The organism is Marinobacter sp. bablab_jr008 (genome assembly GCF_016464145.1).
GTDB classification, from domain to species: domain Bacteria; phylum Pseudomonadota; class Gammaproteobacteria; order Pseudomonadales; family Oleiphilaceae; genus Marinobacter; species Marinobacter nauticus.
The window spans coordinates 1-57,671 of record NZ_JACDWW010000024.1; the positions used below are offsets into that span (position 1 = coordinate 1).

Consider the following 57,671-nt stretch of genomic DNA (forward strand, 5'->3'; position numbering starts at 1 on the left):
CTTGGCCTATCTCAGCCTGATTACGGATGCTTTCTCTCGCAAAATCGTGGGCTACCATGTCCATGACACCCTTCATACGGATTCTGTGATACAAGCTATGCGTAAGGCGTTGAAGGGAAGGAAACACTCTGGAGAACTCGTCCATCACTCGGATCGGGGAATCCAGTACTGCTCCATGACATACCAACAGCTGCATGCCAAACACGGCATTCGTTGTTCAATGACCGATGGCTACGACTGTTATCAAAATGCACTGGCCGAAAGGGTGAACGGCATCCTAAAAACGGAGTTATTGCTGGCGCGCCCCAAAGACCTTGCAGAAGCGCAAAAGATGGTCGATCAGTCCGTGCAGACCTATAACACAAAGCGACCACATCTTGCCTTGAAATACAAAACGCCCGATGCGGTGCACCGGGCGTTTCAATAGAAATAGGTGTAAACCTATTTCAGGACTAGACAAGTCATTCAACCCGATATTGAACTGGTTCTGACGGTTGGCTTGTCAGTCCATTAGTGTCCACCACCTGAATTGTGAAATACCAAGTACCAATGTCCAATCCTTCTATTGTGATGCTGTTCGCATCGGAAGGGGCTGTCACCGTCTGATCTAATGCCTCGGGGTTTTTACCGTATTTTATCTGGTATTCAGCGATTTCACTCAAGGAAATGCTTGTTCCGTCAACGCGCGTGCCAGGTGCCGTCCAACTCAGTGTTGCGCTGTTGGTTGCGCTTTCCTCTGAAGGTGGCTCCTGGGTTTCCGGGGTGGTCGGTTCTGATACGGGCATCAGTGTATAAGGATGTAGGCCGGACTCGTAGGCCTCCATTACGCTAACGCCCGAATTGTTAAGAACAAGATTTGATACAGGTTGATGCAAGGGGAGGCCGTAGTTAAGTTTGTAACTATCAGAAATTCCATCCTCGAGGCTTTGAACGGTAATTGCTCCCTCGCTACTCGTATCTAAAGTTTGAATGACGTCATTTTGTGGCAGCTCGGAATTAGTAACGGTATCTACAATTTCGAGGCGTGCGGTTGCATCCCATTTGGACTCGTAATATTCCATGGTGATTAAGGCTGTTTCACCGGCGCCTAGCGAAACTATGGCTGAATGGGGGGTGGCGGATTGGTTAACCCATTGGTTGATAACCATCGTATCGCCAATGTAGAGGCGTACGCCATCGTCCGTGGTAGTTGTAAACCTGTAATCGCGGTTGCCGCTTTCATGTGGAGACTGGAATTGGCCGATCCAACGGATGCTGAATAAGTCGCTCGGAACTGTGTTAGAGGGGCTGCCGCCGGCCCAGTTGAAGCTTAAAGTGTTGTCTGTTTGAGAGTAGAGAAACTTGTCAAAGTTTGTTCCGCTGAAATACTGACCAGTGAACCCCGGGAGGTAGATTGGCTGGAGAATCGGGCGGTCTTCCGGATCGGTGGGTGAGGTGCCGGCTTCATACTCCTCTAATGCCGTGTATCCGTCCCCGTCAAGATCTTGGCTTGCATCCATTGGATCGGTGGGGTTCATGTTATACGCGTATTCAAAGCTATCAAGGATTCCATCCCCATCGGTGTCGCTAACGGTGGGATCGGTACGCGCCCAAAATTCTTCCGATGCACTTAAAAGGTCATTATCGCTATCTGTCAAAGAATCGGTTGGGTCAGAGGGATCGAGACCATATACGACCTCCCAGTTGTCGTAAAGCTCGTCGCCATCATCATCCCGAGGGGGGTATTGGCTGTTATACGTCAATCCTTGGCTGGCATCGAAATAACCTATTCGGTAACCCAACTCATATGCCTCGGCTTCGGTCAATTCTGGAGCAGGTGCTTCGACCGAGCGTGCGTAGGTGTGCAAATAATCTCCCGAAATGACTTGTTGGCTGATGCCGGGCCCACGCCATGAAACTGAGAAGTGATCGTCCCAACGTCCCTCTTTGTGCCGTAGTTCGAAGTAATACTTCTGGCCACCATTTAGGTAGTGAACTGCAGACGTTTGGGAGCTATATTGTGTGTAATCTCCAATTGGCACAGCCATAGTCGAAGCAATCTGGGAGATTCGATCTTCATCGAGTGAATCTGACAACCAGAGCTGGGTCTGGTCATCACCGGCTACATAGAACGTGTATTCACCGGTTATTGGTGGTTCGATATAGCCGCGTATCAGGGTTCCATAATTCTCCGCTCGGTTAGCGGTGCGTTGTAGTTCGGTTAATTGGATAATTTCATCAGGTGAATCTGGATAGGCGTCGCTGGCAAATGTGTATTCAACATAGTTCCCAGAAATACCGTCAAAATACCAGACATCGACTTTCCCCGGTTCGCTCGTCTCTGGTATCGCGGCTGTCGGTGGCAAATCCTCAATATCCCTGAACTGCCAGTTCTGACAGCCGCTGAGCAGAACCATCACGGTGCCTACGCTCAACACTTTGATAGCAGCCATAACCCACCTTCCTTGCTATTGGAAACAATATGTAAAGTATTGTTGCAGTGTGTCAGGGCTGCCACCGGCGGCTAGGAACGTTTCGTTATGTCCTCTCTTTGGTTATAGCGTGAGTAATGATTAGCCGTTGTTGCCTGCGCTGAACTTGTCCATGATCTGCTGTGCGGCATCCGTGCGGCCGGTAGCTCGATAAGCTTCGGCCAGATGCATGGCAATTTCCTGGGAATCCGGTGCTAGGGAATGGGCTCTTTCCAGTACCGCCAGGCTTTGCTCGTGTTCACCAGCCTCGAACAGGATCCAGCCGTAGGTATCTGCAATCGCAGCATTTTGGGGCACTAGTTCGTAGGCGCGTTTGGCCAGTGATGCCGCTTCGCTGTTGCCGGCCTCGTAATACAGCCAGGCGAGATTATTCAGCGCCAGGGCGTTGTCCGGGGTCAGTTGCAGAACCTGCTGGTAGTGCTCAATGGCCGCATCCGTCTGGCCTGCTTGCTGGGTTTGAAGCGCCAGTGTAAGCAGAATTGACGAATTGTCCGGGAATTGTTTGTTGGCTTCCTGCAGTGCTTCTATCGAATTCTGAGATCGGCCGGCGTTAGAGAGTGCGCGAGCATGGGCGATGGCCAGTTCCGCCGTTTGTCGCTTGGCCAGCGCCAGTTGATAAAGCTCAGCAGCTTGCTGATGTTCGCCCTGGTTTTCGTAATAGCTGGCTTCTACCTGGTAGGGCGCGGGGGAGTCCGGGTGATGCTGCTTGGCATCCTGCAGCGCGCTTCGCGCGGCGGTTGCGTTGCCATTGCTGAATTCGATGGCAGCCACTTTTAGGGCGATGGCCTCGTTCTCTGGGAAGAGCGCTCGTCCGCGGCTCAGGATCTCCAGAGCGCGCTCGCTGTTGTCGCGCTGTGCCATTTGAGTGGCAATGCCTTCATACACCGCAGCGACCAGCGGTTCAGACGGTGAGGGCTGGTCTTCGCGCTCTCTTTCCATCAACCGGGCGGTAAGTTCATCGGCTCGCAACGTCTCGTTGTTGATCAGCGCGGATTCCAGAAGGATCAGCCGCGGTCCGTTTGCCTCAGGATGTTGCGTGCTGATTTCCTGCATCAGCCCGGTAAGTTGATCGCGCTTCATCACACCGGCAAGGGCCTGAATGGCGGGCAGGTTGTTCGGGTTGGTTTCGACCGCCTGGCGGTACCAGGCAATCGCCTGCTCCGTGTTCTGCTGTTCGCGGGCAAGGTTGCCCAGAGCTACCAGAGGAGCTGCTTCTTCCGGATGTTGCTTGTGCGCCCGCTCAAAGTAGCTGGCCGCCTGTTGGGTGTTGTTCAGGCTGCTGGCCAGGTTTCCGCGGGCAATCAGGGCAGCCATGCTGTCCGGATTGGCTTTAAGCCAGGTATCCAGGGTTTCTGTTGCCGCCTGCGAATTGCCAGACAACGCCTGGGCCTGGGATGTCAGGATTGTCGCCTGCAGGGCCTCCGTGGCATCCGACGGAATCTGTCTGGCCTGTTTGATGGCATTGGCGAAATCTCGGGTTTGAGTGAGGTAAGCCGCATAGCGCAAACGCAGATTGTGATTGTCTGGTGCCAGTTCCAGCGACTTTTCCAGGAGCTGGCGGCCACTCTGATCGTCGCCAGAGGCCAGGCTTGCAATGCCGACCAGTGCCAGTGTTTGTGGATCGGCGTCGCTGCCTTCCAGGTCTTCCAGCAGCGATTTTGCACCTGCCGGGTCGCGCATGGATATGCGGGTTGCGGCCAGAAGTTTGCGTACCTCATCGGCATTCTCCATATCTGCCAGAGGTTCGAGCAGTTTCTCCGCTTCCTGGGATCGGCCTTGTCGAAAACGTATTACGCCCAGCATCAGCGCGCTTTGCTGATGGTTGGGGGCCTGGTTTAGGACTTCCTGAAGATACCTGGCGGCCGCATTCAGATCGCCTTCGTTATAGGCTGCGGCCGCGGCTTCAAGGTTGCTTTTGATCGTACCCGGCCCGGACTTGGCAAGGATTTCCTCATAGACGAATGCTTCAGCAGATTTGCCTTGCTCACGCAAAACGGTAATCAGGGCCGAAATGGTCTGGTATTTCCGGAAGGTCATAACGTCGAACTGGCCAATGGTCTCCAGTGCGCGTATGTACGCCTGTTCTGCTTCGGCCCATTGTTGCTGGGCATGGGCGAATTGCGCTTTCCAGAGCCAGACGTCCTCGTGTTCAGCGTCAATTTCTATGGCTTTCTCAAGGCGTTCCTTTGCAGTGTCGAAGTCGCCCTTGGCGGTGGCAACCCGGGACAGGCCGACCATGGCAACAACGTTATTGCTGTGCTTGTCGAACGCGCTCTGGTAGGCCTCTTCGGCTTTGTCAAAGTCGCCGCTGGTCAACCAGGCGCGACCTTTCAGGTTGTCTGCCTGCAACTGTTGATCCGGAGAGGGCGATGAGATTTGGTCCAGAGATTCCAGGGCTTCCTGATTTTTACCCTGGAGAATACGGGCTTCAGCCCGGATCAACGCAGCCTGGTTGCGTTCCGATTGGTCCAGCTCCTCGATATTCGTGTTTTCAAGGAGTTTGTCCAGTTGCCGTTCAGCGTTCGCCGCATCACCGGCGGTAAGCAGGTTATTGATGATGACGAAATAGGGGGCTGTGCGATTGGGCTGGAGATCGATGGCGCTTCTGGCCTCGATGGTGCTTGCCTTGAGCTCACCCTGGCGCTGGAAAAACCGTGCCTGGTCTACATGGCTGATGTACTGAATGTCTTCCTGAGACATGTCCGGTTCGCTGTTGCACCCCGTCACGGCCAAAGCGATGGCAGCGGATAGCAGTGATGCACGCGCAATAGTTCTTATCTTCATGCCCTGGTCCTTCCTTCGTCGGGTCTTGTTCTGTTCCAGCATTGGGTGTCTCAGGCCTCGTTCGGGGCGGTGTTGGTCTCAATCCGGTACTTGTCGGTCAGGTTGTATAGCGTCGGGCGGGTAACGCCCAGAAGGCGCGATGCCTGAGCCATGTTGAAATTACTGGTGGTGAGGGCCTGAATAATCGCCTTTCGTTCTGCCGCTTCACGTACCTGGCGCAGGTTGAGCTGAAAGTCGGTGTCGCAGCCTTCGAGCGGCAGAACCAGGTCCTCGGCGGTGATGCGCTTGCCATCGGCCATGATGATCGCCCGCTTCACCTTGTTGATCATTTCACGCACATTGCCTGGCCAGCTGTAGGCATTGATGGCCTGAACCGCATCGTCCGAGAACGTGAGGTTAGGGCGGTCCATTTGTTTCCCCAGGGTTTTCAGGAGGGATTGTGCGATCACCAGTGGGTCGCCATCCCGTTCACGCAGGGCAGGCACATCCAGTGTGATTTCACTGATCCGGTAATACAGGTCTTCCCGGAAATCGCCCTGGGCAATCAGGTCCTGAACATTCCGGTGGGTGGCGCACACCACCCGGACATCAACGGGAATCGGTTTTACCGAACCTACCCGGTCGACCACTCGTTCCTGCAGGAAGCGAAGCAGTTTGGCCTGCAGTGCCATCGGCATATCGCCAATCTCGTCGAGAAACAGGGTGCCGCCGTTGGCGCTCTCAATCTTGCCTTTCTTGGATTGGGTCGCGCCGGTAAAGGAGCCTTTCTCGAACCCGAACAGTTCGCTTTCCAGCAGGTTTTCCGGAATGGCGGCGCAGTTGATGGCCGCAAAGGGTTTGTCGGCGCGATGGCTCAGGTCGTGCAGGGCCCGGGCCAGGAGTTCCTTGCCGGTACCGGTTTCGCCAGTAATCAGGGTGGTGACATCGGTAGGCGCAACTTTTTCGACCGTGCGGCAAATCACCAGCATTTCGGGGCTGGCGGCAACAATGCCTTTGATGTTGGTGCCATTGCCTTGCGAGGACAGTTCGCGGTTTTCTTTTTCCAGTTCCGCGAGGCGGACTGCCCGATTTACCACAAAGGTGAGGATGTCGGCATCCAGCGGCTTCTGGTAGAAGTCGCAGGCTCCCATGCCTATGGCCTTGACGGCGTTTTCCTTGTCTTCCCGCCCAGTCACCACGATCACTTTGGTCATGGGCGCCAGGCGAAGGATATCTTCCAGCAGGGCGAAACCCTCAGTGGCGCCGCCGGGGTCGGGTGGCAAGCCAAGATCCAGCGTCACCACTTCAGGCTCGAGACGCCGAAGTGCCGTTAGCGCTGCCTCCCGATCAGCGGCCACCGAGACTTCAATGTCTTCACTGAAGCACCATCGCATCTGGCTCTGGAGGCCAGGATCATCCTCGACTATCAATAACTGCTTCACAACAACAACCAGTCCTTTGTTCCGTGTTCATATCGGATAGACGCCCATGAGGCGAACGCGATTCCATGACTCTGATTCTTAACTGAACATTGACACTTTGCAATGCTCGCTTAATAAAATAGTCTTCTCCGTCGGTTAATTGACGGCTTGCCTGCCTTCCTGCAAGCCGGAATCTGTCGGTTCCGGCTTGTTCCCGGCTGATTCGCCGGTTGCTGCATTGGCCAGCGGAATACGTACCGAAAAGCAGGAGCCCAGGCCGGGCTCGCTGGTTACGTCAATCGAACCGCCCAGTTCCTGTATGTATTCCCGGGCCTGATAGGCTCCAATCCCCATACCGGTAAGCCCTTTGGTGCTTTCGAAGGGTTTGAAAAGCCGGGTGCGGATAAACTCTTCCGTCATGCCGCTGCCGGTATCCTGGATAAACAGCACCACGCTGCCTTTGGCCGTTTTCAGGTTCAGTGTGATTTCCCCGGTTGGAGCCGTGGCGTCCTGGGCGTTGCGAATCAGGTGGCCCAGCACGCTGCGCAGCTGTTCTTTGTCGGCACATACCTGGATGGCGGGTGGAGCGCCCAGTAGCACCGGTGCCGGGCTGCGGCGGCTGTTGTCTTCAATCAGCTCGCGGACCAGTTGGGTCAGGTCTATGGGAGCACGTTGCTCGTCCGCCCCGGAGGATGGTTTGCGGATATGATCCACGAGGTTCGACATTTTACGGACCGCATGATCGGTGGTGGCAATCATGTCGTCGATAAAGGCTGGGTTGTTGCGATGTTTGGGCGCATTCTTGACCAGTAGAGACAATTGGGCGATCAGTGTTTTCAGATCATGCACCATGAACGCGCTGGCCTTGCTGACGGCTTCAAACTGCATGGCCCGTGAGAGCCGGTTCTGGGCATCGTTCTGGGCGATGAGGTTGCAGGTCTGGCGGGCTACCACCTTGATCAGGTCGAAGTTCTCCCAGTTAAGCTCCACCCTGGCGTAGGGAGCGCCGACCATGGCAATGCCGTAGAGTTCGTTATCGAGATACAGAGGGATGACCAGCCAGGCTTCCGGGGTCTTGGTGATGGAGTCCGGTATTTCCAGCAGGTTGTAGCTCACCGGGTCTTCCCGGTATTCACTCAGATCAATGATCCATTCACGATCTTTAAAGAACTTCACCATGTCTGAGTCTTCGTCAATGATGGTGTACTTCGGAGTCGCGATATTGACGCTTGCTTTCAGGTGGAAATCTTTCTGCTCGCCCTTTATCCAGAGTGCGCCGGCATTGCTTTCCACCAGTCCGGCCAGAATGCGCACTACTCGTTCGGGCAGGGGTGGTTCGTTGCTCAGGTTGGCAAGTTCCTTGGTGAGCTTGAGCCATTCATCTCGATAGTCGTACTTGTAGTCAAAGAAGTTCTGGCTGATGAAGACCATCAGGCGGCCGCGAATACGCCTCGACAGCAGAAGTGTTACCAGAAATGCCAGGGAAACGGTGATGAACAGAACCTGCAGGGCTTCGCCCCACTCACCGCCCAGGGCGCGCACGTAGTAACCACCGATGGCCAGCAGTAACAGGTATCCGCCCGCGAAGATGAGTGTGCCAGCGTGAAATACTGCCGAACGGGACAGCTGGAAGTCCACAGGTTGTTTGCGAGTGTTAACCACGTTAATGGCAAAGAGGGGCATGAGTGCGGCGTTCACAAAACCGCGCGCATTCCAGAACGAATCCGCGACTTGCCCGAACAGCAGAGCATCAGCATACATGAAGAAATCAAAGGCGAAGATGGTGGCAACGCCAATGCACAGGTACTTCATGCTGGAGCGGCCGAAGACAGTAGAGTTTCGCCAGATCTGCTCGACCAGCGACAGGCCCAGGAGTGACAGGGCGATCTGGCCAATCACCTTGGTCTTACCGCTGACCAGATCGATGTGGAGGGCGAACTCCAGTGTACCAAGGGCCAGCAAGGTGATGATCAGTATCGCCGTTGCGGCACCCAATACCTTCTTTATTTGACTGGTGAACCGGCCTTGCCGAAAGCCGTCGCGAAGCATGGCGAACAGCAGGAGTAACCAGGCTGTGTCTCTGAGCAGTTCCAGGAGGTAGCGGGTGAAGAATCCGGGCGATCCCCAGAGGCTTTGGGTAACCAGGACGGAGGCCCACAGGGCGGTAACAATGGCGGCAAGGAACAGAGCACGATCAATGTCGCGGCGAAGATAACGGGTTGCCACAAGAACGGCCAGAACCGCAAAGACAGCGGCTGCCGCACCGTGACTGATCACGCTGAGATCCCTGAACATTAGCTCTTTCCTTGAACACCGGGAATCCCGGGCCTGCCGGTGCCCGGGTACTGTATTTAATATGTACAGGGTAGCGCCGAAAAGGGCCGTTCGTCTATTTGAATACTCAAATTACCGATGAGTTTCACACCGGTTTTTTGTTATCGCGATAATACCGGAAAATCTCTTTCAATGGCCGTTTGGGCTCAAAACCGAATTCCCGGGCGAAGGCGCGACCGTCAATCACCACCGGATATTTGAAGAATGCCATCAGGTACGGAGGGAAGCTGCGCAGGTTCAAAACCCGGGCAATGGCCTTCGGCACGCTCGGTGGAATGGAGGGAATGGGTATGGTCTTGCAACCGCAGAGCTTCAGGGCGTGCTGGTAGGCGACCCAGTCTTGCGGCGCGACATTGAACACGCCTTTTACGGGCTTTGCCCAGGCGGCGACAATGGCGTCTGCCATATCGTCGATATGGATGAACTGCATCATCGGCGAAAAGCCAGCCAATACGGGTGCCCGCTCACTGCTGAGCAGGGTGCTCATGGTATTGCGAACACCGGGGCCCACGATGTTGCAGGGCCGAAGAATAGTGATGTTGAGTTCCGGGTAGCGCCAAAGATAGATGTTGGCGAGGTTCTCAAGCTCCACTGAATCCACCAGGTCGGCACTCAGGCCTGCGCTTTTGAGGGGGGCGGACTCGTCAATCAGCGCCGGGTTATAGGCCACGGCACCATAGACGTGGTAGGTGGAGAGCACAATCACCCGGCGTATGCCGTATTTGTGGGACAGGTCCAGTAGCTTCTGGGTGCCCAGTACATTGGCGTTATAGCGGCGCATGCGGGTCAGTTGGCTGGAAAGGATGCGGCCGAGATGTATCACGCCATCAAACTCGTAGCGTCGGAACAGGTCTTCAAAGACCCGCTTGTTGAAGTCAATGCAGTAGCTGGGAATGTCGTCGCCCAGATAAACCTGTTCCCGGAAATCGACGGCCACCAGGTCGCAGCTTTCTCGCAGGCGGCGGATCACCTGCTGGGCCATCGCACCGGCAGCACCGGTGATCAGAATGCGGGGTCTTTGGTGCTTGCTCATCAGAACAGCCTTTTCCTTTCGCTCAGTCCCTTGTCAATCAGTCGGCTGATCTCGGCTTTCACAGCCTCTACCCGTTCGGTGACCTGCTCTTCAGGGATTTCGGTATCATCAAAATACATCGGTTCCCCGAAATTCAGGTGTACCTTGGCGGGGAGCACCACGGGCAGGGCGACAGGAACGTAGGGTACGCCCAGGGCATTGGCCAGGGGTTTGATGTTGGCAATGGCCGGGATGGTCTCTTCGCAGCCCACTACGCCCACAGGCACAATGGGCGCCTTGTACTTCATGGCCAGATGCATAAAACCGTTGCCGAAACGTTTCAGTTGATACCTGTCCCGGTAGAGCTTGCCGGAGCCTCTTACGCCCTCCGGAAACACAATCACTGCTTCATTGTTGGCGAGCATCTTCGCGCAGTTGACTGGGTCTCCGAGCACGGCGCCGATTTCGTTCAGGAGGTTACCAAGCCACGGCACCGTCGGAAAGAAACGCTCGATCATGGCGCGGGGAATTCGAGGATTTTTTTCCCGTGAGGCGAGGGCGTAACCAATGAGCAGGCCGTCGATGGGTAACTGGCCGGAGTGGTTCGCAATAATCAGCACCGGGCCCTCTGCAGGCACGTTGTCAACGCCGGAGGCGCTGACCCGAAAGTATTTCTCGTAGATTTGTCGGGCAACGGAAAAACCGTATTTCACCGCTTCGTTGTTATAACCCCAGGGATCGTAGCCCAGTGTGCCGATGGGTTTGCGAATGCGGTTTACCTGTTCGTCCAGTTCCGCTGGTATCAGTTTCGATCTCAGATACGATGCCAGGCCCATGCCCGCTCCCTGTGTCAAAGAAGTTGCCGCTCAGGCGCGGCCGATGAATACGCCCAGTGTGTGGCTCTGGCCTTCATTTAATACCCGATAATCCGAGGCTGCATTGGCTGTTTCGACGCAGAGCATTTTCTGCCAGGCAGAATCCGGGAAATCTGACAGGCGTTGCGCTTTTCCGGGGCCCGGGTTCCAGACCACGGTTGAATCGCTACCCACAGACGTGAGCTTTCGTTTGCCCGCAGGCGTTACCACGGTCAGTGCTTCGCCGGTTTCGTATATCCGGTCAACTTCACCCTCGAAGTAGACCGGCCCTTCCTGTGAGGCGTATTCCCAGTCTTTCAGCGTGTTGATGTACTGGCTGTTTCCCAGGCCCAGCACGCGGGTTCGCTGAATGTCGTCCGTGGGCAGGTAAGTGTGAAGGGCCTGGCTGAACGCCAGCGGCGCTTTCGAAAGATTGGTGGTTGTCAGGGCGATCTGGCAACCGCGAATGGAAAAACTGAAGGTGATCAGGGCCAGGGCGTGGCCGTCCCAGTGTTCCTGGAAATCGTCGTTGGCGCTAAGGGACAGGCTGACTTCTACCTCGTGGGCGCTTTCCCGAACATCTTCCAGCCGCCATAAAGCGGTGCGGGCAAAGCCATGGGCTGAGGATGACGCTATGCGCTTGCGGATTTCCGGCGGGTTCCGGAGTGGGTCTCCAAACCAGGGCCAGCACACGGGAATGCCACCGCGAATTGCTCGGCCAGGTTGAAAACGGGCGAGTTCACTGAGCCAGAGCCAGTTGCGTTCATCCTTTGGCGCGAAATGGGTGAGGTGTGCCCCCTGTAGAAACAACGTGGCCTGGAACAATGGGTGATGAACTTCAAGTGCCTCCAGTTGCCCGATGGTACTCCAGCGGGTAAATGACCAGTTGCCCGGGCCTCCGGTTGCTGGCGGCTTGCTACTGCTGTCCGACATATTCAGAAACGGCTTCCTTTAAGTAAAACTCCGTAGCTTCAGAGTAATTTAAAACCGTGCGCGCGGCGAGTTTCTGAATACAATACGTCAAAATTGTGAGGGTCTGAACATGGAATCAGAAAATCCGGTAGCGTCGGTCTTGCCGATGCCGGAGCCGCTTCTCGAGCAGTCCGCGGGCCAGTTGGACAAGGTGGCTGGAGACATTATCGGGGCAGCTGGCCGCTGTGATTCTTTGTTGGTCTCCGATGGCTGGTTGGACGAACTTGCCGATAGCCTGAGCGAGAAAGCCTGGATTGAGCTGGATCTGCTCGGTCATTTGCCCGTTGGCCTGATCGCTGCGCTTCGAAACGAGGTAGAGATACTGGACCGTACCGAAGCCATGGGGCGAGCAGGGATTGGGCGCGGTGCCGATCTGACCCGTGATCGCAGCGTCCGCCGGGATAAAATCGCCTGGCTTGATGGCTATACCGCCGCCCAGTCGGAGCTGTTCCGGTTCTTTGATGCCCTGCGGGTTGGTCTGAACCAGCGCCTGTTTCTTGGGCTGAAGCGCTATGAAGCGCATTATGCCACCTACCAGCCTGGCGATTTCTACAAGCGCCACCTGGACAGTTTCCGGGGCAGGGCATCCCGTGTGGTCAGCCTGGTGCTGTATCTGAATGAAGGATGGCAGCTGCAAGACGGGGGAGAGTTGCGGGTGTTCAGCCCCGACAACGAAGATCAGATGGTTGGTCTGGTGCGGCCGGAAGCAGGGCGTGCGGCTCTGTTTCTGAGTGAGGATGTGCCCCACGAGGTATTGCCCGCCAATCGCACCCGGTACAGCATTGCCTGTTGGTTCCGGCAGGACGAAGTCCCTTTGCCGTTGTAGTCCTTATACCCTTCTGTTAATATGCGCGCCGCTTTCGAGGGAAATGCCCCGAAACGCCGTTATGGTGGCCCCATTGGTGCCTCCGCAACATGAAACCGTGAACCCGGTCAGGCCCGGAAGGGAGCAGCCGAAGCGGTGGATGTGTGTGCCGGGGGATCGCTGGTGGGGTCACCCCCATATCCTGCCTCTTGTTTTGCCTGTCTCCTCTCCCGTTGTTGCGCAAGCGCATGCTTCTTCTCATTGCCTGTCCATGCTAGAGTTGTTCCCATTTTTCAGAGCAGTTGATGGATCATGAGCTATCAGGTTTTAGCCCGGAAATGGCGCCCCCGTACCTTTGAAGACATGGTGGGGCAGGAACATGTGTTACAGGCGCTTATTCACGCTCTGGAACACCAGCGCCTGCACCATGCCTATCTGTTTACCGGCACCCGGGGCGTGGGCAAAACCACCATTGGCCGCCTGCTGGCCCGCTGTCTGAACTGTGAGACCGGCATAACGCCGAATCCCTGCGGTGAATGCGACAGCTGCAAGGAGATCCTGGAGAACCGTTTTGTTGATCTGATCGAAATCGATGCTGCCTCCCGCACCGGTGTAGATGACATGCGGGAACTGACCGACAACGTGCAGTACGCTCCCACGCGCGGCCGCTACAAGGTGTACCTCATCGACGAGGTGCACATGCTCACCAACCAGTCCTTCAACGCCTTTCTGAAAACCCTGGAAGAGCCTCCTGAACACGTCAAGTTCCTGTTGGCCACCACCGATCCCCAGAAGCTGCCGGTGACGGTGCTTTCCCGGTGTCTGCAGTTCAATCTCAAGCGGATGACGCCGGAGCACATTGTTGGCCACCTGAAGCATGTTCTGACCGAAGAACAGATCCCGTTTGAAGACCCGGCCCTGTGGCTGTTGGCGAGGGCGGCCGATGGCAGTATGAGGGATGCCCTCAGCCTGACCGACCAGGCGATTGCATTCGGCAACGAGAACCTGGCTGCCAGTGATGTCAGCAATATGCTGGGCACCATCGATCAGCGCGATATCCAGCGCATTGTTAACGCATTGGTTGAGCGTGATGGCCCCGGCCTGCTGTCTGAAATTAACCGGATCTCGGATTTTGCCCCGGATTATGCAGTCATCCTGTCCGATATGCTGTCTCTGTTTCATCGCGTCACCATGGAGCAGGTGGTGCCGGGCAGTGCCGACAACGCCATGGGCGATGCTGCCCAGGTGCAGGAACTGGCCCGCCGTCTGAGTGCCGAAGATGCCCAGTTGTTTTACCAGACCGCGTTGATTGGCCGGAAAGATCTGTCGGTGACACCGGATGCCCGTATGGGCTTTGAAATGACCTTGCTGCGCATGCTGGCGTTTCGACCGGGGACCGATCGCCGGGAACCGCCGGCGCTGGTTTCCGGCAACAGCAACAATGGCACGGCGGAGTCAGAACCTGAGCCTGGCCCGGTTTCGCAAACCGCGTCCACCCAGGCTGTCGCCGCGGCACCGCCACCCGAGCCCGCGCCTCAGCCGGCTCCCAGTCCGGAGCCGGTAGCTGAACCCGAGCCACAGCCACCCATGGTGGATGACCCACCACCCTGGGAGCCAGAGGACTACGGCGTTCAGGCCGAATCACCGGAATGGCAAGAGCCGGTGCCGCAATCGGATTCCAGTATTGAGCCGGACGCAAACGCGATATCCGAGCCAGAGTCAGCGCCGGAACCAGTTTTGGCCCCTGATACGGTGCAGTCAGAGCAAAATGCTGACCAGGCCCCGGTGAACGAGCCTGAGCCAGCCCCTGCCGAGCCCGAGCAACCGGTTACCTCCGACGGGTTTGTCTGGGAACGTGATTTCCGTTCGCTGGGTATTACTGGCATGCCCGGTAACCTGGCCAGTTATTCGTCCATGAGAATGGAAGGGCAGGTAGTCGTTCTGACTCTGGACGAAGGCCATGCGCGGCTGCTCAACGCTCGTCACGAAGAAAAGATACTGGCGGCCTTGAGATCGCGCTTCGGCGACGCCACACAGTTGAAGATAGAGCAGGGTGTGCCGGGGTTGCATACGCCCGCCGCCTTTGAGGAGCGCCAGCGAGCGGCGCGCCAGAAAGCCGCGGAAGAGTCCATCCGGCAGGATCCTCTGGTCAAGAGTATTGTGGAACGATTTGAAGGGCGGGTCGTCGAAGAAAGTATCCGCCCCGCAGAAACAGCCAGGAGATAAGTAGATGATGAACAATATGGGCGACCTGATGAAAAAGGCCCAGCAGATGCAGGAGCAGATGCAGAAGGCTCAGGAAGAGATCGCCAAAGCTGAAGTCACCGGTGAATCCGGCGCCGGGTTGGTGAAAGTCACCATGAACGGCCGGCACGATGTCCGCAAGGTGGATATCGATCCGTCCCTGTTGTCTGAAGACAAGGAAATCCTGGAAGACCTGCTGGCTGCCGCCGTGAACGATGCGGTTCGCCGGGTAGAGGCCAACCAGAAAGACAAAATGTCCGGCATGATGTCTGGCATGGGGATGCCGCCCGGTTTCAAGATGCCGTTCTGAGCCAGCCTGCCATCGATTTTTTAAGGAGTAGTCATGGCATTTAGCCCCCTGGTTGATGAATTGGTGGAGTCCCTGCGATGCCTGCCCGGTGTTGGCCAGAAAACGGCCCAACGTATGGCCTTTCATCTGCTGGAGCGGGGGCGCTCTGGCGGAACCCGGCTGGCAGCGGCGCTGAATCATGCGATGGACGGCGTGCGCCGTTGCGACAGCTGCCAGAATTTTTCGGATACCGAAATCTGCCAGATTTGCGAGAAACCCGAGCGCCGCAATGGCACCCTGTGTGTGGTTGAAACCCCCTCAGACCTGCTCGCCATTGAGCAGGCAGGCGATTACAAAGGCAGTTACTTCGTGTTGATGGGGCACCTGTCGCCCATCGATGGCGTGGGCCCGGAGGAGATCGGGATTGAGCGTCTGCTTGATAGAGTGCGCCGTGAAGGCGTAACCGAATTGATCCTGGCCACCAACCCCACGGTGGAAGGTGAAGCTACCGCCCACTACATTGCTGATCGCCTTGATGGCCAGAATATCCTGATCACACGCCTGGCCCATGGCATTCCCGTTGGCGGTGAGCTGGGCTATGTTGACGGCTTTACACTCACCCATGCATTCCGGGGTCGCAAACCCCTGTCTGAATAAGTCCTCAGGTTCTGTCTATGACCCATACCGACCCGGCCGTAACCATTCCAGCGGCCCCGGATACCGTTCGCTGGCTGGAGACACCCGAGCAACTGGATCAGTGGCTCGGCTGTCTTGACCCCGGCATTCCGGTTGCACTTGATACCGAGTTTGAACGGGTTTCCACCTTTTACCCGATTCCAGGCCTCGTGCAGTTAGGCGCTGACGGACAGTTCTGGCTGGTGGATCCGGAGGTAGCCGAGGCCGCTGGGTCGTTCCGGGCCATGCTGGCCGATGAAAGCCGGCCAAAACTGCTGTATGCCATGAGCGAGGATCTGGAGTTATTTCGCCATTGGCTGAATGTGGAGCCAGCGGGTGTGCTGGATTTGCAGATCGGTGCCGCACTGGCCGGTGCCGGATTTTCCGTTGGTTATGCCCGCCTGGTTGAGACCCTGTTCGGAGAGGCGCTCGATAAATCCGCCACCCGTTCGGACTGGGTGTCACGGCCACTGACGCCGGCCCAGGAACGCTACGCTCTGGACGACATCCGTTTTCTTGAGCCACTTTACGGATGGGTGTTGGCCAACCTCAGGCAGCGTAGCCTGGAACATGCCCTGGCGGATGAGTCCCGGCGATTTGCCAACGAGGCCGCTACCCAGGAAGACCCGGAGCAGCATTACCTGAAACTCCGGGGCGGCTGGACCCTGAACCGGGAACAGCAAGCGGTTCTCCGGGCACTGGTCGTCTGGCGCGAGCAGGAGTGCCGACGCAAGGACCGGCCACGCAACAGGATCCTGAACGATGGCTTGCTGATTGCCATTGCTGAGCGTTTGCCGTCATCTGCTGCGGTGATCAGGGATGTTCAGGGCGTACCCGGAGGGTTCGTTAAACGCTATGGCGAGCAGTTGGTTGAACTTGTGCAGGCCGCCCGTGCTACCGATAATTCCGGGCTTGAGCTCATCCCCAGACCGCTGAGCCGGGATCAGCAAGCGCTTTACAAGAAGGTTAAGCGTTACTTTAGTAATGCATCCGAACGCTTTGATATTCCAATGGAAATATTGGCGCCACGTAAACGTATTGAGAAACTGATCCAGGATGGCACCCTGGCGGGCCAGACGTTTTTTGAGGGATGGCGCGAGGATATTATCGCGCCGGTAAAGCAAGATATTGAGGAACTGCTCAACCAATGACTGAACGCGAATTTGTATCGGTGTTTCGCAGCAGCAAGAAAGGCGACACCTATCTCTTTGTCCGCCGAGGGCAAAAGTGGGACGATTTACCGGAGGCGCTGAGAGGTATCTTTGGCTCGCCCATCCACTCGATGGATCTGCTGCTGACGCCAGACAAGAAACTCGCGCGCACAACCGGAAAGGAAGTGTTGGCGGCAATTGAGGAAAAGGACTTTTTCCTGCAGATGCCGGAAGAGCAGGACACCTACATCGTCGACTTCAAGCGCAAGATTGAGCAGCACCGGAAATGATTGCGCAGATTCCTTTCTGGCAGCGCAAACGACTGGCGGATATGTCGCAGCCGGAATGGGAGTCCCTGTGTGATGGCTGCGGTAAGTGCTGCTTACAAAAGCTGGAGGATGAGGATACGGGGGAGGTGTATCACACCGATCTTGTATGCCGTTACATGGACCTGGATACCTGTGGCTGTACGGTCTATGAGCAACGATTGAAAAAGGTACCGGGGTGTACGGTACTGACCGCCGATACGGTTCTCAGCTACCACTGGTTACCATACACCTGTGCGTACCGGACCCTCGCCGAGGGAAGGCCTCTGCCGGACTGGCACCCGCTTCGCAGCGGAGATCCTGATACCGTTCATCAAGCCCGTGTTTCGGTGCGGGGAAACGTGGTGTCGGAAGATTCTGTGCCGGAAGAGGATTGGGAAGAACACATTATTCACTGGATTCTGTAATGATGGATACAGACGCTTCACTCGCTTATGGAGTTTTCTGGGCGGCCTATGCAGTCGCTTTCGTTGTGTTTTTCTACATGATGAAATCACTGTTCCGGGTATTGCCCTTTTACGGTCTGCGGACACTGCTTTTGTCTGCGCTTGTGGTGCTGGTGCTGACCCCCGTGGAATCGCCAGACGTGGCCGGCTGGTGGATACCGGCCTGGCTGTTTGCGGGCTATGAGCTGATTCTTGGCGACACCGATGCCGCCGGTCGCGCGCTGTTCAATTTCAGCATCGCCGCGATTGTTATGCTACTGGTATGGATACTTGATCTGGTTCGGTACCGGCTGGTTCGCAAATAGACGATTTCTGAGAACTACAAAAGATAAGGGCGCAGTTCAATGAACGGGTTCAAACGCATTTGGGTGGCTGCAGCTTTGCTGCTGATTTCTTGGCAAGTATGTGCGCAGGACCCGGCACTGTCTCTGCCCGGCAATGCAGATGTGCGCATTGTGGTGGATATTTCCGGCTCCATGAAGGAAACCGATCCACAGAATCTCCGCCGTCCAGCGGTTCGTCTGCTGGCCCGGACATTGCCGGAAGGTGCCAGTGCCGGTCTCTGGACTTTCGGGCAGTACGTCAACATGCTGGTGCCCTACGGTATGGTTGACCAGGCCTGGCGCGATATTGCTGTTGAGCGTTCCGAGCAGATCAATTCGGTGGCGCTGCACACGAACCTGGGTTTGGCAATGGAAAAGGCCGCCAACGACTGGCTGTCTGGCGGTACCCTCGAGAACACCCATCTTATTGTCCTCAGCGATGGCAAGGTCGACGTGCCTGGTGGCGAAGACGCCAGTCAGGCCGAGGAAAAACGCATTCTCGATTCCTTGTTGCCAGCGCTGAAAAACAAGGGCGCCACGATCCACACGGTTGGTCTGTCTGAGAAGGCGGATGTCCAGTTTCTGCGTAACCTGGCCCGCGAAACTGGTGGCAGCTTCCAGCTGGCGCAATCCGCCGAGGCCTTGAACCTGGCCTTTGCCAATGCGCTGAACACCGCAGTGCCGCAAGAACAGGTGCCCATTGAAGGCGATGGCTTTGCCGTCGATGAGGGCATCAGTGAGTTTACGGCACTGATCTTCTCCGGTCAGGATGCTTCTGGCGAAGAGCCGTTGGCGCTTGCACAGCCAGGTGGTGAGCCTTTCACCCGGGAGAACGCTCCGGAAAATGTTCGTTGGGCATCTGAGCCGGGCTACGATCTGATCACCGTTACTGAACCGGTCCCGGGCCGCTGGCGTATCATTGGCGACCTCGGCCAGGGGAGCCGCGTGACGGTGGTCAGTGATCTGCGCATGGCCGTCAATCCGATTCCCGCCGAGTTTACCGAAGAGCAGCCTTTGGCCATTGAAGTGGCCTTTTATGAAGAAGCCGAAAAGATTACCGGGTCTGATTTTCTCTCGGTGATGGACGTAAGCCTGTCGATAACCGCCAGTGATGGCCGGAAAGGTACCAAGGTATTGTCTCCCGATACGCCGCCGGAAGACGGCGTTTACCGGGACACGGTACCCAGATTGCCTGCGCCAGGTCGCTATCAGGTTGATGTGGTGGCGGATGGCGGAACCTTCTCCCGCAAATTCAGTGCGATGACGACGTTCACGGTGCCCGGGGAAGAGCCACCGCTGGAAGTGGTAACCGAACCCATGGTGCCCGACCTGTCTGAACAGGTGGAGTCGCTGCCGGATTTCGACGGCGGAACGGGGTCTCCGGAACCGGAGCCGCCAGTGGAAGCCGAGACGCCCGTAGAAGCGCCGGTGCAGGAATCTGAGCCCGAACCAGAACCAGCGCCGGTCGTTGAGCCGGAGCCTGAAGCGCCGGTCGAACAGCCGATTGCTGAACAGGAGCCGGAGAAGGGGACGCTTCTGGGTATTCCGGTTTGGGCCTGGGGTGCAGGCGCAGCCTTGCTGGTTGCTATCGTGGGGCTTGGTTTGTTTGCATGGCGCCAGAAAAAGGCCAGGGCAGAACAGGAGCAGGCGGCAGCGGCCGAGCGTGAAACCCTGGAGGACCTGGCTGAAGAATCGGAAGAACCACCGGTGGTGGAGCCAGAGCCTCCGGTAGCGGCAGAGTCGGTGGAAGCGGAGGCTGAACCTGAACCTGCCCCGGAAAAAGAGCCAGAGCTGGCGTCTGCCGAAGAGCCGGAACCGGAACCTGAAGACATTCCGGAACTCTCGCAAGCTGACAGCGAACCGGACGAGGTTCCGGATGAGGCCGTACCCGAAGTAACGGAAGAGCTGCCATCGGCAGAACTGGAGCCGGAAGAGGACGACATTCCCGTGGCAGACGATCCGGTTACTGCCGAGGCGGAGCCAGATCCGTCGGAAGCCGATGAGATCAGCGAGTCGGAGTTCGACATTGATGAGGACGAGTTTGGTCTGGAAGACTTCGACCTCTCCGAATTCGACGATTTGCCCGATTATGATGAAGAGTCTCCGGAGGACGAAAAATCCAAACCGGCGGACAAGAAAGAGAATCCGAAAAAGTAACCAACAGGAATCAGACACATGAAGTTTACCGGCACCGATAAATACGTAGCCACCGATGACCTGCAAATGGCAGTCAATGCAGCGATCGCGCTGCAGCGTCCGTTGTTGATCAAGGGGGAACCCGGCACCGGTAAAACCCTGCTGGCGGAGGAAATGGCCGCGGCGCTGGGAATGACTCTGATTCCCTGGCACATCAAGTCGACCACCAAGGCCCAGCAAGGCCTGTACGAATATGATGCGGTGTCCCGCCTTCGGGATTCCCAACTCGGGGACGAGAAGGTCAAAGACATTCGCAACTACATTGTGAAGGGCAAGCTCTGGGAAGCCTTTGAGGCGGACGAGCAGGTGGTGCTGCTGATCGACGAAATTGACAAGGCGGATATCGAGTTCCCGAACGACCTGTTGCTGGAACTGGATCGAATGGAGTTTTTCGTTTACGAAACCCAGGAGTTTGTGAAAGCGAAGAAACGCCCGATTGTGGTCATCACCAGTAACAACGAGAAAGAGCTGCCAGATGCCTTCCTGCGCCGCTGCTTCTTCCACTACATCAGCTTCCCGGATCACGACACCATGAAGAACATCGTGGATGTTCACTTCCCGGGAATTCAGCAGCAGGTGGTGCGGGATGCGCTGGAAGTGTTTTTTGACGTTCGCAAGGTGCCGGGGCTCAAGAAGAAGCCGTCGACATCCGAGCTGATCGACTGGCTCAAGTTGCTGATGGCGGATGAGCTCTCTGCCAAAGCCCTGCAGGAGAAAGACTCCAGCTCGGCTTTGCCACCGCTCTATGGTGCCCTCGTGAAGAATGAGCAGGACGTTCATTTGCTGCAGAAGCTGGCTTTCATGGCGCGTCGCCGAAACTGATCACCGACAAGAGCCTTGCTTTATGTTGATTGATTTTTTCCTCGAAGTACGGCGGGCCAGGGTGCCGGCCAGTCTGCGGGAATTCCTGGACCTGCTGGAGGCCATTCAGCAGCGCCTGGCATTCGCAGACATGGAGGAGTTCTATTACCTGGCCAGGGTGTGCCTGGTTAAGGATGAGCGGCACTTTGACAAGTTTGATCGCGCCTTCCAGGCCTATTTTGAAGGCATCGAGAATCTCGATGATCTGCTCGAGGCGCTGATTCCGGACGACTGGCTGCGCGCCGAATTCGAGAAACACCTGACCGATGAAGAGAAAGCCAAGATCGAGTCTCTCGGCGGGCTGGAAGAGTTGATCGAAACCTTCAAAAAGCGCATGGAAGAGCAGAAGGAGCGTCACGCCGGCGGTAACAAATGGATTGGTACCGGCGGAACCTCACCGTTTGGTGCCAACGGTTACAACCCGGAAGGTTTCCGCATCGGCCAGAACAAGGGTCGCCACGGCCGGGCGGTTAAAGTCTGGGAAAAGCGTGAGTTCCGTGATCTGGACGACAGCATCACCCTCGGCATCCGCAACATCAAGGTCGCCTTGCGCCGGCTGCGTAAATTTGCCCGACAGGGCGCGGCAGACCAGCTCGACATGGATGACACCATCCGCTCAACGGCCCGCAATGCCGGATATCTGGACCTGAAAATGGTTCCGGAGCGGCACAACGCCGTGAAGGTTCTGATCTTTTTTGATGTGGGCGGTTCAATGGATCCTCACGTTCGCGTGTGTGAAGAGCTGTTCTCCGCGGCACGTCTTGAGTTCAAACACATGGAGTATTTCTACTTCCACAATTTCATTTATGAAAGCGTGTGGAAGAATAACATCCGGCGCATGAACGAGACGCTCAGCACCTGGGACATCCTGCATAAATATACGCCGGACTATAAGGTGATTTTTGTCGGGGATGCCACCATGGCGCCTTATGAGATCACGCATCCCGGTGGCTCGATCGAACACTGGAATGAGGAAGCAGGCGCCACCTGGTTCCAGCGTGTGACCGAGCATTTCCGAAAGGTGGTGTGGCTCAACCCGTTACCGGAAAGCTACTGGGGATCGGGTGGTTCACTGGGCATTACCCAGCAATTGGTCAATAATCATATGTACCCTTTGACCATTGAGGGGCTCGAATCGGCCATGAGGCAGTTGAGTAAATAAAAAAAAGCCGATGCGGTTGAGGGCATCGGCAAAGCTCGGCATATTCAAGCGGGGGTTGCCCGAAAGGCGCTCCCGCCATCTCTGGTAGAGCAATTCCGGGGCCATGCCCCTGCATCTGCTTTTAGTATCAATAAGTTGCCTCGTCATAGGGCCGTCCGGTCCTCTGTGATCCGCCTCCCTTTTCTTTGTTTCTGTCAAATTAGTCGACGCTTTTCGTTGCCAATACCCGGCCAAATGCTCATTTGGTGAAATGGATACCGTTCTTGGTTGTTAGCGGGTGTTACTCTTTATTTCGAAATGTTACCTGAGCCGCGCACCAGCGCGGCCCGGCAAGGCAGGAAAGTGATGTTCGGCAGACAAAAACCACAAAAGTGCCGGATTGCCCCAGGGATCAGGGGGCTTTGTATATCCGGAATGATCATGGCCGCGATGGCGGCAACCTCCCACGCATCGTCGCTCGATGAGCAGATCGAGCGTCTGAACGCTGACATTACCCGGCATACCGCAAGTGTGCATGCCCTCGAGCAGAAACTGCTGCACCCGGTGAATACCCGGGTGGCGGTCTTTCTGTCGTTGGCGAACAGGCAAGCCCTTGAGCTGGATTCGGTAGAACTGTTCGTCAATGAGCAGCCGGTTACCGCTCATCTGTACACAGAAAACGAACGGAGCTCACTGGGCCAGGGCGGTGTACATCAACTGTTTATCGGCAACCTCGCGGACGGAAGACATACTCTCAAGGCCGTGATCAACGCCCGGGCGGCCAACAATCGTTTCGTGCGCCGGGAGATTGTCCACGATTTCCGGAAACAGCCCGGCACTTTGCGCCTGCAGATGACGCTGAACGCCAAGGCACCGGACTATGAACCGGAAGTCTCATTTGTTGAGTGGAAATAACCGGCCATGAATGGGCGCATGTCTCTGTTCCTCCGAAACAGTATTGGTGTCATGGCAGCGATGCTGGCAGGTGTGGCAACGCCGGTAGCAAATGCCATGGATAACTCGTTGGCATCTGGTGTGGTTCGCTTTGCGCTGGATACCGGTGAGGCTTCCTCGGTTGTCGGGTTGGCAATGAAGCTTGAAGGCGAATCGGCCGATTACCTTCAGGCCCGGCTTATGCTGGCCTCTGGGCAGCATGACGAGGCCAGGGCTGGGTTTGAGGGTGTATTTAACGGTGCGTCTTACCGGGGCGAAGCGGCATTGGCTCTGGCTGAAATGGCACAGGAAGAGGGCGATCTCACCGGTGCGGAAAACTGGTACCAACAGGCGCGCCGAACCGGCTATGGCGAAGTGGTTCAAAAAGCGCTTCTCGGTCTGGCGGAGCTGGCCAGAATACAAGGGAAGACCGACGCGGCCGGTCAATACCTTGCGCGTATGGAAGATGGCTACTGGGCGGCTGTGGGCTATATGAACCTGGCGGCGGATTTCGCCCGCGATGATCTCGATTCATCACGGGCCCTGGTTTCGCTCCGGGTTGCCATGGCCATGGCTGCCAAGGATACCGACACCAGCCGGAGCCGGGCACTGCTTGATCAGCTCAATCTCCGGGCGGGCTATCTCGCACTGGGTAGCGAAGATTACGACAAAGCGATTGATTTCCTGGAGAAGGTCTCTCTGGAAAGCTATCACACACCTCAGGCTCTCTATCTTCATGGCCTTGCCCTGTCGAGCAAAGGCAACCACCGTGCCGCCATGCAGAGCTGGCACCGTGCCAAGAAATTTCCGCTGGCATTTCCGGGTGTTTCAGATGCGTGGATTGGTATGGGCCGTGGTTATGATCTTTCCGGGTATCCGGGCCAGGCGGGAGAATCCTGGTTGGCAGCCAACGCGGCCTATGAGGGAGAACGGGTTACTCTTGGCAAATTGTCCGAAAGGATCACGGCTGAAGGAGCCTACAAAGCTCTGGTTCAGGATGCCCGTAGTGACGACATTCAATGGTTTTTGGCCGATAACCGAACGTTAACCCAGCCACGAATGGCGTATCTTCTGCGCTTCATGGAAGAACCCGGGGCCCAGGTGGCGGTGCGGAGGGTAGCGCGCCTTGATGAGATGGTCGCAACACTGGATGCGAACAAGTACAACCTGGAGGTTTTCATCCAGGCCCTTGAAGTCTTTATGGCCTCGGCCGGTTCAGGGGGGGTGGCGCCACAAACCGCTGGGCTTGAGCAACAGCAGAGTGATCTGGAATCCAGGTTGAATGGGTTGGTGGAGCAGGCGGCAACGCCTGCCCAGGTCACAGAGTTGCGTCAGCTAAAACAGTCCCTGGCAGGAGCCGGCCGCCGCATGGGCGCGTTGAATGAGCAGATCCTCCAAAGACCTGAGCGCCTGGAAAAGGTTCTGGACGAAGCTCGTGCAATGAGAGACGCCACCAAGGATTTACGTTACAAGGCCCTCAGTCTCCGGGAGCAGGCTGCGCGAAAACTGGATGCACTGGCACTGGCGTTTGTTAAAAAGCAGACCCAGCACATGACTCACGCGCTGGACAAAACCGAGCAGCAAATCGCCCATCTCTACGAGTATCTGGCTCTGGAAAATCTTGGGGAGGGTGCACAGTGAATCTGCCTTTTGCTCCCAAGTCCTTTGCGGCATCCCTTGTCATGATTATGGCGTTGGCCCAAGCGCCGGTTTCTGCGCAGGAATCGTTCCGCGTGGAGTTGGGGCGGGATGGTGAAACCCTGGGGGATATGCGCCCGGTGTTTCTGAAATTTGAGAGCCGGCCGCTGCCGGCGATTTCGCCTCTTGAAGTGGCTCGCCGTTATCAGAAGCTGTTTGAGTCCTCGGATGAGCCTGAAGTGCGGATAGACGCCCTGAACCGGCTCAACAACATCCGTGATAGGTCTGGAGAGGACGTCGGGTTCTCCGAAGAGCGGGAAGCGGCCATCTATGAGGAAGTGCTCGAGAGCTACGAAAGCATTCTGGCCAAAGGGTCCTTTTCCGGGCGTCTCGACGAGTTGCTGTACCAGATGGCCAAGGCCCACGCGCTGACCGGGCAACCGGAGCAGTCCATCGCAAGACTGAAACAGCTTGTTGGGCTTTACCCGAACTCGGAACTGGTACCTGAGGCCCGTTTTCGCATAGCGGAAGCGGCCTTCTCCGCCGGCCGTCACGCAGAGGCTGAGGCCGGTTACCGGCAGTTGCTGGAGCATGACAGCCATCAGGAGCTCGCCGCCAAAGCCCGCTACATGCTCGGCTGGAGTCAGTTTAAACAGGGTGAGCCCGCCTGGACCCGCGCGGCAGATACGTTCATGGCGGTACTGGATCAGCAATTGCCAGACCAATCCACGCTGGCCAACCCGCCGGCGCAGTCCATGGATATGCTGGAGGACACCTTCCGGGTGCTGGCTTTGATGGCGTCCCGCCAGAGTGATGCCCGGACCCTTGCCGGCTGGCTGGATGGTCGTGAGTCATCAGCATGGCAGCATCTGTTATACGACCGGCTTGCGGATCTGCATGCGGTGGAACGTCGTTATGAACGGGCGGTGTCAGTCAACAACGCTTTTGTGTCCGAGTTTCCGGGCCACACAGCGAGCCCGGATTTCCTGGCCCAGAGTGTGTCCTACTGGCAACTGGCCGGTAAAACCTCAAAAGCTCTGGCGGCGCGGGATGATTACGTCCAGCGTTTGGGGGCAGAGGCCCGATTCCAGACGATGACTCCTGAGCAGAAGGGGCTTTGGGCGCAATACACCCGCTTCCTCGCTGATCACTACTACGCCACCGGTACAGACCTCAGTAGCCGGAACCAAACGGCTGTCGCCAGTGAAGCCTGGGCCAAAGCCGCCCATTATTACGAGCGGCTTGCACCTCGCTCGGATCAAGCCGGGGAACTGCTCCATCTCGCAGGCGATGCCCGGTTACTGGCTGGCGATCGGGCTGAAGCCGTCAGGAATTTCCGGGCCGCAGCCTACGACCATCGCCACGGGGATTCCCGGGATTCGGCCTGGGCCGCTATCCGAATTGTTCGTGAGGATCTTGAGCTGGCATCAGGAGAGAGCAGAACTGCGACGCTGCTCGTCCTGAGCAACGAAGAGCAGCAATATGCAGAGGCGTTTGGCCCGGATGAACGTCTGTCGGGGCTCCGTGCCGACCTTGCCAACCGTTGGTACGACCTGGGCGAATTCGAGCGTGCCCTGCAATACGCCAGTTCTACACTGACCTGGGAGCGGGCGGGGGTTACCGAGCGTTACGCCGCGTGGTTGGTGACCGCGCGTATTCGACAGAAAAACAACGAGTTTGGGCTCGCTGAACGTGCGTGGCGCCAGGCTTTGCCATTGGCTGACGAAGCCAGCCCGGATGCAGAAAGCCAAAGGCGCAGTCTTCTGGAACAACTCGCGTCCGCTATCTATCAGCAGGGTGAAAAGGCTGCTCGTGCCGGCGACGCAACTTTGGCCGTGGCGCATTTCCAGAGGGTTGAGGGCGTTATGCCGGGCTCTGAAATTGCGATCAAGGCTCGCTATGACGCCGCGAATACTCTGCTTCGGGCATCCGACTGGCTGGCTGCCATCAATGAACTCCAACGCTTCCGGATGGATTATCCGAGTCATGAGCTTACGCCTGAAACCAGTGAGAAGCTGGTTCTCGCCTATCAGGAATCTGGCCAGGGATTAAAAGCCGCGGAGGAGCTGCTGAGTCGCTCAGAAACGCTTGCGGACCCGTGGCCCACCAGGCTGCGTGCTGCGGCCATTTTCCACGCAGAGGGTGACAGCGCTTCCAGAAACCAGCTTTACAAAAACTGGCTGGCGGTTGCACCCACGCCCGATTCCGCCGAGGAGCATGTTCAACAGCAGACCATGCGCCAACGGCTGATCGAATCGGGAGACTCGGTGATTGCCGTACGTGAACAACTGCTGGCTCGGGAACGAGCCAGCCATTGGCATTCCGAGGATACCCTGAAATGGGCTGCCGATGCTGCACTGTTCTTTGGTGCCCAGACGGCAGAGCGTTTTGCCGGCATTGCACTGGTTCACCCGCTGGAGCAGTCACTTGCACGAAAGCAGGCCGCCATGCAGCAGGCTCAGGCGTATCTCCAGGAGGCAGAGTCCTTTGCCGGCGATGGAGTACGTTCGGAGGTTTTATATCGCCGTGCTGAACTCTATCGAACACTGGCGTCTGACCTCATGTCCTCTGAAGTACCTGCGGAACTGAACGAAATGGAAGCCATGCAATATCAGATGCTCCTGGAAGAGGAAGCGTTTCCACTTGAGGAAGAGGCCATGGCGCTGCACGCCCGCAACCACGAACGTATCCCCACGGAAGGTTTCGATGAGTGGATTCAGCGCAGCCTGGAGGCCCTGGCCACCATGCACCCCGGGCGCTACGACCGACAGCTTCGCTGGATGAGTTGGACGACGGACACCAAGCAGGGAGGCTCATGATGAGGTTGAGAGGGATACCCCAGGTTTTCCGGTTTCTACTTCTTCTGGTTCTTGCGGGGTTGGCTGGCTGCGCTTCCAAAGCGCCGGCACCTGAAAAAGTGGCGCCGGTGTATCAGCCGGAACAGTCAAAAGAGTGGGAGCGGCAGGGCCGGCAGGCCTACGAAGCCGGTGACCGGAAGACGGCGCTGGAGGCCTGGCACCAGGCGGTTGCGGCGGATCCTGCCAACGTGAGGGTTCGCAACAATCTGGCACTGCTTCTTAAAGAGCAGGAGCGCTTTGAGGAAGCCGCCGAGATGCTGGAAGCGGGGTTGAAGGTGACGCCGAAGGTGGCGGAACTGCATTACAACCTGGCGGTGATATCAGAGATCTACCTGCTGGACCTCGACAAGGCGCTGGAACATTACCAGCAATATCAGTCCCTGGTGGGAGAGGAAGGCTCGCAGGTTGCCGGTTGGATCGCAGATCTTGAACGGAGGCTGGAATGATTCTGTCCAGGTTAACGTGCTGCGGTTTCCTCCTGTCTCTTCTGTTGCTTTGGCCGGTTATCGGCTATTCCGCGGAAGGCATCAGTAACGGGGGGCAGAGCCAACAGAACGTTCTGCAGGTACGGGGGCTCTCCGCTGGCACCGGCGAAGACGATCCAAGAATCCTGTACATATTGCCCTGGCAAACTCCGAGCCTGCCCCGGCGCCCGAGAACCGAGCTCAATCAACAGGCACCGGAACTCTTGCGTCCGGTGCCTCAACCGGTTCTGGAGAATCACCGCCAGTTCCGCGAAACCCTGAACCCCCTTGTGCTGACACCAACGCTTTCTGCAGGGCAGGGCGCCGCATCAGTCGAGTCGCAACCCTAACGTCGCAGTAGATGGAGAACTACACCATGCTTGATACCGTGATCCGTTTTTTCCAGGAGGGTGGTCCCTTCATGTACCCGATTGCCATCGTACTTGCGCTGGGGCTGGCAATCACTCTGGAACGTTTCCTGTACCTCGGGGCGGTTCGCCGTCGAAACCGGATGGCGTTTGAGTGCGGCATTCTGCCCGCCCTGCAAAAACGCGATTACCAGCGCGCCATGAAGGCGGCGTCCAGTTCAGATAGCGCAATTGCCTCGGTGCTTGGTGCGGGCATTGCCCGGTTGATCAATAACAGCCGGCGTGAAGACATCGAGTACGCCATGGAAGAGGGGTTGATGGAAGTGTTGCCCCGGTTGGAAAAGCGCACACAGTACCTCGCCACTCTTGCGAACATTGCCACGCTGCTGGGCTTGCTTGGCACCATCATTGGCTTGATTGCCGCATTCACCGCGGTTGCTGCCGCAGACCCGGCGCAGAAGGCATCGCTGTTATCGGAAAGTATTTCCGTGGCCATGAATACCACCGCCTTTGGCCTGATGTCGGCCATTCCGCTGCTGCTGTTCCACGCGGTACTGCAGACCCGGACCAACGAGATTGTCGACAGCTTTGAAATGGCGGGGGTCAAGCTTCTGAATATGGTGTCTGAGCCCGCAAACCGACCGGCGGCGGCCGCCTGATCGTGCCGGCATTCCAGGATCTGATCAGGAGTAGCCGAACATGAGACGTCGACATCGCAGGCTGACGACCTCGGCCGACCTCGACATTACCGCCTTTCTCAATCTGATGATTGTGCTGGTACCGGTGTTGCTGCTGGGCATGGTGTTCAGCCAGATCCGGATGATCGAGCTGAACTTTCCGGGCATGGAAGCTGGCCAGGCGCCAGATGCCGAATCGTTCCGGCTGGTGGTCACGGTGCTACCGGACGGTATTGAGGTGGCGGACAGTGACCGCGGCCTGATCGATGTGATGCCGGTTAGCGGGCAGGGGCAGGACTATTCACGACTGAGTGAACTGTTGCAGCAGATCAAGTCCCGGATGCCCGACAAGACAGACGTGATTCTGGAAGTCGGACCAGATGTGGACTACCAGACTCTGGTGTCAGTTATGGATACCGTGCGCTCTTACCAGGCGGTGGTGGCGGCGAGCGTCGTGGAAGCAGAACTCTTTCCGGATGTGTCTCTGATGGATGCCGGTGAGGATCGCAATCTGGCCGCGCGACCGGTGGAAGGCAAAGGAGAAGGCGCGTGAAGTTGTCGAGACGAGCCCGACTGCGCCAGCGACACTATGGCCGGATGCACAAGGCGGGTGGCCTGAACCTGGTGTCACTGATGGATATCTTTACCATCCTGGTGTTCTTCCTGATGGTGAATTCCTCGGATGTTAAGGTCATGCAGAACACTGCGGATGTTTCCCTGCCCAGTTCGACCGCCAAACAGGAAGCTGTGGAAAGCCTGACGGTACAGGTGGTCGGCCAATCCATTCTGGTCCAGGGCCGGGAAGTGGCACGCCTGGACGGCATCGAAGCCACGGATACTCGCATTGCCGGCTTGTCCGAAGAGTTGGCGTACCGAAGGAACCGTTGGGCTGAGGTACCGGAAAACGGTCTTGAAGTTACGATTATGGCAGCGAAAGATACCGATTACCGGTTGCTGAGAAAGATCATGCAAACCTGTGTCGATGAGCAGTTCCGGCAGGTACGTCTGGCGGTGGAGTCGGAGGTTCGTAATGGTTGATCGCAGGGAGCTGTCGCAACCTTCCCGGCTGCCCTGGTCCAGGGACAGAGCAGAGTCAGGCCGCTTCGGCCTGATAACCGGGCTGATGCTGGCGCTGTTTCTGATTCCTGCCCTCATTATTCCGGGCCTGCAGGTACCGGAACCTGAGCGTGAACAGGCGGAGCAATTGCCGCCTCGGCTGGCGAAGCTGGTACAGCCACCCAAGCCGGTTGAGCCACCCGAGCCGGTTGTGGAGCCAGAACCTGAGCAACCCAAGCCAGAGCCAGAACCGCAGCAGGTTGAGGAGCCGCGGCAGATTCCTCCTGAACCGACGGTAGCGAAATCGAAGCCTGAGCCTGCGCCGCAGACGACCGAGCAGGCTCGCGAAACCGCCTCACGTTCCGGCCTGTTTGCCATGAAAGACCGGCTCAGCGCTCTGACGTCTGTGGACACTCCGGCACCTGAGGTGCAGCGTGTCGCGAATGTCAATAACAGTCAGGCGGTTGGCCTGGCACCGGAAACGCCGAATGATTCGGTACTGCAAGGCAGCGGCGGTGTTGAAACCCGTGAAGGACCGGTACGGGAAGTCGAACTGGCAAAGCATGAAACCAGTGACGTAGCCGCTCCCCGGGAAACCGCGCCTCAGGTGGCAAGCCAGCCGGAACCCGCCCGGCCGTCAGTGGGCGAGCGTGCCATGAGCAATATCCGGCAGGTATTTGATGCCCAGAAGAGCGTGCTCTATTCCCTGTACCAGCGGGAGTTAAGGCAGGATCCAACCCTTGAGGGTAAGGTTACCCTGGAACTGGTGATTGAGCCGGATGGCAGTGTCTCAGCCTGTGACGTGGTGGGTTCTGAACTGGATCACCCGATGCTGGAGAAGCGCATTGCTTTGCGCGTACAGATGTTCAATTTCGGGGCAGCCAATGTGGAAACCCGGAAGGTACGATTCCCCATCGATTTCCTTCCGGGGTAATGCCAGCCGAAACTCAGCTTTCGATGGTGATTTTCGGCAAGCGGGGTTTTTGCAACGAAATCTTTTCGGTGGGGGCAATCACCTTGGCCTCGCCGGTAACCACCTGATCACCGTTCTGATTGCGCACATCGCAGCCAAAAGAGACACGGTTTTTAGGTTCCTTGCGAAGCACCGACAAGGTGACGGTCAGTGTGTCGTCCAGCTTGACCGGTCGTTTGAACGACAGGCTCTGTTCCAGGTAGATGGTGCCGGGGCCGGGCATGACCGTGGCCAGGGCGGCAGAAATCAGTGAGCCACTCCACATACCATGAGCGATGCGCTCCCGGAACATGGATTCTGCGGCAAACTCGGAATCCAGGTGCACCGGGTTTACGTCCCCGGATACCGCAGCAAACAGCACCAGCTCATCTTCGGTGAGGGTGCGTGTGAAGGTGGCTGAATCGCCTTCGTTAAGTTCGTCGTAGGTAATGTTTTCCAGCGTATCCAGGGTGTCGCTCATCACAGGCTCCGGTGATTCAGTGTTCGAGTACGGTTGTACCGTTTGCTGATCTGAAAACTACCTCATCGTTAACAAAACTGCTATTCTCTCCCCCACTTTTTTGAGGCTGATACTTTCGTCGGGTTGATTTTCCCGAGCGATCGGTCTTGGCAAAACATTACAATCAGGGGGCTTCTGAACCCATCCGGTAGTACCCCACCGCGCCAATCAGACAGGAGATGGTGATGGATTTTGAGCAGTTCTATCAAGACAAATACCCAGCTGGCATCCCCCGGGAAATCGATCTCAATAAATACAAGAACATGGTGGATGTTTTTGAGCAGGCGGTACAGAAGTTTGCAGACAAGCCTGCGTTTACAGCAGTTGGCGTTACCCTGACTTATCGGGATCTTGATACTCAGAGCCGCAACTTCGCGGCCTGGCTGCAGAACAAAACCGACCTGAAACCGGGCGACCGCATTGCGGTGCAGATGCCGAACGTTACCCAGTATCCGGTGGTTGTGTTCGGGGCCATGCGCGCTGGTCTGATTGTGGTGAACACCAACCCCCTGTACACCACTCGCGAGATGGAGCACCAGTTTAACGATTCTGGCGCAAAGGCACTGGTTGTTCTGGCTAATATGGCGGACAACGCGGAGAAGGTTTTGCCCCATACCGGCATTGAGCACGTGATCGTGACCGAGATTGCCGATATGCATTCTCCCATCAAGCGTACCCTGATGAATGCCGCGGTGAAGCACCTCAAGAAGATGGTTCCGGCGTTCAACATTCCGGGTGCTCATAAGCTGCCGGCGGTACTCAGCGCCGGTGCCCGTGAAAAGTTTACCCCGGTCGATATCAAGCTGGATGACCTGGCCGTGCTGCAGTACACCGGCGGTACCACTGGTGTTGCGAAGGGTGCCATGCTGACTCACGCCAACCTGGTGGCCAACCTGACGCAAGTCCGGCCGATGCTGGAAGATCAGGTGGAAGAGGGCAAGGAAGTGGTGATTGCGCCGCTGCCCCTGTACCACATTTACTCCTTCACCCTGAACTGCGGCATTATGCTGGAAGCAGGTGCCCATAACGTTCTGATTCCGAACCCGCGTGATATCCCCGGCTTCGTTAAAGAGCTGCAGAAGCAGAAGTTCTCTGCCTTTATTGGCCTGAATACCTTGTTTGTGGCCCTGTGCAACAACGAGGACTTCCAGGATCTGGACTTCTCTGGCCTCAAGCTGACTGCCTCTGGTGGTATGGCCCTGACCAGCGATACCGCTAAAATGTGGCAGCGTGTGACGGGTTGCGAAATCAGCGAAGGCTACGGCATGACCGAGACTTCTCCGGTGGTTACCTTCAATCCCCGCAGCGCCATCCAGATCGGCACCATTGGTCTGCCGATTCCGTCCACTGTGGTTAAAACCATTGATGACGACGGCAACGAAACACCGGTCGGCGAGCCGGGCGAACTGTGCGTGAAAGGCCCGCAGGTGATGCGCGGTTACTGGCAGCGTCCCGATGATACCCAGAAGTCGTTCACCGATGACGGTTTCCTGAAAACCGGTGATGTGGCGCTGATTCAGGAAGACGGTTACATCCGGATTGTGGATCGCAAGAAAGACATGATCATCGTATCCGGTTTCAACGTGTTCCCGAATGAAATCGAAGATGTCGTGACCACGCACCCGAAAGTGGTGGAGTGTGCGGCCGTGGGTATTCCCGATGCCAAGAGCGGTGAAGCGGTGAAGGTTTATGTCGTGCCCACCAAAGAAGGTGTAACCGCTAACGAAATCAAGGAGTTCTGTCGGGAGCGTCTGACCGCCTACAAGGTACCCAAGCACTTTGAGTTCCGTGATGAACTGCCAAAGAGCAACGTAGGCAAGATCCTGCGCCGTGAGCTGCGGGACGAGGCGAACGCCAAGTAACAGGCGAGGCCCGCAGACCAACCAAAGACCCTGCTTCGGCGGGGTCTTTGTGTTTCTTGGCTCCGGTTTTCGTTAGACTGTTTCGCCCTGACGTTCCACCTATCCATTGATGAGCCTGCAGCTGTTAATGACTGACAACACTCGTTCCGAAACTCCCGTTGATTCCCGGGCCGCTGTCAAAGCGATGATGAACCAGCTGGACGCCTGTAACCAGCAGGAGGCCGCCCGCATCATTCGTCGTGTAAGCCGTTGCAAGGGTAACCCTGGTAACAAGGACCTGGAAAAGATGGCGCAATGGCTGGATCAGGGGCTCGATAAGGTGCGTAAGCGTCAGGCATTGCACAAGCCGGCGACCTTTCCCGCAGGGTTGCCGGTCAGCGATCGCGTCGAGGACATCAGTGATGCCATCAACAACCATCAGGTGGTGATCATTGCTGGTGAGACCGGGTCCGGTAAAACCACTCAGATTCCGAAGATTTGCCTGAACCTGGGGCGGGGCATCCGCGGGATTATTGGCCATACCCAGCCCCGGCGTATCGCCGCGCGCAGTGTTTCCAGCCGGATTGCCGAAGAACTGGGTGAAACGGTAGGCCAGCAGATCGGGTACCAGGTGCGGTTTACCGACAACACCTCGGAATCGTCCCGGGTCAAGGTAATGACCGACGGCATCCTGCTGGCAGAAGTGCAGCATGACCGTTTTCTGGATCGCTATGACACGCTGATTATCGATGAGGCCCACGAGCGCAGCCTGAATATTGATTTTCTGCTCGGCTATCTCAAGCAACTGTTGCCGAAGCGCCCGGATCTGAAAGTCATCATCACCTCGGCCACGATCGAGGTGGGGCGCTTCAGCGAGTTTTTCAACGAAGCGCCGGTGATCGAAGTCAGCGGTCGTACCTTTCCGGTAGATATTCGATATCGCCCCCTGGTTGGGGACGAGGACGACAGGGATCAGGGCTGGACCGACGGTGTTCTCTCGGCATTGGACGAGATTGAACAGCATGAACGGCAGGAAAAGCAGCCTCCGGGCGATGTACTGGTTTTTCTGCCAGGCGAGCGCGAGATCCGGGCCCTGAGCAAGGTGCTGCGCCACGCCGACCTGCGTCATACCGAAGTGTTGCCGTTGTATTCCCGCCTGAGCAACCAGGAACAGAACCGGGTGTTTCAGGGCCACAAGGGACGGCGGATTGTGTTGTCCACCAACGTGGCTGAGACCTCGCTGACCGTGCCCGGTATTCGCTACGTGATTGATACTGGCGTTGCGCGCATCAGCCGGTACAGTGTGCGCTCGAAAATACAGCGGCTGCCAATTGAACCGATTTCCCAGGCCAGTGCCAACCAGCGGGCAGGCCGGTGTGGCCGTGTGGCGCCGGGGATCTGTTTCCGTCTGTACGACGAAACGGACTTTTTGAACCGCCCGGAATACACCGATCCCGAAATCCTGAGAACCAACCTGGCCTCCGTTATCCTGCAAATGGCGACATCCGGACTGGGTGAGATCCGGCATTTTCCGTTTCTTGAGGCGCCGGATCGTCGTCAGGTCAACGATGGTTACAAGCTGCTGGAAGAGCTTAGCGCCGTCGATGACAAACGGCGTGTCACCAGGCTTGGGCGCACCATGGCCCGATTGCCGCTGGATCCCCGGTTAGCCCGGATGCTGGTGACCTCAGCAGAGCAGGGCAGTCTGGCGGAAGTGTTGATTGTGATTGCCGGCCTGAGCGTTCAGGACCCCAGGGAACGCCCACAGGACAAGCAGCAGGCGGCCGACCAGGCTCATGCACCGTTCAACGACAAGGATTCGGATTTCGCCACCCTGCTGAAGATCTGGAGCTGGTTCGAAGAGCAGCGCCAGGAATTGTCCCAGAACCAGCTCAAAAAACTGTGCCAGAAAACCTTCCTGAGCTGGATGCGAATGCGTGAGTGGCGGGACATACACCGCCAGCTCACTCTGATCTGCCGGGAGCAGAAGCTGACATTGAATAGCCAGCCGGCCAACTACGACGCAGTGCATAAAGCCATTCTGGCCGGCTTGCTTGGCCAGGTGGCGGTGAAAGTGGAAAAGCGGGAGTATCTGGCCACCCGAAACCGCAAGGTAATGATTTTCCCGGGTTCCAAAGTCGGCAAGACGGCACCCAAGTGGATTGTGGCGGCCGAGATCGTCGAAACCAGCAAGGTGTTTGCCCGAATGGTGGCGGCCATTCAGCCCGAATGGGTGGAGCCGCTGGCAGGCCACGTGGTAAAGCACCACTATTTTGAGCCCCACTGGGAGCAGAAGCGTGCCCAGGTGATGGGGTACGAGAAGGTCACACTTTATGGCCTGGATGTGGTCCCCAAGCGCCGTATTCCCTACGCCAAGGTAGACCCTGCCGAGTGCCGGAATCTGTTTATTCGCCGTGCCCTGGTTGAGGGGGATTTCCAGTCCAGGGCGCCGTTTATTGCCCGTAACCGCGAAATGCTGGATACCGTCGAGAATCTGGAGAAGAAAACCCGGCGGCGGGATCTTCTGGTGGATGATGAAGTTTTGGTGGCGTTCTACGACCAGAGACTGCCATCGGATATCGTCAGTGGCCGACATTTTGAATCCTGGTGGAAAGGACTATCTGCTGAGGAATTGAAGAAGCTGGAGCTGACAGAGACCGACGTTCTGCAAAGGCCTCTGGATGAGACCTCGGCCCAGCAGTACCCCGACTACCTGGAATGGGAAGGGGTGAAATACCCTCTGAGTTATGAGTTTGAACCCACCAGTGAGCGCGACGGTGTCACCCTCAACGTGCCCTTGATGGCTTTGCGACAGATCCCCGCCCGGCGTCTGGAGTGGCTGGTGCCAGGGTTGCTTCGGGAAAAATGCATTGCCCTGGTCAAGGGATTGCCGAAAGCGTTGCGCCGGAATTTTGTGCCGGTACCGGACTTTGTCGACGCGGCTCTGGCCAACCTGCAGCCGGGCAACGAGCCTCTGGCGATCAAACTGGGTGAACAGCTGCGACGAATGACCGGGGTCCAGATTGATCCGGATGCCTGGCCGGAGGAGGAACTGCCCCGCCACCTGAGGATGAACCTGAGGGTGACCGGCGATAAAGGCAAGGTCATCGCCGAAAGCCGAGACACCGATGAGCTCCAGGCCAGACTGGAGGGCCGGGCCGAAGAAGCGCTGGCCTCGGCGACGAGAGATGAACCCGGGAAAAAACAGGCGGGTGAATACACCGACTGGCAATTCGGCACCTTCCCGGAGCAGGTTCAAACAGAAAAAGGCGGTATGCAGGTCACGGTTTACCCGGCTCTGGAAGATCTGGGTAATAAGGTGCGGGCTTCTCGTTGTCTGGACAAGCTCACCGCAGAGGATACCCATCGTCGCGGCGTTGCGCGGCTGATTGTGAACCGGTTCGGCAATACCCTGGCGGATCTTGAACGAAAGCTGCCCCGGTTCAAGCAGTCTGCGTTGATGTTTGCACCGATCGGCCAGGCAAAGGGACTGCTGGATGATCTGGTGTTGTCGACGGTTATGCAGCATTTTCTGGCGGACCAACTGCCCAGAACCGAACAGGCGTTCGCAGAGCTGTTCGACCGCCACCGGGGGGACTTCATTCCTGCTCTGGAAGCTGCTGACGAGCGTCTGTTTCAGGCTATGAACGGCTACCAGAAAGTCGCGAAACAGCTCAAGGGCAAGATCAATCTGGCGCTGGCGGCAAGCATGGCCGACCTCAAGTTCCAGTTGCAACATCTGGTGTACCCGGGATTCCTGGTCAATACCCCGGCTCAGTGGCTGGAACGGTTCGGCACCTACTTTGAAGCGGCGGACATCCGGTTGGAAAAAATGGCGCGGGAAATGGGGCGTGAGCGGGAATTTCTTCACACCATTGAGCCATTATGGGCGCGGTATGCCGCGAAACTGGAGCAACAGAAGCGCCAGGGCGTGCGAGACCCGGAGCTGGAAACCTACCGCTGGATGATGGAGGAGTTCCGGGTGTCGTTTTTTGCCCAACAACTGGGCACGGTAATGACGGTTTCGGCGAAGCGGCTGGATAAACAATGGGAAAAGAACCGTATATAACGTTTTCGGATGCACTATAACGGGGCCACTGGACGATAGTCCCACGGGCAATTCTGCCGGACTGTGTTAGTATTTCTGACATCGTGATGTCAGAAACCGTTTTTATAATTGTGACGTGGGGTTATTGTGATTAAAGCCGTCATCAGCGGAACCGGCCTGTATACGCCGCCCGCCATTATCGAGAATGATGAACTGGTTGAAGCGTTCAATCAGTACGTGGAGCTGTTCAACAACGAGCATGCCGACGAAATTGCCCGTGGTGAGGTCGCTGCCCTGCAACCCTCGTCTTCTGCCTTTATTGAAAAAGCCTCCGGTATCAAGCGCCGGCATGTTATTGATCGGGATGGTATTCTTGATCCCCACCGGATGACCCCCTACATTCCGGAGCGCAGCAACGATGAACCGTCGGTACAGTGCGATATGGCTGTGGCCGCGAGCAAGGAAGCCCTGGCCCAGGCGGGTAAAACGGCGGCCGATGTCGATGCCGTCATTGTTGCCTGTTCCAACCTGCAAAGGCCGTATCCGGCCATCGCCATTGAAGTGCAGGAAGCCCTGGGTATTGAAGGCTTTGCCTATGACATGAACGTGGCGTGCAGTTCTGCCACTTTCGGCCTGCAGGCGGCAGTCAACTCGGTCGAAAATGGTGCAGCACGTTCGGTGCTGGTGGTCAGCCCGGAAATCTGCTCCGGCCACTTGAATTTCAGGGATCGGGACAGCCACTTTATCTTCGGTGATGCCTGCACGGCGATACTGGTTGAGCGTGAGGAAGACACTAAAGCCGGCCAGGGTTTTGAAATTCTGGGTACTCGTCTGAAAACCAAGTTTTCCAATAACATCCGGAACAACTTCGGCTTCCTCAATCGTGCCGATGAATCCGGCATTGGCAAGCCAGACAAACTGTTTATCCAGCAGGGCCGGAAGGTATTCAAGGAAGTCTCACCCCTGGTGGCCGAGACCATTCAGGGCCATCTGGAATCCCTTTCCCTCAGCTCGGGTAATCTCACCCGGATGTGGCTGCATCAGGCCAATCTGAACATGAATCAGCTGATCGCGCGCAAGGTGCTGGGCCGTGATGCCACTGTGGAAGAGGCTCCGGTGATTCTGGACGAATACGCCAACACCAGTTCCGCAGGGTCCATAATCGCGTTCCACAAATACAAGGACGATCTGAAAGCCGGCGATCTGGGCGTAATCTGCTCATTCGGCGCCGGCTATTCCATTGGCAGCGTGGTGGTTCGCCATCGCTGAGTCTGTTTATCTCGCTGCCAGCGCCCGCAGGGTGTCTGGCAGCGGGGTGGATTTGCGTGTCGCCCGGTCCGTCCAGACGATTTTCGCATAGCCTTCCGCGTAGATATCTCCGGTATCCTTGTCTTTCAACAGGTGGTAGGTGTCCAGGCTGGTATTTCCGGCCTTGTCCGCGTAAGTTTCCACCACCACAGTGGCGGGGTGCGTCAGCTCCTTCAGGAATGTGGCGCTGGTCTTTATAATGACCGGCCCGGTGGCGTCTTCGGCACCACCGAGTTCCAGTGAGGCAAGCCAGACAATCCGGGCTTCTTCAAAGAAACGAAAGTAAACTGTGTTATTGGCGTGGCCGTATGCATCCATATCACCCCATCGCAGTGCCATGGTGAGGGTGCTGACGGGATTTCCCGGTACTGACATCGGATTTCCTCCGGAAGGTTGAAAAATAATAATAAAGCGCCGGTATTGTTGACGAAACTGAACAGGTTAAACAACCCAAGAGAGCGACATGAAAGAGCGTAAGTCCCGGCGCTGGTCATCCTGGATGGTCATCGCAGTTTTCCTGGCCCTGGCGGTCTTTAATCCGGCCACGGCCCAGAATCTCCAGGAGCCCCCGGGTGAACAGACTATGCCGGTTGAAACCGGCGATCCCTATGAAAACTGGAACCGAAAGGTCTTCGCCTTTAATGATGCGATTGACCGGTGGTTTCTCCGGCCGGTAGCCAAGGGCTATCGCACCGTCACACCAGATCTGGTGGACCGGGGGATTACCAATTTTTTCAATAACCTGACCGAAATCCGTAACTTCACCAACAGCCTTCTGCAGTTGAAGGGTGAGTCTGCGGTTGTGGCGGTTGGCCGTTTTACCTACAACACGGTTTTCGGCCTTGGTGGTTTCTTTGATGTTGCCAACGCCTTCGAGCTGCCGGAGCGGCCAGAGGATTTCGGCCAGACCCTGGCAACCTGGGGAGTGGATTCCGGTCCTTACCTGATGCTGCCGTTGCTTGGGCCGTCCACGCCCCGGTATTTCACGGGTATGGCGGCGGACGGGTTCATGCTGCCTTCGGCGTGGGACTCGGTCGAGAACCCCGAATGGTATTACCTGCGAATGCTCCAGATTGTGGATAAGCGGGCAGACCTGATCCCGGCGGAGAATTTCATTTCCGGGGATCGGTACACGTTTATGCGCAATGCCTTCCTGCAGCGTCGTGAATTCCTGATTAACGATGGTAAGATCACCGAAGATCCTTTCGCGAGTGATGATGACGATCTGATGCTCGACGATTTCTGAGTGTACAAGCCGGGAGGCGACAGGTGATCAAGGACCCGAGAATAACCCGTTTCCGAAAAATGCTGGCGCAGGCCAAGAATTATGAACAGTGGAAGGCGGCCGCACTGGAGCTGGATTTTCTTGAGGGCAATGCGGAGTGGAAAGAAGATTTTGCCTCCGATCTTTATCATTACGAGCTGATCTATGATCGCCTGTCCAATCTCAAGCAGTATCGCCAACAGAATGATTTCGAGCGCCTGAAGCGCGCGCTCAGGGAAGGGTTGCATCACGACCTTGGCAACATGGGGAATCCGGCGCTGTACACCCGCTCCCGCGTCGGTACCAAACACCTGATTGAAGAATACATCACTCAGGTCTGTGAGTCGCTGGATTACCTTTGCGACCACCCGGTGCCTGGCTTCCCGGTGTATGACAAACTGCAGTTTTTCCGCGACACCCTGACAAGCTACGGGCGGCCCACGTTACTGTTGAGTGGTGGCGCCAGTCTGGGCATGTTCCATTTCGGGGTTATCAAGGCGCTGTGGGAGAAAGGCCTGTTGCCGCAGGTGATTGCCGGCTCCAGCATCGGTGCCATTATCGCCGGCATTCTGGGGGTGCATACCGATGCGGAAATTCCTGAAATGCTGGTTCCCGAAAGCCACAATCTGAATGCGTGGAAATGGCGAGGGCTACTGAGCGCCATGCGTGGAACCGGCCTGATGGATCAGGACACACTGCGCCGGTGCCTGCGGGAAAATATTGGTGACTATACTTTTGAAGAAGCCTACCAGCGCACGGGTCGCAGCATTAACATCAGTGTGTCGCCGGTGCAGGCGCACCAGAAAGCCCGCTTGCTGTGTGGTTACACCTCACCGTACCTGTTGGTGTGGAGTGCCGCACTGGCCAGTGCCGCTGTACCGGGTATTTTCCCGCCAGTAACGCTGATGAAAAAAGATCTTAACGGTAATTCGCTGCCCTACATGCCGCGGCTCAAGTTTGTGGACGGCTCTGTTGTGAGCGATCTGCCTATTGAACGACTGATGCACCTTTATGATGTAAATTTCACCATTGTCAGCCAGACCAACCCTCACGTGGTGCCATTTCTGACGGATCGTGGCCAGGATGAAAAACTGTCGCTGACCAATCTGCCGTCCCACTTGCTGAAATCCGAGATACAGTTCCACGGGCAAGGCGTATTCGATTACCTTCGAAAACGTGTTCGGCCAGAGATCCTGCGGCAGCTATCCGGCCAGATGTATACCATTATGGCCCAGAGATACTCCGGCGATGTGACCATCGCACCAAACTATTCCCTGCGGCATTTTCGGCGTATGCTTGCCAACCCGAGCCCTGAGTATGTTCGTGAGATGATTCTGGAAGGTGAGCGGGCGACCTGGCCCAAGATATCCATGATCCGCTCCCACGCACGGATCTCGAAAACCCTGGAGCGTTGCGTTCGCCGCCTGAAACAGCAAAACCGGCGCGCAGCGGAACTCAAACTGGTAAGCGGTGATACCCCGGCCAGGCCCTGAGGAACCATGTACTACGATTTCTTCGGCTTTCGTGAGCCGCCATTTTCAATCGCTCCCGACCCCCGATATCTCTACCTCAGCGATCGCCACAAGGAAGCACTGGCGCACCTGATGTACGGTGTGCAGGGGCAGGGCGGTTTCATTGTGATCACTGGCGAGGTGGGCACCGGTAAAACCACGGTTTGTCGCTGTTTCATAGAAAACGCGCCGGCACATGTGGATATTGCGTTGGTCCTGAATCCACGCCTGTCCGCCAGGGAACTGTTGTCGTCCGTTTGTGATGAACTGGAAATAGCGCACCAACCTGATGCCAGTATCAAAACCCTTGTCGACAGCATCAACCAGGATTTGTTGAAAGCCCACGCTGCGGGCCGGCACAAGGTGTTGATTATTGACGAGGCCCAGAACCTCTCTGCTGAGGTGCTCGAACAGCTGCGCCTGCTGACCAACCTGGAAACCTCGGAAAAGAAACTGCTGCAGATTGTTCTGCTTGGCCAGCCGGAATTGCAGGAGATTCTGGCTCTGCCGGAACTTCGCCAGCTTAATCAAAGGGTCACGGCACGCTACCACCTGGATGCAATAGACCGGCAGGAACTCCCTGCCTATCTGCAGTACCGGCTCAATGTTGCCGGTATGCGGGGTGATATTTTTACCCCCGGGGCGGTCCGTAGACTGTATCGGGAAAGTCAGGGCGTACCCCGGCTTATCAATCTGATCAGTGACCGGGCACTGCTCGGCGCCTATGCGGAGGGAGATCATCTGATCTCCGTCACCCACATTCGCAAAGCGGCAAAAGAGGTCAATGGCGGGCTGGCGATGGCCCCGGCCGGCGGGACGTTCCGAAGCCGGGGCAGTCATGTATGGTTGGTTGTCGCCTCGGTCATACTGGCCATCATTGGCACCTTGTGGCTGCTTGAATTTCCTGGCTCTTCCACCCCGGCACTCGCCGAGCCCAAGGCCGAACGGTCCGTTGAAGGTGTGATTGAACGGGAGGCAGAGCCTGAGCCGAAAACGGTATCAGATTCTGACCAGCCGGAAATCGTGGCGCCGGAGCCAACATCGCAGAGGTTCGTGTTCAACCAGCACACCCAGTCGTTGGCTGAGGCCTTCGGCGCTTTGTTTGATCTGTGGGGCAAGAATTATGAACCGTCGGCCAACCCGATCGCCTGTGATTACGCCGCAACGGTGGGGCTGGCCTGCCTGGAACGCCAGGGGAGTCGACGAAGCCTGGAGTTCATCAATCGGCCGGCCATCCTTCAGTTAAGGGATGAAAGCGGCCGCACTCGCCAGGTGGTTGTGGAACGACTGGATGGCGATCTGGCCGTGATTGCGACGCCCCGGGGCAGCCAGCAAGTGCCATTCCGGGAGATTGAAGACTACTGGTACGGTGATTTCAGGGTACTTTGGCGAATTCCTGAATTCATGACCGGCGATGGTTTCTACGGCGATGACTCTGGCCAGCAGTTATGGATCGGTGCCCGGATGATGGAGCTTGCAGAGCGTCTGAGCAGCGGTGGGCAGGAGGCGGCCCGGGTCAAGCGTATGGAGATGACGGACCAGGTGCGCTGGTATCAGGAAAAACGTGGGCTCACTGTGGATGGTATTGCAGGCGCCATGACCATTATCCAGATGAACAACGATCTGGCCGAGAATATTCCACGTCTGGTTTCGTCGGTGATGGTCAGGAGCGGGTAGCGTATGTCGTATATTCTCGATGCGCTCCGAAAATCCGAAGCGGAGCGCCGACAGGGCAAAGCGCCTGATCTCGGGCAACCGGTACAGATGGTATACCGCCCCAAACGTAAGCCGGTATCGGCCGTGGTGTGGGTTGCGCTGGCCTTGTTAGTGAACGCGGGTGTGCTTGCCTGGTTGTTCTGGCCGGAGCGAGACGCAAAGATCGTGACGGTGCAGGAGGCTCCTGCTGTAGCCCAGGAACAGTCCGAATCGGTACCCGATGTGCCGGCGGCTCAGCCTGAGCCTGAGCCGCTTGCAGAGACTGAAATAGCGGATCCGGTCCGGGTTTCCGGAGGGCAGGACCTGTCTCAGGCAAAAGGTACAGGCGTGGTCACTGAGGCAGGTGATGATGCCATGTCAGATGAGTACGGCGTCAACCAGCAGTCCTGGGACGAACCTGTCGTCATTGTTCCAAGTCGGTCCGAAAGTGAGCCGTTGCCACAATCTGCCTTGACGGAACGGGTGCCGCAGGGCAGGGTGCCTCACCTTGTGGAACTACCCCTTTCTTTTCAGAAGAGTGTCCCTGATTTGACCTTTAACAGTCACATATTTGCATCTGATCCCTCCGCCAGTCGTGTCATGATCAATGGCCATTACCTGAAGCCGGGAGATGGCTTTGGGCCGCTGTTGGTAGAACGTATTACCGAAGACGGTGTGGTGCTCAGCAAGAACGGCCAGTTTTTCCGTGTAGGTACCGTACGTGACTGGGTGAGCCCGAGATAATGGCGCTGACAGAGGACGTTAAACAGCAAATTCAGCAAGCCTATCGGGATGTGTTGGCGGGCAAGGATATCCGTGCCCGTTATGGCCAGCGCTTGATGATTGCGGAGATTGCCCGGTACATGGGGGAGATCACCGACAACGATGGCCAGCGCACTTCCCCGCCAGCTACCTGCGTGGTGGAGGCTGGGACCGGTACAGGTAAAACGCTGGCCTACCTCATCGCCGCCATTCCGGTGGCGAAAGCCCTTGGCAAGACTCTGGTGATTTCCACCGCCACGGTGGCGCTTCAGGATCAGATTGTTCTGAAAGATCTGCCGGACCTGCGTAAACACAGCAAGCTGGATTTCAGCTGGACTCTTGCCAAAGGCCGTGGTCGTTACCTGTGTATGTCTCGACTGGAAGCGAGGCTGCACGATGAGGGCCATGGTGACAGCGATACCATGCCCTTGTTTCTGTTGGATCAGCCGGTAGACGACGAGGCCCGTAGCCGGGCTACCTTCGAGAACATGCTTGCCAGTTATGGTTCCCGGGACTGGGACGGCGACCGGGATCACTGGCCGGAACAGATTCCCGATGAAATCTGGCGTCAGGTGACGACTGATCATCGCCAGTGCACCAACCGGCACTGCGCCTACTTTGACAGTTGTGCGTTCTTTGATGCCCGCAAGGATCTGGACGATGCCGATGTGGTGGTGGCCAATCACGACCTGGTGCTGGCGGATCTGGCCCTGGGCGGTGGCGCCATTCTTCCGGAGCCGGAGAACGCGCTGTTCATCTTCGATGAAGCCCATCATCTGCCCGACAAGGCCCTGAACCATTTCGCCGCGTCGGTGCCGTTGAACTCCACCCGGCAATGGCTGAAACAGCTTTCCCAGGCGCTGGTCAAGATGCAGCCCTGGCTTCCAGCGGGCTCCCAGGCCGCCAAAGCGGTTGAAAAGATCAGTGCCGCGGGTCGGGATCTGGATCTGGCACTCACTCGCGTGTACGAAGAGGTTGAGCAGAATACCGGCTGGGAATTTAACGAAGAGCGCCGCAGTGCCCAGTGGCGGTATCCGGATGGTGCCTTGCCCGAGAAGCTGGCCGAACTGGCTGGGGAAACACGAATCGCCACGGCAGGGCTTTGTCGGCACCTCGGAACATTGGTCGATGAACTCCAGAGCGCATTCGATGAGCGCAAGGATCCGGAGCTGGACCGGGACACAGCAGATTCCTGGTACCCGGTAGTAGGTTCCTTTCATGCCAGGGCGGAAGATCAGCTGCGGTTGTGGATTGCCTGGAGCGAAGGTGTCGCCATCGTCAGTGATGAAGAGGAGCCGGTGGTCGAAGCTCCTGCCCGTAAAGGCCCACCGGCGGCAAGGTGGGCAGTGCGCCAGCGCTGGGACCATGCTGAAGACATTACATTGTTCAGCTCGCCGGTACTGGCCGATAACCTGCTTTATTCGAGATTGTGGTCGAGAGCTTACGGAGCGGTGCTCACCAGCGCCACGCTGACGGCGCTCGGGCGCTTTGATCGCCTTCGTTCACGAGCCGGATTGCCTGAGGCCAGCCGTTATCTGGTAGTGCCCAGTTCTTTCCGTTACGCCGAAATGGCGACGGTGGAAGTGCCGGCCATGGTCGCGATGCCTACCGACGATGGTTTCGCCGATGCCTTGGTCAAGCGTTTACCGGAGCTCTGGGCCGGAGAAAAGGCGACACTGGTGCTGTTTACGTCGCGCCGTCAGATGCAGCAGGTTCGTGATGCGCTGGCGCCTGAGTACCCGGAACTTATCCTGACCCAAGACGATATGGCCAAGAATGAGGTGCTCAGGCTGCATTGCAGCCGGGTTGACGAAGGTAAGCCCAGTGTACTGTTTGGTGTGGCCAGTTTTGCAGAGGGCATTGACCTGCCGGGGCGCTATCTGCACCACGTGGTGATCACCCGATTGCCCTTTTCGGTACCGGATGACCCCATTGAAGCCAGTCTGGCCGAGTGGGTGACCCAACGTGGAGGCAATCCCTTTATGGAAATCACGGTGCCGGACGCTTCTGTCAAACTGGTGCAGGCCGTTGGCCGCCTGCTGCGAACGGAACAGGACACGGGGCGGGTGACCATTCTGGACCGCAGGATTGTGGCTCGACGCTACGGGCAGTTGCTATTGGATGCACTCCCGCCGTTTCGCCGCATCATTGAACACTAGATTTCTCTCATGCCTGTAAATTGACCCATAAAAAAAGAGCCAGCCCGCAAGGGGTGGCTCTCATGGAAGGGGTTCTTAACGAACCCGGGCGTCGAAACAACGCGGAACAAGAAGTCTGAAGGCCTGAATTTCAGATTTCGAGGTAAGGCGTTAACCTCACCATTGTTAAATGATAGGGCTTAAAGGGGCGTAAACGGATCGTCCAAAGGGCGTAGTGACCAGGCTTAATTGGTGTCAAATGTGATATTCATCACGTTTTTGCGACATCCTCCAGCAACCCCACCTCCCTTGCTTTCGCCAGCGCCTCGGTGCGCCGGCTCACGCCGAGCTTGCCGTACAGGTTCCTGATGTGCGCTTTCACGGTAGCCGGGGCAACGGACATGCGCTCAGCAATTTCTTTGTTGGCAAGCCCCTGGTGGATCAGCACGAGAACTTCCTGCTCACGCTGGCTCAACGGTTCTGTCAGGACATTTACAGTCTCGCCCCCCGGGCGGGCAGTATCGATGGGGTGATTGGCTTCCTGGGAGCCATTAAAAGGCGCCTCGCCAGGCTGTCCGACGGCCAGATCCCTGAGCATCCCGAGCAGTTCCCGGTTCCACCGCCCCGGGGTTCGTAGTCTGGGAAAATCCAGTAGCATGTCCCGTAGTGCAGTGCTCTCTTCCGCAAACAGGCGCAGAAAGCCTGCGTTTTCGGCCCGGTCCAGTGCTTTCTCCAGCATGGCATCGGACTCGTCATTGCGGCCCTCGTGGGCCAGCGCCTCGGCGTACACCAGTAAAATCTCTACCAGGTGTCGATTGTGCGCGTTGCGTTCTGCGGCTGGTATCAGGGCGGACAGGGTGTCCTGAGCCTGCTGATATTCGCCCAGTGCATTCTGTACCCGGGCCAGGGCAATCTGGTTCTGCTCCCGGTTTAGCGGGTTGGTGGCTGGTTGATCCAGGGTGGGCTGCAAACAGGCGCGAGCTTTTTCGGCATGGCCGGAACTCAGGTAGCACCTTGCCAGCAACGCGGAAGCGGCCGGGGGCTCGAATACAATGTGTTCCCTCCGGCGCCGGCCGGTTGTCACGGCATCTTCCAGTGCCTCAACCGCCGTTTCCAGGTCACCCCGGGTAAAGGCGAGGTGTCCCCGTACGTACTGGATCACCACATGCTGGCCCGGTTCGGTACCCTTTCGTACATGATCGAGCAGGGGGGCCAGGTATCCGTCGGCGGTGCTGATCTGGTTTCGCTCGCGATAGATTTCTGTCAATGCACTGTTTTGCCAGCAGGAGATCAATCTCGGCTGGCTGGGGTCGGAATAGTGTTCGTCTACCCATTGTCGTACTCGCCCAGTCGTCTCAAGAGCAAGATCGGTATCGCCACGGTGGTATTGAATCCAGGCGAGCAGACCGCCGGATGACAGAACCGTACTGGCTTTGCGTTCTACCTGGCCATAATGAACGGCAGACTCCAGAGCCTCCTCGGCATCATTGAGTTCGCCCTTGCCGAAATAATCCAGGCCCAACCCGTAATAGGTGACGGACTTCAGGGGAATGCTGATCTGATCAATGTCCTTGAGTACCTGTCGGGTAAGATCCGAGGCGTTTTTCTCATCGTTGCGGGTGCGGGCCAGGTAGGATCTCACCAGCGAAATCTCGCTGTGCAACGCCAGGGCGCCTTCCGCGTCCGGGTGTGAATCGGCAACACGGCGGTCCAGCAGGTCCTCAACTTCCAGCAGAAGCGGGTCAAGGCTTTCAACCCGGTTTGCGAAAAACAGGCCCCAGATTCTGAGCATCTGCAGTTGCGGGCTGTCCTGAATCTTGTGGGCAGGGATAGCATCCAGCCATTCAAGTACCGGAAGGTGATAGCCGCCATGAATCAGGTTGTTGCCGTGTTCCGCCAGAACCGCCGCCAGATGGTCGGTATCGTTGCGCCGGACAATCTGGACAATCCCTTCCTGGACATGGCCATGGCGCAGTAGCCAGTCAATGGCTCGGGATTGCAGTTCCGAGGCATGGGAGGGGGCGGCACTCTGGATTCGCTGTAACAGGGCTTCCCGAAACAGGTCGTGGTAACGGAACCACTCGTTGCTGTTGTCCAGCGGGATCAGAAAGAGATTCTGGGACAGAAGGCTGGACAGCTTTTCCTGACTGTCCTGGCGTTGCCTGACGGAATTGCACAAAGGGGCGCATAAGCGCGGACAACAAGCCGTTTCCAGCAGGAAGTCCGTCAGATCTTCGGGAAGCTGCTCAAGCACTTCTGTAAGGACATAATCGGAAATCAGTCGGCTGTCCGGTGAGCCCAGGGCCTGACCGGGCAGGACGGCTTCTTTCTTCCCGGCCAATGCTGAGAGCTGCATGGCGGCGACCCAGCCTTCGGTTTTACGGCATATCGACCGAATGTCGTCCTCGGACAGCTCCATGGCCATCGTACTGCGGAAGAATTCCTGACATTCCTCTTCGGAAAACGCCAGCAGACCGGGGTGGATGTCCTGGACCTGGCGGCGGACTCGCCAGCGGGCCAGTGGCAGCGGTGGCTCAGTTCGTGACGCCAGGGTCACCAGGATACCGGGTGGCAGATAGTCCAGAAACCACGCGAGTTGGCGATGAAGGGTGTCGTTACTGATAACGTGGTAGTCATCCACCACCAGAGACCAGGCATTGCCATCTGCCGCGAGAACATTCAAAAGGCTGGTAATGGCGGGTGTGAGCTCGTCGTCGTCCTGCCTGGCCAACAGCTTCTTGCAGTCCTCCAGTCCGATCAGGCCGGCATGCTCGAAGGCGCCAATCACGTACTGCCAGAACTGCCTTGGCTTGTCGTCCTGCTCGTCCAGTGAGAGCCAGGCGGTGGGCATGCTGTTGCCGGCGCACCACTGGCTGACCAGTGTGGTCTTGCCATAACCCGCCGGAGCAATAACCAGATTCAGTCGTTTGCCGGATTCCGGTTGCAGCAGGGTATCCAGCCGTTGACGTTGAACGGCTCTGGAATCGGGTGTTGGCCGGAGGAATTTGGTTGTCAGCAGCATGGCTTCCCGGGATCTGGGCATGTTTGATTAGCGATTGTGTGCTTTGTCACACACAAGTCAAGGGCTGTGTTGACGCAAGGTATTGTCGGGCCAGCGAAACCAGAGATTTGGTCTACACTGAATACAGATTGTCTTGTATATCAAAAAAGAATGAAAAATTGATCCTTTATGCGTATTATTCGGTTATGAATCCACCAGGGTTCTCGAGTTGAGCCTGAGGCACTGACTCAGGGCCGGAAATCCAGGGAGCGACAGAATTAATGAAATTACAACAGCTGCGTTATATCTGGGAAGTTGCGCACCACGACCTGAATGTGTCCGCCACCGCCCAGAGCCTGTTCACTTCACAACCGGGCATCTCCAAACAGATTCGTTTGCTCGAAGACGAGCTGGGGCTTGAGGTGTTTGCTCGAAGCGGCAAGCACCTGACCCGCATTACTCCCGGCGGCGAGATCATCATCCGGGAGGCAGGGGAGATCCTGCGTCGGGTCGAAGGCATCAAGAAAATCGCCCAGGAGTTCAGTAACCAGCGTAAAGGCGACCTGAGCATCGCGACCACCCACACCCAGGCGCGTTATGCGTTGCCGCCGGTGATCCGGGGCTTTATCGAGGAATACCCGGATGTGTCCCTGCATATGCATCAGGGCACGCCGATGCAGATCTCAGAGATGGCCGCCAACGGTGCGGTGGATTTTGCCATTGCCACTGAAGGCATGGACCTGTTCAACGACCTGATCATGATGCCCTGCTATAAGTGGAATCGCTGCGTGATCGTTCCCAAGGATCATCCTCTGGCCAAGGGCCAGGAACTCACACTGGAGGAACTGGCGGAGTATTCGCTGGTTACCTACGTATTCGGGTTCACCGGGCGGTCCAAGCTGGATGAGGCATTCCAGTCACGGGGACTGACCCCGAAAGTGGTGTTCACTGCAGCTGATGCCGATGTCATTAAGACTTACGTGCGATTGGGGCTGGGGGTCGGCATTATTGCCAGTATGGCGTTCGATCCCAAGGTGGATACCGATCTCGTGGCGCTGGACGCCAGCAAGCTTTTCAGGCCCTCGGTCACCCGTATTGGCTTCCGCAAAGGCACCTTCCTGCGGGGCTATATGTATGACTTCATGGAGCGGTTCGCGCCCCATCTCACCAAGCAAAAGGTGGATGAAGCCGTGGCTCACCAGGGCAGCCGTTCCGAGATTCAGGAACTGTTCAAGGATATCGAGCTGCCTACCTACTGAGGTTGGGGCCAATGAAAAGCCCGCGGGCCGTTAAGGCGACGCGGGCTTTTTTGTGGGCACAGCTTCGGGCGGTTCAGCCAGACTTGCCGATCAGGTTGCCGGCATGCAGACCACATTCCTTGTGTGTGGCTTCTTCCCACCACCAGCGTCCTTCGCGCTCGTGCTGTCCAGGGAGCACCGGACGGGTGCAAGGCTGGCAACCAATACTGACGAAGCCCTGCTCGTGTAGACGGTTATAGGGCGCCTCAGACATGCGGATGTAATCCCAGACTTCTTTGGAGCTCCAGTTTGCCAGCGGGTTAAATTTTATCAGTGGCTTTGCATCAGTTGAGAAGGCGGTGTCCAGCTGGACCACCGGCACCTCATTCCGGGTACCGGGGCTCTGGTCCCGACGCTGGCCCGTGACCCAGGCATCCAGAGTGGCAAGCTTACGGCGCAGCGGGTTAACCTTTCGGATACCACAGCATTCCGAATGACCCTCTTCGTAAAAACTGAACAGGCCTTTGCGGTTGACCATGTCCTGAACTTCTTTGGCATCCGGGAACAGGACTTCAATATCGATGCCGTAGTGTTTTCGCACCCGATCGACAAACTCGTAGGTTTCCGCGTGCAGTCGGCCGGTATCCAGGGTAAACACCCTGAGATTGTCGGTCAGTTTGTGAGCCATTTCGATCAGCACGACGTCCTCGGCGCCACTGAACGAAATGGCAATGTTGCCATAGTGGGCGAGGGCGGCTTTCAGGATCGCCCTGGGGCTTTGACCATCCAGTTCGGCCCGGAGAGAGTCGATATCAGTCATAATCATCCAGTCTGTACCAATAATTTGTGTGGCTAGCTTAGCAGTAAACCTTTAATGCCCTGAAGGAATGAGGATCTATATCTTTATGCCATCAAAGATGGGCAACACCGGATACACGATGCATTTGGCCGCGCTTTTTCATATCATACGCCCACCAACCGGGGCGCAGGTGCCTCATCTTTTTATTTATCGTTCAGGAGACCGTTGTGGAACTCGCATGTCTTGACCTTGAGGGCGTACTCATCCCGGAAATCTGGATCGCCTTTGCAGAAAAAACCGGCATTGAAGAACTCAAGGCAACCACCCGGGATATCCCTGATTACGATGTCTTGATGAAGCAGCGCCTGCGCATTCTGGACCAGCACGGCTATGGGCTGCCGGAAATCCAGGAAGTCATCGGTACTCTGGACCCGCTGCCGGGTGCCCGGGAATTCCTCGACTGGCTGCGTGAGCGTTTCCAGGTGGTGATTCTGTCGGATACCTTTTACGAGTTCGCCATGCCGCTGATGAAGAAACTCGGCTATCCGGCGTTGTTGTGTCACAAGCTGGAGGTAGCGGAGAGCGGCCAGATCACCAACTATCTGCTGCGGCAGCGGGATCCGAAACGCCAGTCCGTACGCGCATTCCAGTTGTTGAACTACCGGGTGATTGCCGCTGGTGACTCCTATAACGATACCACTATGCTCGGCCAGGCAGAGGCGGGCATTCTGTTCCACGCGCCCCAGAACGTTATTGATGAGTTCCCGCAGTTCCCGGCGGTACACAATTTTGACGATCTGAAACAGGAATTCCTGAAGGCGAGCGCGATTCACAGCGCCTGATCGTCCGAAACGCTGATCTGTGCCGCGGCTGTGAGGTTGTGGTGCAGATCAGAGCTTCAGCTTTTCCAGAAAATCCATCAGCGGTTTGACCTTGGTGAGTGTCTCCTGATACTCGGCCTCCGGGTCCGAATCCGCCACAATGCCTCCGCCCCCCCAACAACGAATCCTACCGCTGGACTCGCACAGCAGGGTTCGTATCGCGATGTTGCTGTCCAGCCGACCATCAAGCCCGTAATAGAAGACAGACCCGCAATAGGGCCCGCGCCAGTGTGGTTCCAGTTCGCGAATGATTTCCATCGCCCGGATTTTCGGAGCGCCAGTGATGGAGCCGCCAGGAAATGCATCAAACAACGCCTGAAGCGGGCTGATTCCCGGTTTTAAACTGGCCTTGATATGGCTCACCAGGTGGTGGACATTGGCGTAGGACTCAAGGGCAAACAGCTGATCAACCTGCACGCTTCCGGCCTCAGCGTGGAGGCTGAGATCATTCCGCAACAGGTCCACAATCATCAGGTTCTCGGCACGGTCTTTCTCGGATGCCTGAAGTTCATTCGCCAATTTGATATCGGATTCCGGCGAGGAGCCCCGGGGGCGTGTACCTTTGATGGGGCTGGTCTGGACTACGCCCTGATCTATTTTCAGAAACCGCTCTGGCGATATGGAAAGAATCGAGTCGTCTCCGGCTCTCAGGAAGGCGCTGTAGGGCGTCGGGTTGGCGCCCGTAAGCTTCTCGAAGGCCAGCCATGGATCACCGCAGAATCGGCCAGTGAATGCCTGGGACAGATTGGCCTGATAGCAATCGCCAGCTTCTATATAGCGCTTGATGGCTTCGACACCCGACTTGACTTCTCCTGGCGTTTGCGCCGGAGCGAACGGGGCTTTCATATGCCAGTGCATCTGGTGGTTTGCCGGGGCCGACAGCCATTGTTCAATCTGGTCCTGAATCGAAGCAGGGCATGCCGGGTGAATCCAGAGCCAGTAGCGGCCGCTATTCCGGTCAAAACTAGCGGTCCAGAGATAGAGCCCGGCATGCATTAACGGAACAGTGGAGGCGTGGCGCAGTTGAGCCAGTCGCCGCTCCCGGGCGTAGCCCAGCTCGTACCCCAGATAGCCGATCCAGCCACCAGGGAGATGATTCGGGTCGGTACCGCGCTCTACCTGAAATGGTGCGGCCCGCTCTTCCATTTCCCGGGCTAGACTGGCGGTATCAATGGGGGCCGAACTGTCACCAGTCAGTTCCTGCGAGCACACGGCCATGGCCGAGAAGCCACATAAGGTGCCGCGACGGGCGCTATCGCCTGTGCTACCCAGAAAGACGAAATCGGGTGCCCGGCAGGCATGCATCATAAGCTGGTGGTAGGTCGCCCGGGTAAGTTCCCGCGTTGTTGCCCGGCCCAAGGGTCCTCCGGAATCTTGCTGAAATGATAAACAGGCCACAAAAACAGCGTTGTAGCGTTTGCGGCGGCACTGATCTAATGAAATAGCGTCCTGTTGGGACGGGGAGAAAAAGCCGGTGGCTATTCTAACCGAGATAGCAGGGCACCCCCAGCATAAAAACAATGTAAAAGCCGTGCGCTCCTGTTGCGCGAGCTTTCAGAGGAAAGTGGAGTAGGTATGACACAGCTAAAATCCCGTTTGATGACCTTCCTGATGTTTCTGGTTCCCCTGCTGATGGCACCCGGATACGCCAATGCCCAGCAGCCGTCTGAAACTGAAATCAAGGAGATGATTCAGGAGCAGTTTGAGCGGATGTACCAGAAGGGGGTCGATGACCTTGAAAACCGGATCGTGGTGACTGGCGGGGTAAAACCGTTTGCCGTGGTAACCGACACTGGAGACAAGACCAAAACGATTCGGATCAAGCAGATTGAGGAAATGCCGGCGGATGTTGCCCTTGAGGTACTCCGGCGTTCGCTCGTTGCACTGGTAAAGAAAGGCAAGATCGGCGCGACCGCAGTGTTCTACACAACGGCCAATCCCAATAAAGAGTCGGAGGCGGACCGGGTACTGGTGGTCGAGATGGAGCATATCTTCGGACCAACGCTGGCCCAACTGGTGCCTTTTACCATTGATGAAGGTAAAGCGTTTTTTGGCGAGCAGGTGGTTGTGGAGATGGAGAACAAGATCTTCAACATCAATGTCGATGAAGAGCCGGCTGAATAGTGGTTTGTGTCCGACAATCCAAGTATCGATTACGTGAAGGTGGTCACGGAACATTCAGTTACCTCTGCAGTACTCTGTAGCCGTGCAGATACAAAAGTACACCAAACAGTCTGCATGAGATGGAAATAACAACAAACTGTTCCAATTAGGAGAACGTTATGAAAGGCCTGAAAAAAATCGCACTGGCAACGGCCGTTGCTGCAGCTCCTTTTGCCGCTCAAGCTGATCTGAAAGCGCTTGACGACACCACCATGGGTAACGTGACCGGTCAGGCCGGTGTGACCATCGAACTGGAAACCGAAGTTTCCATCGGTGAGTTCCGCTACACTGACGAAGGTTACCTGGCAGTTAACGACATCTCCATCGGTGGCGGCTCCGTTGAGCGTGATGCCAACGGCGCGGTAACTGGCGTATCCGGCATGCTGGATGACCTGGTTATCGACATCGACGTAGAAGCCGACGGTGACGCGTTCATTGATGTTCACAGCATCTCTGGCGCTCCGATCGACTTCGCCATGGCTGTTGGTTCTGCCTCTCTGAACGCCACTGACGGCAGCGGTGACTCCACTCTGCTGGCCAGCAACATCGGTATCGAGGGTAACCTCGGCCTGCTGAACATCCGTGTGGATACCGCCACTGACAACCTGATCATGAACGTTGGCTTCAACGTGACTGACATGGATATGGACGTGGACTTCCTGGGTGTGAACGTACGTGACCTCACCGTTTACGGCGCTACTTACTTCGAGAGCGGTGGACCAGTTGATGCAGCAAGCATGTTCGCCCAAGCGCAGATCACTGTTGGCAAGGGCACCTCTGCCGCCACCGGTGGCGACGCTCTGGAGATCACCATTCCTCAGTTCGTAGCTGACATCGGTGTTGGCGCGGTTGAGATCGGCGGTGAGTCTATCGGTTCTTTCCGTGTAGACAACCTGGCTGTGACCAACACCACTATGAAGGTTTATGGTCACCAGTAAGTTGACCTGACACCTTAAAGTGGTGATAGCGCCCCGCACCGCGGGGCGTTTTTTTGTCTGACCGAATCAGCAGACAAAAAAACGGCGACCGTTCTGGTCGCCGCTTTTCGTTTCAGGGATTGGGTAATTACTGGTCGGGCACCTTAATGGAAAGGTCAAACCCTCCGCCCGGGCGGGGGGTCAATGTAATCGGGCCTTCGTTGATTGCTTCGGGGATCTGGATCTGATCAATGCCCGGGGGATTACCGATACTGAAATTCAGATTCTGGCCATCGAAGCCAATGCCCAACTGATCATTCAGGAACGTCTGGGTGAAGGGCTCATCTGGAATTTCCGGTTGCTGACCAAAGATAATGGGCAGTGTCCTTGGGGTGAAGTCCGCCGGTGGCTGTGCTCTGGCCAATTCGTCGACAGGAAGCAGCAGCGCTCTGCGCAGGAACTCCTCTTCGGCATCGGACAGCGCATCTTTCTTGCCCTCATCAAGATAGCGCTGAAGAGCTTCCCGATACGCTTCCTCTTCCGCTTCGCTCAGAACGGGCTCGCCCGGCGAAATAGTGAGCGCACGAATGATTTTTTCCCGATCCGTCTCGGACTTCTGTTGTTGACGCGGGACAACAATAACGGCGGAATCCTCCACGTAGGTTTCTACCATCTCGTCGGAGGTCATGGTTTGTACACCGGCCCAGGACGGTGTGAATGTGGTGGCCGTGATCGCGGCTGCAAGCAGTGTGCGACGCATTTGTGAATGCCTCATGCTGAATCTGTTCAAAAGAGGCGCTGCTGAGTGTACTGCTTCAGTCAATACGCTTCATACTATCACTTTTCAGTATTCGGTTTGTCCGACAGTTTTTCAACCGTAAAGTGCCTGGTGTGTGATCAGAATCCGGTGCTCGAGGGTAAATAGTTAAGGAACCATTATTTTTATGGTTTTATGTCCGGATTACTGGCAACCACATTCCATGAACTTTTGGGCCTGAACCCAGTCGCAGGAGCATGATGCGAAACTCTTTAAACGCCCGTTGGCGACGATGGATCAATCGCCGAATCCCGAGAGCAGACAGCCAGACCCTCAGCCAGAAGAACATCTTCATTCTGCCCACCGCGGCCGGCGTGGTGTACGGCTTGTTGCTGTTGGTTATGCTGATTACCGGAATCAATTACCAGAACAGCCTTATCTATCTGCTTACGTTTATTCTCGGAGCCTTGTTTGTGGGAGCCATGCACCAGACCCACAGAAATCTGTCCGGTCTTTCTGTTGCCCTGGTCCGTCCCGGTGAAGGTCGGGCGGGTGATGACATTCCGTTTGTGCTGCGGGTAACTGCAGGCAAGGACCCAGGCCTTGGCCTGAGCCTGTCGGTTGAGGATTCATCGGTTGAGAGCGTGCATGTATCGCCGGGTGAATCCCGGGACGTGGTGCTGCCAGTGCCGTCTGCCCATCGCGGCTATCTTCGTCCGGATCGGATCCGTATCGAAACCCGTTTTCCGTTCGGGCTTTTAAAGGCCTGGTCCTGGTTGCGTCCTTCGTCTGCCGGAGTGGCCTTTCCCAGGCCTTTGGTGGCACCCGATGCTGCCGGAACCGTGCAGGATGGTAGCGAGGCCGCGTCGTCTGCGCCTGTGGCCGGCCAGGACAATGCCGACCTTCGGCCCTGGCGTGAAGGCGATATGAGTCAGCGGGTCATGTGGAAACGCTTTGCCCGCTCAGGCCAGATGATTGTGGCCGACTGGCAGGGCGAGCAGGGCAGTCCGCACTGGCTGGATTTTCATGCCTTTCCGGGTGTTGATACCGAGTTGCGGCTGAGTTATCTGGCCTGGATGGTGGCAGACCGGGTTCAGAAAAACGCAAGGTTCGGTCTCAGTTTGCCCGGCGATACCATTGAGCCGGACACTGGCTCCCTGCATGGAGAGCGTTGCCTGCGCGCGCTAGCGGTGTGGGGCGAGCAACCGCCAAGGGATCCCGGTGGTCAGCCTTTTGGTACCCGTCAGGCCGAAAATGCGAAAGCGGGAGTGTCTGGATGAGATCGACCATAGCCAGAGTTTTCTCCGCAAAACCGGCAGAACAGGCATCCATCGAAGCCATCCCCGGTAACGCGCTTTTGTGGTTGATTGCCAGTTTTGCACTGCTGCTGGTTCCCCAATGGGATCGGCTGCCCTGGTGGCTCATCGCGGCCTGTGCTGTGCTGGCGGGCTGGCGCTGGTTGGCACAAAAGGGCCGCGTGAAACTGCCAGGGCGACTGCTCCGCACAGGAATCATGGTGACTTTGATTAGTGTTTATGCGGCCACAGTGCAGGGGCGGTTCACCGTGGATACCGCCGCTTCGTTCTTTGTGTTGGCCG

General features: G+C 56.9%; 48 protein-coding genes and 1 other RNA gene (1 of these 49 running past the window's edge). 36 read left to right on the forward strand and 13 right to left on the reverse strand.

Features of this window, described 5'->3' with window-relative positions; genetic code table 11:
• Positions 1–427 (forward strand): IS3 family transposase (locus JIF53_RS00790; protein WP_199451612.1); only part of this gene is annotated, 427 nt, incomplete at its 5' end.
• Between the two features lie 34 nt (positions 428–461).
• Here JIF53_RS00790 and JIF53_RS00795 read toward each other — a convergent pair.
• The 7 genes from JIF53_RS00795 to JIF53_RS00825 all read right to left on the reverse strand — a co-directional run bounded on the left by JIF53_RS00795 (position 462) and on the right by JIF53_RS00825 (position 11,788).
• The gene (locus JIF53_RS00795) at positions 462–2,432 is read right to left on the reverse strand and encodes a PA14 domain-containing protein (protein WP_199451613.1); all 1,971 of its coding nucleotides are present in this window, start codon (positions 2,430–2,432) and stop codon (positions 462–464) included.
• Between the two features lie 120 nt (positions 2,433–2,552).
• The gene (locus tag JIF53_RS00800) at positions 2,553–5,255 is read right to left on the reverse strand and encodes a tetratricopeptide repeat protein (protein WP_199451614.1); all 2,703 of its coding nucleotides are present in this window, start codon (positions 5,253–5,255) and stop codon (positions 2,553–2,555) included.
• A gap of 50 nt (positions 5,256–5,305) precedes the next feature.
• Entirely contained in the window at positions 5,306–6,676 is a 1,371-nt protein-coding gene (gene prsR / locus JIF53_RS00805; RefSeq protein ID WP_199451615.1) for a PEP-CTERM-box response regulator transcription factor, read from the reverse strand.
• Positions 6,677–6,811: 135 nt separating this feature from the next.
• Positions 6,812–8,950 (reverse strand): XrtA/PEP-CTERM system histidine kinase PrsK, encoded by a 2,139-nt coding sequence (gene prsK, locus JIF53_RS00810; RefSeq protein ID WP_199451616.1) that lies wholly within the window; start codon positions 8,948–8,950, stop codon positions 6,812–6,814.
• Positions 8,951–9,074: 124 nt separating this feature from the next.
• On the reverse strand, positions 9,075–10,022 hold the full coding sequence (locus tag JIF53_RS00815; protein WP_199451617.1) for an SDR family oxidoreductase: 948 nt from the start codon (positions 10,020–10,022) through the stop codon (positions 9,075–9,077).
• Positions 10,022–10,837: a lysophospholipid acyltransferase family protein gene (locus JIF53_RS00820; RefSeq protein ID WP_022991126.1), complete on the reverse strand. Its 816-nt coding sequence runs from the start codon at positions 10,835–10,837 to the stop codon at positions 10,022–10,024. The genes JIF53_RS00815 and JIF53_RS00820 overlap by 1 nt, the downstream gene beginning before the upstream one ends.
• A 30-nt stretch (positions 10,838–10,867) precedes the next feature.
• Positions 10,868–11,788: a D-hexose-6-phosphate mutarotase gene (locus tag JIF53_RS00825; protein ID WP_199451618.1), complete on the reverse strand. Its 921-nt coding sequence runs from the start codon at positions 11,786–11,788 to the stop codon at positions 10,868–10,870.
• A gap of 109 nt (positions 11,789–11,897) precedes the next feature.
• Between JIF53_RS00825 and JIF53_RS00830 the strand changes: the two genes are divergently transcribed.
• The 21 genes from JIF53_RS00830 (at position 11,898) to JIF53_RS00930 (ending at position 31,212) form a co-directional block, all read left to right on the forward strand.
• The gene (locus JIF53_RS00830) at positions 11,898–12,653 is read left to right on the forward strand and encodes a 2OG-Fe(II) oxygenase (RefSeq protein ID WP_023010073.1); all 756 of its coding nucleotides are present in this window, start codon (positions 11,898–11,900) and stop codon (positions 12,651–12,653) included.
• A 71-nt stretch (positions 12,654–12,724) separates the two neighbouring features.
• Positions 12,725–12,821, forward strand: an RNA gene (ffs, locus tag JIF53_RS00835) — signal recognition particle sRNA small type.
• 123 nt (positions 12,822–12,944) lie between these two features.
• Positions 12,945–14,858 carry a DNA polymerase III subunit gamma/tau gene (dnaX, locus tag JIF53_RS00840; RefSeq protein ID WP_199451619.1) on the forward strand — a complete coding sequence of 638 codons (1,914 nt, stop codon included), beginning with the start codon at positions 12,945–12,947 and terminating at the stop codon, positions 14,856–14,858.
• A gap of 4 nt (positions 14,859–14,862) precedes the next feature.
• The gene (locus JIF53_RS00845) at positions 14,863–15,186 is read left to right on the forward strand and encodes a YbaB/EbfC family nucleoid-associated protein (RefSeq protein ID WP_011785097.1); all 324 of its coding nucleotides are present in this window, start codon (positions 14,863–14,865) and stop codon (positions 15,184–15,186) included.
• 33 nt (positions 15,187–15,219) lie between these two features.
• On the forward strand, positions 15,220–15,822 hold the full coding sequence (gene recR / locus JIF53_RS00850) for a recombination mediator RecR (protein WP_199451620.1): 603 nt from the start codon (positions 15,220–15,222) through the stop codon (positions 15,820–15,822).
• Positions 15,823–15,839: 17 nt separating this feature from the next.
• The gene (locus JIF53_RS00855) at positions 15,840–16,991 is read left to right on the forward strand and encodes a ribonuclease D (RefSeq protein ID WP_199451621.1); all 1,152 of its coding nucleotides are present in this window, start codon (positions 15,840–15,842) and stop codon (positions 16,989–16,991) included.
• Positions 16,988–17,281, forward strand: coding sequence for a YcgL domain-containing protein (locus tag JIF53_RS00860; RefSeq protein ID WP_011785094.1), 294 nt, complete (start codon positions 16,988–16,990; stop codon positions 17,279–17,281). The genes JIF53_RS00855 and JIF53_RS00860 overlap by 4 nt, the downstream gene beginning before the upstream one ends.
• Positions 17,278–17,724 (forward strand): YcgN family cysteine cluster protein, encoded by a 447-nt coding sequence (locus JIF53_RS00865; RefSeq protein WP_199451622.1) that lies wholly within the window; start codon positions 17,278–17,280, stop codon positions 17,722–17,724. Before JIF53_RS00860 ends, JIF53_RS00865 begins: the two co-directional genes overlap by 4 nt.
• Complete coding sequence (locus JIF53_RS00870; protein ID WP_011785092.1) at positions 17,724–18,068, forward strand: hypothetical protein; 345 nt, start codon at positions 17,724–17,726, stop codon at positions 18,066–18,068. Before JIF53_RS00865 ends, JIF53_RS00870 begins: the two co-directional genes overlap by 1 nt.
• 39 nt (positions 18,069–18,107) lie before the next feature.
• Positions 18,108–20,243, forward strand: coding sequence for a vWA domain-containing protein (locus tag JIF53_RS00875; protein WP_199451623.1), 2,136 nt, complete (start codon positions 18,108–18,110; stop codon positions 20,241–20,243).
• Positions 20,244–20,261: 18 nt separating this feature from the next.
• The gene (locus JIF53_RS00880; protein ID WP_011785090.1) at positions 20,262–21,104 is read left to right on the forward strand and encodes an AAA family ATPase; all 843 of its coding nucleotides are present in this window, start codon (positions 20,262–20,264) and stop codon (positions 21,102–21,104) included.
• Positions 21,105–21,126: 22 nt separating this feature from the next.
• Positions 21,127–22,305: a vWA domain-containing protein gene (locus JIF53_RS00885; RefSeq protein ID WP_199451624.1), complete on the forward strand. Its 1,179-nt coding sequence runs from the start codon at positions 21,127–21,129 to the stop codon at positions 22,303–22,305.
• A gap of 420 nt (positions 22,306–22,725) precedes the next feature.
• Positions 22,726–23,199, forward strand: coding sequence for an AraC family transcriptional regulator (locus JIF53_RS00890; protein WP_228285428.1), 474 nt, complete (start codon positions 22,726–22,728; stop codon positions 23,197–23,199).
• A gap of 18 nt (positions 23,200–23,217) precedes the next feature.
• Positions 23,218–24,858, forward strand: a complete 1,641-nt coding sequence (locus JIF53_RS00895) for a tetratricopeptide repeat protein (protein WP_228285429.1) — start codon at positions 23,218–23,220, stop codon at positions 24,856–24,858.
• Entirely contained in the window at positions 24,855–27,674 is a 2,820-nt protein-coding gene (gene bamD, locus JIF53_RS00900) for an outer membrane protein assembly factor BamD (RefSeq protein ID WP_199451627.1), read from the forward strand. The genes JIF53_RS00895 and bamD overlap by 4 nt, the downstream gene beginning before the upstream one ends.
• Positions 27,671–28,159 (forward strand): tetratricopeptide repeat protein, encoded by a 489-nt coding sequence (locus JIF53_RS00905; RefSeq protein ID WP_199451628.1) that lies wholly within the window; start codon positions 27,671–27,673, stop codon positions 28,157–28,159. Before bamD ends, JIF53_RS00905 begins: the two co-directional genes overlap by 4 nt.
• The gene (locus JIF53_RS00910; protein WP_206769458.1) at positions 28,156–28,527 is read left to right on the forward strand and encodes a hypothetical protein; all 372 of its coding nucleotides are present in this window, start codon (positions 28,156–28,158) and stop codon (positions 28,525–28,527) included. The genes JIF53_RS00905 and JIF53_RS00910 overlap by 4 nt, the downstream gene beginning before the upstream one ends.
• Before the next feature lie 26 nt (positions 28,528–28,553).
• On the forward strand, positions 28,554–29,204 hold the full coding sequence (locus tag JIF53_RS00915) for a MotA/TolQ/ExbB proton channel family protein (protein WP_199451629.1): 651 nt from the start codon (positions 28,554–28,556) through the stop codon (positions 29,202–29,204).
• 40 nt (positions 29,205–29,244) lie between these two features.
• Positions 29,245–29,775 carry an ExbD/TolR family protein gene (locus tag JIF53_RS00920; protein WP_199451630.1) on the forward strand — a complete coding sequence of 177 codons (531 nt, stop codon included), beginning with the start codon at positions 29,245–29,247 and terminating at the stop codon, positions 29,773–29,775.
• Positions 29,772–30,260 carry an ExbD/TolR family protein gene (locus tag JIF53_RS00925; protein ID WP_183578521.1) on the forward strand — a complete coding sequence of 163 codons (489 nt, stop codon included), beginning with the start codon at positions 29,772–29,774 and terminating at the stop codon, positions 30,258–30,260. Before JIF53_RS00920 ends, JIF53_RS00925 begins: the two co-directional genes overlap by 4 nt.
• The gene (locus JIF53_RS00930; RefSeq protein WP_183578518.1) at positions 30,253–31,212 is read left to right on the forward strand and encodes an AgmX/PglI C-terminal domain-containing protein; all 960 of its coding nucleotides are present in this window, start codon (positions 30,253–30,255) and stop codon (positions 31,210–31,212) included. Before JIF53_RS00925 ends, JIF53_RS00930 begins: the two co-directional genes overlap by 8 nt.
• A 13-nt stretch (positions 31,213–31,225) precedes the next feature.
• On the opposite strand, the gene JIF53_RS00935 is transcribed toward JIF53_RS00930, so the two are convergent.
• The gene (locus JIF53_RS00935; protein WP_113880150.1) at positions 31,226–31,711 is read right to left on the reverse strand and encodes a MaoC/PaaZ C-terminal domain-containing protein; all 486 of its coding nucleotides are present in this window, start codon (positions 31,709–31,711) and stop codon (positions 31,226–31,228) included.
• A gap of 224 nt (positions 31,712–31,935) precedes the next feature.
• Between JIF53_RS00935 and JIF53_RS00940 the strand changes: the two genes are divergently transcribed.
• From JIF53_RS00940 to JIF53_RS00950, 3 genes are all read left to right on the forward strand, one after another.
• On the forward strand, positions 31,936–33,612 hold the full coding sequence (locus tag JIF53_RS00940; protein WP_023010083.1) for a long-chain fatty acid--CoA ligase: 1,677 nt from the start codon (positions 31,936–31,938) through the stop codon (positions 33,610–33,612).
• Positions 33,613–33,739: 127 nt separating this feature from the next.
• Entirely contained in the window at positions 33,740–37,660 is a 3,921-nt protein-coding gene (gene hrpA / locus JIF53_RS00945; RefSeq protein WP_199451631.1) for an ATP-dependent RNA helicase HrpA, read from the forward strand.
• 126 nt (positions 37,661–37,786) lie between these two features.
• Positions 37,787–38,908: a beta-ketoacyl-ACP synthase III gene (locus JIF53_RS00950; RefSeq protein ID WP_199451632.1), complete on the forward strand. Its 1,122-nt coding sequence runs from the start codon at positions 37,787–37,789 to the stop codon at positions 38,906–38,908.
• A 6-nt stretch (positions 38,909–38,914) separates the two neighbouring features.
• Here the strand turns inward: JIF53_RS00950 and JIF53_RS00955 are convergent, their stop codons facing one another.
• Positions 38,915–39,322, reverse strand: coding sequence for an acyl-CoA thioesterase (locus JIF53_RS00955; protein ID WP_199451633.1), 408 nt, complete (start codon positions 39,320–39,322; stop codon positions 38,915–38,917).
• 88 nt (positions 39,323–39,410) lie between these two features.
• On the opposite strand from JIF53_RS00955, the gene JIF53_RS00960 reads away from it, so the two are divergent.
• Genes JIF53_RS00960 through dinG form a run of 5 tightly spaced genes read left to right on the forward strand, consistent with a single transcriptional unit; the run spans position 39,411 to position 46,338 of the window.
• Positions 39,411–40,193: a VacJ family lipoprotein gene (locus tag JIF53_RS00960; RefSeq protein WP_199451634.1), complete on the forward strand. Its 783-nt coding sequence runs from the start codon at positions 39,411–39,413 to the stop codon at positions 40,191–40,193.
• A gap of 23 nt (positions 40,194–40,216) precedes the next feature.
• Positions 40,217–41,704 carry a DUF3336 domain-containing protein gene (locus tag JIF53_RS00965; RefSeq protein ID WP_199451635.1) on the forward strand — a complete coding sequence of 496 codons (1,488 nt, stop codon included), beginning with the start codon at positions 40,217–40,219 and terminating at the stop codon, positions 41,702–41,704.
• A 6-nt stretch (positions 41,705–41,710) separates the two neighbouring features.
• Positions 41,711–43,399: an ExeA family protein gene (locus JIF53_RS00970; protein WP_199451636.1), complete on the forward strand. Its 1,689-nt coding sequence runs from the start codon at positions 41,711–41,713 to the stop codon at positions 43,397–43,399.
• A gap of 3 nt (positions 43,400–43,402) precedes the next feature.
• Positions 43,403–44,161 (forward strand): general secretion pathway protein GspB, encoded by a 759-nt coding sequence (locus JIF53_RS00975; RefSeq protein ID WP_199451637.1) that lies wholly within the window; start codon positions 43,403–43,405, stop codon positions 44,159–44,161.
• On the forward strand, positions 44,161–46,338 hold the full coding sequence (dinG, locus tag JIF53_RS00980; protein ID WP_199451638.1) for an ATP-dependent DNA helicase DinG: 2,178 nt from the start codon (positions 44,161–44,163) through the stop codon (positions 46,336–46,338). The genes JIF53_RS00975 and dinG overlap by 1 nt, the downstream gene beginning before the upstream one ends.
• A gap of 250 nt (positions 46,339–46,588) precedes the next feature.
• Here dinG and JIF53_RS00985 read toward each other — a convergent pair whose 3' ends face one another.
• Entirely contained in the window at positions 46,589–49,339 is a 2,751-nt protein-coding gene (locus tag JIF53_RS00985) for a LuxR C-terminal-related transcriptional regulator (protein ID WP_199451639.1), read from the reverse strand.
• A 260-nt stretch (positions 49,340–49,599) separates the two neighbouring features.
• Here JIF53_RS00985 and cysB point away from each other — a divergent pair, with 260 nt between their 5' ends.
• Positions 49,600–50,577: an HTH-type transcriptional regulator CysB gene (cysB, locus tag JIF53_RS00990; RefSeq protein WP_011785068.1), complete on the forward strand. Its 978-nt coding sequence runs from the start codon at positions 49,600–49,602 to the stop codon at positions 50,575–50,577.
• A 73-nt stretch (positions 50,578–50,650) separates the two neighbouring features.
• On the opposite strand, the gene JIF53_RS00995 is transcribed toward cysB, so the two are convergent.
• Positions 50,651–51,376 carry a phosphoadenylyl-sulfate reductase gene (locus JIF53_RS00995; protein ID WP_023010090.1) on the reverse strand — a complete coding sequence of 242 codons (726 nt, stop codon included), beginning with the start codon at positions 51,374–51,376 and terminating at the stop codon, positions 50,651–50,653.
• 206 nt (positions 51,377–51,582) lie between these two features.
• Between JIF53_RS00995 and thrH the strand changes: the two genes are divergently transcribed.
• Positions 51,583–52,197, forward strand: a complete 615-nt coding sequence (gene thrH, locus JIF53_RS01000) for a bifunctional phosphoserine phosphatase/homoserine phosphotransferase ThrH (RefSeq protein ID WP_011785066.1) — start codon at positions 51,583–51,585, stop codon at positions 52,195–52,197.
• A gap of 48 nt (positions 52,198–52,245) precedes the next feature.
• Here the strand turns inward: thrH and pabB are convergent, their stop codons facing one another.
• On the reverse strand, positions 52,246–53,595 hold the full coding sequence (pabB, locus tag JIF53_RS01005) for an aminodeoxychorismate synthase component I (RefSeq protein WP_199451640.1): 1,350 nt from the start codon (positions 53,593–53,595) through the stop codon (positions 52,246–52,248).
• Positions 53,596–53,811: 216 nt separating this feature from the next.
• Between pabB and JIF53_RS01010 the strand changes: the two genes are divergently transcribed.
• Both JIF53_RS01010 and JIF53_RS01015 read left to right on the forward strand, forming a co-directional pair.
• Positions 53,812–54,360, forward strand: a complete 549-nt coding sequence (locus tag JIF53_RS01010) for a hypothetical protein (RefSeq protein ID WP_153739931.1) — start codon at positions 53,812–53,814, stop codon at positions 54,358–54,360.
• Between the two features lie 158 nt (positions 54,361–54,518).
• Complete coding sequence (locus JIF53_RS01015) at positions 54,519–55,337, forward strand: DUF6160 family protein (RefSeq protein WP_153739930.1); 819 nt, start codon at positions 54,519–54,521, stop codon at positions 55,335–55,337.
• A gap of 127 nt (positions 55,338–55,464) precedes the next feature.
• Here JIF53_RS01015 and JIF53_RS01020 read toward each other — a convergent pair whose 3' ends face one another.
• Positions 55,465–56,076, reverse strand: a complete 612-nt coding sequence (locus tag JIF53_RS01020; RefSeq protein WP_199451641.1) for a hypothetical protein — start codon at positions 56,074–56,076, stop codon at positions 55,465–55,467.
• A gap of 254 nt (positions 56,077–56,330) precedes the next feature.
• Between JIF53_RS01020 and JIF53_RS01025 the strand changes: the two genes are divergently transcribed.
• Together JIF53_RS01025 and JIF53_RS01030 are read left to right on the forward strand one after the other, a co-directional pair.
• Entirely contained in the window at positions 56,331–57,353 is a 1,023-nt protein-coding gene (locus tag JIF53_RS01025; RefSeq protein ID WP_199451642.1) for a DUF58 domain-containing protein, read from the forward strand.
• Positions 57,350–57,671: the 5' portion of a transglutaminase TgpA family protein gene (locus JIF53_RS01030; RefSeq protein WP_199451643.1), read on the forward strand. Its footprint extends 1,769 nt past the window's final position; 322 of the gene's 2,091 nt are visible here — the first part of the coding sequence; the start codon lies at positions 57,350–57,352; its stop codon lies beyond the right edge, outside the window. Before JIF53_RS01025 ends, JIF53_RS01030 begins: the two co-directional genes overlap by 4 nt.

Coding starts and splice junctions, on each gene's coding strand:
- JIF53_RS00795 (WP_199451613.1), bottom strand. CDS start 2,432: ATGGCTGCTATCAAAGTGTTGAGCGTAGGCACCGTGATGGTTCTGCTC.
- JIF53_RS00800 (WP_199451614.1), bottom strand. CDS start 5,255: ATGAAGATAAGAACTATTGCGCGTGCATCACTGCTATCCGCTGCCATC.
- prsK (WP_199451616.1), bottom strand. CDS start 8,950: ATGTTCAGGGATCTCAGCGTGATCAGTCACGGTGCGGCAGCCGCTGTC.
- JIF53_RS00815 (WP_199451617.1), bottom strand. CDS start 10,022: ATGAGCAAGCACCAAAGACCCCGCATTCTGATCACCGGTGCTGCCGGT.
- JIF53_RS00820 (WP_022991126.1), bottom strand. CDS start 10,837: ATGGGCCTGGCATCGTATCTGAGATCGAAACTGATACCAGCGGAACTG.
- JIF53_RS00825 (WP_199451618.1), bottom strand. CDS start 11,788: ATGTCGGACAGCAGTAGCAAGCCGCCAGCAACCGGAGGCCCGGGCAAC.
- JIF53_RS00830 (WP_023010073.1), top strand. CDS start 11,898: ATGGAATCAGAAAATCCGGTAGCGTCGGTCTTGCCGATGCCGGAGCCG.
- dnaX (WP_199451619.1), top strand. CDS start 12,945: ATGAGCTATCAGGTTTTAGCCCGGAAATGGCGCCCCCGTACCTTTGAA.
- JIF53_RS00845 (WP_011785097.1), top strand. CDS start 14,863: ATGATGAACAATATGGGCGACCTGATGAAAAAGGCCCAGCAGATGCAG.
- recR (WP_199451620.1), top strand. CDS start 15,220: ATGGCATTTAGCCCCCTGGTTGATGAATTGGTGGAGTCCCTGCGATGC.
- JIF53_RS00855 (WP_199451621.1), top strand. CDS start 15,840: ATGACCCATACCGACCCGGCCGTAACCATTCCAGCGGCCCCGGATACC.
- JIF53_RS00860 (WP_011785094.1), top strand. CDS start 16,988: ATGACTGAACGCGAATTTGTATCGGTGTTTCGCAGCAGCAAGAAAGGC.
- JIF53_RS00865 (WP_199451622.1), top strand. CDS start 17,278: ATGATTGCGCAGATTCCTTTCTGGCAGCGCAAACGACTGGCGGATATG.
- JIF53_RS00870 (WP_011785092.1), top strand. CDS start 17,724: ATGATGGATACAGACGCTTCACTCGCTTATGGAGTTTTCTGGGCGGCC.
- JIF53_RS00875 (WP_199451623.1), top strand. CDS start 18,108: ATGAACGGGTTCAAACGCATTTGGGTGGCTGCAGCTTTGCTGCTGATT.
- JIF53_RS00880 (WP_011785090.1), top strand. CDS start 20,262: ATGAAGTTTACCGGCACCGATAAATACGTAGCCACCGATGACCTGCAA.
- JIF53_RS00885 (WP_199451624.1), top strand. CDS start 21,127: ATGTTGATTGATTTTTTCCTCGAAGTACGGCGGGCCAGGGTGCCGGCC.
- JIF53_RS00890 (WP_228285428.1), top strand. CDS start 22,726: ATGGCCGCGATGGCGGCAACCTCCCACGCATCGTCGCTCGATGAGCAG.
- JIF53_RS00895 (WP_228285429.1), top strand. CDS start 23,218: ATGTCTCTGTTCCTCCGAAACAGTATTGGTGTCATGGCAGCGATGCTG.
- JIF53_RS00905 (WP_199451628.1), top strand. CDS start 27,671: ATGATGAGGTTGAGAGGGATACCCCAGGTTTTCCGGTTTCTACTTCTT.
- JIF53_RS00910 (WP_206769458.1), top strand. CDS start 28,156: ATGATTCTGTCCAGGTTAACGTGCTGCGGTTTCCTCCTGTCTCTTCTG.
- JIF53_RS00915 (WP_199451629.1), top strand. CDS start 28,554: ATGCTTGATACCGTGATCCGTTTTTTCCAGGAGGGTGGTCCCTTCATG.
- JIF53_RS00920 (WP_199451630.1), top strand. CDS start 29,245: ATGAGACGTCGACATCGCAGGCTGACGACCTCGGCCGACCTCGACATT.
- JIF53_RS00930 (WP_183578518.1), top strand. CDS start 30,253: ATGGTTGATCGCAGGGAGCTGTCGCAACCTTCCCGGCTGCCCTGGTCC.
- JIF53_RS00935 (WP_113880150.1), bottom strand. CDS start 31,711: ATGAGCGACACCCTGGATACGCTGGAAAACATTACCTACGACGAACTT.
- JIF53_RS00940 (WP_023010083.1), top strand. CDS start 31,936: ATGGATTTTGAGCAGTTCTATCAAGACAAATACCCAGCTGGCATCCCC.
- hrpA (WP_199451631.1), top strand. CDS start 33,740: ATGACTGACAACACTCGTTCCGAAACTCCCGTTGATTCCCGGGCCGCT.
- JIF53_RS00955 (WP_199451633.1), bottom strand. CDS start 39,322: ATGTCAGTACCGGGAAATCCCGTCAGCACCCTCACCATGGCACTGCGA.
- JIF53_RS00960 (WP_199451634.1), top strand. CDS start 39,411: ATGAAAGAGCGTAAGTCCCGGCGCTGGTCATCCTGGATGGTCATCGCA.
- JIF53_RS00970 (WP_199451636.1), top strand. CDS start 41,711: ATGTACTACGATTTCTTCGGCTTTCGTGAGCCGCCATTTTCAATCGCT.
- JIF53_RS00975 (WP_199451637.1), top strand. CDS start 43,403: ATGTCGTATATTCTCGATGCGCTCCGAAAATCCGAAGCGGAGCGCCGA.
- dinG (WP_199451638.1), top strand. CDS start 44,161: ATGGCGCTGACAGAGGACGTTAAACAGCAAATTCAGCAAGCCTATCGG.
- JIF53_RS00985 (WP_199451639.1), bottom strand. CDS start 49,339: ATGCTGCTGACAACCAAATTCCTCCGGCCAACACCCGATTCCAGAGCC.
- cysB (WP_011785068.1), top strand. CDS start 49,600: ATGAAATTACAACAGCTGCGTTATATCTGGGAAGTTGCGCACCACGAC.
- JIF53_RS00995 (WP_023010090.1), bottom strand. CDS start 51,376: ATGACTGATATCGACTCTCTCCGGGCCGAACTGGATGGTCAAAGCCCC.
- JIF53_RS01010 (WP_153739931.1), top strand. CDS start 53,812: ATGACACAGCTAAAATCCCGTTTGATGACCTTCCTGATGTTTCTGGTT.
- JIF53_RS01015 (WP_153739930.1), top strand. CDS start 54,519: ATGAAAGGCCTGAAAAAAATCGCACTGGCAACGGCCGTTGCTGCAGCT.
- JIF53_RS01020 (WP_199451641.1), bottom strand. CDS start 56,076: ATGCGTCGCACACTGCTTGCAGCCGCGATCACGGCCACCACATTCACA.
- JIF53_RS01025 (WP_199451642.1), top strand. CDS start 56,331: ATGATGCGAAACTCTTTAAACGCCCGTTGGCGACGATGGATCAATCGC.